This is a genomic window from Parabacteroides sp. PF5-6 (genome assembly GCF_029504695.1).
Classification (GTDB): Bacteria; Bacteroidota; Bacteroidia; order Bacteroidales; family Tannerellaceae; genus QVMG01.
In genome coordinates this window covers 403699-446511 of record NZ_JAQFIN010000003.1, presented here as the reverse complement: position 1 = coordinate 446511, position 42813 = coordinate 403699, and the positions used below count along the sequence as shown (strand labels likewise).

Below are 42813 nucleotides of genomic sequence, written 5' to 3'. Positions count from 1 at the left end.
AGAACTGCTTACCGAATTTCAAGTCAATTCAAAACAAAATGTCAAAGAGCAATTGGATTTATTTAATTCAAATTTTTAACGCATCAGTACTAATTGATAATTGATAATTGACAATTGACAATTGAAAGTGAATATGATAAATAAACAGAACGCTCAACTAAAAAACATTACTCCGATATTTGATCGGATGATGCGGCGGGAGGATAAAGAAGAACTCCTGAAGCAACGCAGTGTGATGGTTTGGTTTACCGGGCTGAGTGGTTCGGGCAAGAGCACGATTGCGATTGCTTTGGAACAGGAATTGCACCGGCGGGGCTTGTTGTGCCGCATACTCGATGGCGATAATATCCGTACGGGTATCAACAATAACCTGGGCTTTTCGCCGGAAGACCGGAAAGAGAATATCCGCCGGATCGCCGAAGTGGGGAAGTTGTTTATTGATACGGGCATCATTACGCTTGCCGCCTTTATCAGTCCGGACAATGAAATGCGGGAGATGGCGGCACAGGTCATCGGGAAGGAGGATTTCCTGGAAGTCTATATCAGTACGCCGATTGAAGAATGTGAACGCCGGGATGTGAAAGGCCTTTATGCCAAGGCTCGAAGAGGGGAGATCAAAGAGTTTACAGGTGTCTCCGCTCCGTTTGAAATACCAAAGGATCCGGATTTGTCTTTGGATACGTCCGCATTGACTATTGAAGAATCGGTCAATCGGTTGTTGGAAGTTATTTTGCCTAAGGTGGAGTTGAATGAATAGAAAAGGATTTGAATATTCGAGATGTACGGACTAGTAGTATCTAAGCTCCTCTCCTGGACAGAAGAGGGGGACCACCGCTTGCGGTGGTGGAGAGGTTGTCTTTGTAAAAACAAATTATACCAGTAAATTGTCAATTAGGAACAACCACTCCACCGCTGCAAGCAGCGGTCCCCCTCGCCTGTCCAGGCAAGGAGCCGAGATAGTCCATTTGGTATTTATTGGAATATTCAATGATCAAATAAAATAAATATGTCAGAATACAAATTAAGTCATTTGCAGGAGCTGGAAGCCGAGTCGATCCATATCATTCGAGAGGTGGCGGCGGAGTTTGAAAATCCGGTGATGCTTTATTCCATTGGGAAAGACTCTTCGGTGATGGTGCGTCTGGCGGAGAAAGCGTTTGCGCCGGGTAAGGTGCCTTTCCCGTTGATGCATATCGATTCGAAATGGAAGTTTCGGGAGATGGTTGAGTTTCGGGATGCCTATGCGAAGAAGTTCGGGTGGAACCTGATTGTGGAATACAACAAAGAAGCGTACGAAGCAGGTGTCGGACCTTTTACCCATGGCAGTAAGGTACATACGGACCTGATGAAGACCCAGGCCTTGTTGCAAGCCTTGGATAAACATAAGTTCGATGCTGCCTTTGGAGGCGCGCGCCGCGATGAAGAGAAGAGCCGGGCAAAGGAACGGATCTATTCGTTCCGCGATAAGTTTCACCAGTGGGATCCGAAGAATCAACGCCCCGAGCTTTGGGATATCTACAATGCCCGTATCCATAAAGGCGAGAGTATCCGGGTGTTTCCTTTGTCGAACTGGACCGAACTGGATGTCTGGCAGTATATCCGCCTGGAGAACATACCGATCGTACCGCTTTATTATGCCAAGGAAAGGCCGATCGTGAATATGGACGGAAACCTGATATTGGTCGACGACGAGCGCATGCCGCGTGAACTGGCAGAGAAAGCGGAGATGATGAAAGTACGCTTCCGTACGCTGGGTTGTTATCCGTTGACCGGAGCGGTGCGCAGTGAGGCCGAGACAATCGAAGAGATTGTCGAAGAGATGATGACGACGACCAAGAGCGAACGCACCACCCGGGTGATCGACTTCGATCAGGAGGGGAGTATGGAGCAGAAGAAGAGAGAGGGGTATTTTTAGTTGAAAGTTGAAAGTTGAAAATTGAAAGTTGAAAATGAGTGCACTGAATATAAAGGAATACCTGGACAGGGACGAGCAGAAGGATTTGTTGCGGTTTCTGACGGCTGGCTCGGTGGATGATGGGAAGTCGACGTTGATCGGGCGGTTATTGTTCGACAGTAAGAAGATCTATGAGGATCAGCTGGATGCGTTGGAGCGCGACAGTAAACGCATGGGCAATGCGGGGGATCATATTGATTATGCGCTTTTATTGGACGGACTGAAGGCGGAGCGGGAGCAGGGCATCACGATCGATGTGGCTTATCGTTACTTCAGTACGAATAACCGGAAATTTATTATTGCCGATACGCCGGGGCATGAACAGTACACCCGTAATATGATTACCGGTGGCTCGACGGCCAACCTGGCGATTATCCTGGTGGATGCCCGCACGGGCGTGATCACACAGACGCGGCGGCATACCTTCCTGGTCTCGCTATTGGGCATCAAGCATGTTGTCCTGGCAGTGAATAAGATGGACCTGGTGGACTTTGATCCGCAACGTTTCGAAGAGATCGTTGCCGACTATAAGGCTTTTGCCGCAGGGCTCGATATTCCGGATATCACTTGCATCCCGCTTTCCGCGTTGGATGGAGATAATGTGGTGGAACGGAGTGAAAGGACGCCTTGGTACACCGGGCTTTCCCTTCTGGAATACCTCGAGACGGTGCCGATCGATCAGGACCGCAACTACGAGGACTTCCGTTTCCCGGTGCAATATGTGCTTCGGCCGAACCTCGACTTCCGCGGTTTTAGCGGTAAGGTGGCGAGCGGAGTGGTACGCAAAGGGGATACGGTCATGGCGTTGCCGTCGGGCAAAACATCGAAGGTGAAAAGTATTGTTACCTACGACGGGGAGCTGGACTATGCCTTTCCGCCGCAATGTGTCACACTGACGCTCGAGGATGAGATCGATATCTCGCGTGGCGAGATGCTGGTACATCCGGATAAGTTGCCGACGAGCGACCGGAATTTCGAAGCGATGTTGGTATGGATGGATGAGGAACCGATGGATAAGAACAAACAATTCTATATCAAACATACGACCGATACGACGCGCGCCCGGATCGACAGTGTGCGCTACCGTGTGGATGTGAATACAATGGAACATTCGGCTGTCGATCAGCTGTCGTTAAACGAGATTGGAAAGGTGGTCTTTACCACCGGAAAAGAATTGTTTTTCGATGCCTACGTCCATAACAAGCAGACGGGCGCGTTTATCCTGATCGACCCGATCACGAACAATACCTCTGCTGTAGGCATGATCACCAACCGGGTGGATGTGAAAGATATGATGACGGAGGATGCATTAGCTGTCCTGAACCTGCCCGAACTTGGGATAGGTGAGGAACATTACGATGCCGTCCGCCGGATATGTGAGGAGATGAAGAAGCAGGGGATCCCTGTTAAGATACAATTATGAATTATGAATTATGAATTATGAGAATAGGGATCTCTCTTCTTTCTCATAATTCATAATTCATAATTCAAAATTCCAAAAAAGATGGGACTACAATTTGATAAATTACCGGTAAATACATTAGTAGGTGCCAAGTGGAATACCTTCAAAGCCCTGGCGGCGGAGAATGAAATAGATAAAGGCTACCGGCAGAAGTATTATCTGACCCAAGCAGTCTGCCGTTTATTGAGCCTGCTTCAGCCGATCGAGGACAGCCGTTACCGGAAGCTGCCAGCGCAACCCGACGTGATCGATCCCCTGTTTATTCTGGGGCATTGGCGTAGTGGAACGACCTTTGTGCATAATGTCTTTGCCTGCGACAAACATTTCGGATACAATACGACCTACCAGACTGTATTTCCGAACCTGATGTTGTTTGGCCAACCCTTTTTCAAGAAAACGGTTTCCTGGCTGATGCCCGACAAGCGACCGACGGATAATATGGAACTCAAGGTCGATCAGCCACAGGAAGAAGAGTTTGCACTCTCCAATATGATCCCGTATTCTTATTATGACTTCTGGTTTTACCCGAAGAAGATGATGGCGTATTGCGATCGTTATCTCTTGTTCGATACGATCCCGGAGGCAGAGCGGCAAGTGTTTAAGGAAACATTTGACCGGCTGGTGAAAACTTGCCTGTGGAATACCCAGGGCACGCAGTTCCTCAGTAAGAACCCGCCGCATACCGGACGGATCCGTACGCTGTTGGAGATGTATCCCAATGCGAAGTTTATCTACCTCAAGCGCAATCCCTATACGGTGTTTGAGAGTACGCGCAGTTTCTTTACCCATACGATCCGCCCGTTGCAGCTGCAACATATTTCGCCGGAAGAATTGGAAGCGAATATCATCGAGGTGTATCGCCGTCTCTATTATAAATATGAAGAAGAGAAACACCTGATCCCGAAGGAGAACCTAGTGGAGATTAAGTTTGAGGACTTTGAAGCCGATGCTTTTGCCATGACCCGCGATATCTACACGCAGTTGCAGTTGCCCGGTTTCGATGCCGCCCAAGCGGATATCGAGAAGTATTTGGGTAAAAAGAAAGGTTATAAAAAGAACCAGTACCAATACGAAGACCGGACGGTACAGCTTGTCGAAGAACACTGGAATATGGCGCTTCGGGAGTGGAATTATAGCCTGTAAATAAACTACCGGTAGTTCGTGAACAAACTACCGGTAGTTCGTGAACAAACTATTAGTAGTTTGTTCGCAAACTACCGGTACTTTAAAAACAGAGATATGCAAACGCACAAAAAAACAATAAAATATCGTCTCGCCTTCTTATTTTTCCTCTTCATTGTCAATTGTCAATTGTCAATTGTCAATTGTCAAACGGCTGTTCCACTGCCGTTTGGAAACATGGACGAGTGGGTGGTGCGGCAGATCAAGGAATCGGCCGTGATCGGCGGCAATACGAAGTTATTGTATGAGGTGGCACCGACGGATACGATCGTCGGGAGTGAACCTTACGCGAACCGGGGCGGCTCGCCTTGGGCCAATTCCAATGTGTTAGCGAAAGTGGCGGGCGTAGTGAAAACGAATACTTCTGTCTTTCCCGAACGGCGGGACGAAGGTTGGTGTGCCCGTCTGGAAACCCGTTGGGAGGCGGTGAAGGTATTGGGGTTGGTGGATATTGAAGTGATCGCTGCCGGTTCCTTGTTTCTGGGTTCGATGAACGAACCGATCCGCGGCACGAAGGATCCGCAGAGCAAATTGAATAACGGCATTCCTTTCACGCAGAAGCCGAAAGCCCTGCAATTCGATTATAAGATCAAAGCCTCACCGGAAGAGAACCGGATACGCAGTACCGGCTTTAGCCGCAAAGGAACCGTCGAAGGGAAAGACTCGCTTTCCGTTGTCCTTTTCTTGCAAAAGCGCTGGGAGGATAAAGACGGGAATGTGTACGCCAAGCGCGTGGGTACGGTGGTGCAACGCTACGCCGAATCGACCGCCGGTTGGGTGAACGAAGCAACCTATCCCATTCTGTATGGCGATATTACTTCCCATTCGGATTACAAAGACTATATGCGCATCCAGGTAGAGGAACGCTACGACAAGAACACGAAAGGCAAGACCGTACCCGTCCGGGAGGTTGGCTGGGCCGAACCGGATGAAACGCCTACTCATGTGGTTTTGCAATTCAATTCCAGTCACGGAGGCGCTTACGTCGGCTCACCCGGCAATACATTCTGGCTCGATAACATAAAGTTTATTTATTAATTGCCACTTGGCAGGAAAGAAGGATTTGCCGTATCTTTGATTCCATAAATGGAATCGAAGATAGAGGCGCCTCGGGTAAAATCTCAAGCGAGCTTGGCTTTTACCGCTCGGCTTTCACTATCTTTGTAGCAAAACAAATCGGTATGCCCATAATGAACGAGATAGAACAACGGATCACGCAGCTTCGGGAAGAGCTGGAACAACATAACTACAATTACTACGTGCTCTCGGCACCGACGATCTCCGACAGGGAATTCGACGAACAAATGAAAGCCCTGCAAGAACTCGAAGCGGCGCATCCCGAATATGCCGATCCCGCTTCGCCCACACAGCGGGTGGGGAGCGATCTGACCAAAGAATTCAAACAAGTAGAACATATTTATCCCATGCTCTCCCTGAGCAATACCTACTCGACGGAGGAAGTGCAAGACTTTTACGACCGAACAAGCCGTGCCTTGAATGAACCTTTCGAGATTGTGGCGGAACTGAAATACGACGGGACCTCTATCTCCCTGATCTACGAACACGGCCGCTTGGTACGTGCCGTCACCCGCGGCGACGGTACGCGCGGCGATGAGGTCACGGCAAATATCAAAACGATACGTTCCATCCCGTTGAAATTGCGTGGCAACGACTATCCGGAACGGTTCGAGATCCGCGGCGAGGTACTGTTGCCCTGGCCCGAGTTCGACCGGATCAATAAAGAACGCGAAGAGCAGGAGGAACCACTCTTTGCCAATCCGCGCAATGCCGCTTCGGGCACCTTGAAACAACAAAACCCGCAGATCGTCGCTTCCCGTAAGTTGGATGCGTACTTCTATTATCTCTTGGGCGAAGACCTTCCTTCTGAGGAACATTATACTAATCTGGAAAAGGCGCGCGCCTGGGGATTCAAAGTGCCCGACGTGATCCGCCGATGTACGACACTGGATGAGGTAGTGGCGTATATTAACAACTGGGATGTCCGTCGGAAGGAACTTCCGGTGGCCACCGATGGCATTGTATTGAAGGTAAACTCCCTGCGGCAGCAACGCAACCTGGGTTTCACGGCCAAGAGTCCCCGCTGGGCGATCGCTTATAAGTTTCAGGCGGAGAGGGCGGAGACGCGGTTGAACTCCGTCTCTTTCCAGGTGGGACGTACCGGTGCGGTTACGCCCGTTGCCAATCTCGAACCGGTCTTATTGGCCGGCACAATCGTCAAGCGGGCTTCCCTCCATAACGCGGATATCATCCGAAAGCTGGATTTGCATTACGGCGACCCCGTCTACGTCGAGAAAGGCGGAGAGATCATCCCCAAGATCGTCGGTGTAAACCTCGAAGCCCGTTCGTTTATGCTGGGCGATGCCGTGCAGTTTATCCACGCCTGCCCGGAATGCAATACCCCTTTGGTACGTCCCGAAGGCGAAGCGGCGCATTACTGCCCGAACGAAACCGGCTGCCCGCCGCAGATCAAAGGGCGTATCGAGCATTTCGTTACCCGCCGGGCAATGAATATCAATATCGGTCCGGAGACTGTCGATGCCCTTTACGATGCCGGCCTGATTCGTAACGCGGCGGATCTCTATATCTTGCAGATGACGGATCTGTTGGCCTTGGACCGCTGGGCGGAGAAGAGCGCGCGCAACCTGTTGGAGAGCTTGCGCCAGTCGCGCCAGGTACCTTTCGAACGCGTCTTGTTTGCTTTGGGTATCCGCTTTGTGGGCGAGACCGTGGCCAAGAAGCTGGCGTTAGCTTTCACTTCGATGGAGCGTTTGCAGCAGGCAACCTACGAAGAACTGATCGAAGTCGATGAGATCGGCGACCGCATCGCCCGCAGCGTTTTGGCGTACTTCGCCGATGAAGCGAACCTAAATATTGTCCGTCGATTAAACGAAGAGGGATTACAACTGTCTATAGCAGAGGACTTGCTCGCCGGGCAATCGGACAAACTCAAAGGGCTGACGATTGTGATCAGCGGCACCTTTACGAAGCACTCACGCGATGAGTATAAAGCGATGATCGATCAGCATGGCGGAAAGAACAGCGGATCCGTCTCCGGCAAGACGGATTATATCCTTGCCGGCGAGAATATGGGTCCGGCGAAGCTGGAAAAAGCCGCGAAGCTGGGCGTGAAGATCCTCAATGAAGAGGACTTCTTAAAGATGATTGAACAATGATATTGACCGACTACTTTATAAAACGAAAGGTTCGCCGGTTGGCCCGGGAGACGGGCAACCGCAACCATTGCTTTCGTTCGCTCAAAGAAGCGCACGATATCCTGGTTTTCTACGAAGGCAAGAACCTGGAAGAGATAGAGCCTTGCCTGGAGACCTTGCGTATGCTGCGCAAGAACGTTCGGGCGTGTGTCTATGTCGCGGTGGAAGCACCGGCCGACTTCCCTGAGTCGTATGTACTACTCAATAAGGTGAAAGACCTGACGGTCTTTGGTTTTCCAAAGGAAGAGGTCATTAAAAAAGTGAACGCGGTCAAGGCCGATATCCTGATCGACCTGACCGGTAAGGGCTGTGCCCCTATGCGTTACCTGATGTTGCAGCATCCTTCCGCCTTTAAGATCGGATTGAAGCGCGGTTATGAGCAGGACATGTACGACTTCTCCCTCTCAGTCACCGACCGAAACGATATGAAGTACCTCTTTGGCCAGATTATCTTTTATCTGCAGACAATACGGGGCAAGTAAGACGAAATAAAGAAGATATCGTGAGGAATATTAACTTATGACCTGTCTTTTTCTACAAAAGATGGGAAAAACTTGCTTTACCACCGGGGTCGTAAACCTTTACCACCGGGGTCGTAAACCTTTATCACCAGGGTCGTAAACCTTTACCACCGGGGTGGTAAAGCTTATTCCTACAAGAAAAGTATCGAATCCATAGTCCGAATGCTATAGAAGTCCCGGATCAGCGTTGAAAGAGTTCTTGAAGCTCCTTCATTACTTCTTCATGCGGAATGCCCAAACCGGCTTCCATTTCTTTTTCCGCCTGCTTGATGGCTTCCATCCGTTCTTTATAGGTGTATGGAAGACCGGGGATCCGTTCAAAGCATAATCTAACTCTTTGGGTTAGAAGCAAAGGTAGTTATTTCTTCGGAGAAATACAGTTGTTTTTGGCCTTTAGTTCTTCTTTCAACGCACAGCCTGCACAACCGGCGCAGGGATCGGCAGTATCCGGCCGGGTCAGAAAGCGATAGACCTTCCAACCCACATATCCTATGGTAAGGACTCCGATGATCAGGATGGCAACTTCTTGAAACGACATTCAATTACGAATTATGAATTACGAATTACGAATGAGTTTAGAATTCGTAATTCTTAATTTTTAATTTTTAATTAACAAACAGGCTCCCTGTCTGATAAACAACAAAACAAACGATCCACGCCAACACACAGGAGTAGAAGACGGTGAACAGTCCCCACTTCCAGGAACCCGATTCTTTGCTGATCGCTGTGATGGTGGCAATGCAGGGGAAATAGATCAAGACGAACAACATCAAGGTCAGGGCAATCAAAGGGGTAAAGACCAGATTGCCGTCCGCGTCGCGATCATCCTTTAATCGTTGTGGTAGGGCCTGGCTCTCTTCCGCTTCGCCGGTATAGAGTACGCTCAGGGTGCTGACCACCACTTCTTTGGCGGCCATACCGGTTAAGAGGCTGACACTCATTTTCCAGTCGAAGCCCAACGGAGCGAGTACGGGCTGGATTGCATGACCAATTTGTCCGATATACGAATGTTCCTGATGATCCATCGCTTGCAGGCGTTCAAGCTCGGCGATGGTTTCTTCTTTTTCCTGTTCCGTCCGGTTACTTTGTTCTACCTGGGCGATCTGCTCGTCATACTGCTGCATGCCTTCGGAATAGCGCGGGAAATAACCCAGGAACCAGATGATGATGGAAGCCACCAGAATCACTCCCCCCATCTTACGGAGGTACTGCCGTGCCTTTTCCCACATATGAATCAGGATCGACTTGAGTGTCGGCATCCGGTAGGGGGGCAGCTCCATCACAAAAGGAACATCTTCTTTCTTGAACAGGAAACGTTTGAACAGGCGGGCCATAACGACCGCCAGCAGAATGCCCGTGGCATACAATGACAGCAATACCAGACTGGCCTGTTTGGGAAAGAAAGCAGCGGTAAATAATACATAGACAGGCAGGCGGGCACTGCAGCTCATCAATGGATTGATCAGCATCGTGATCATGCGGCTGTTGCGGCTCTCGATCGTCCGGGTCGACATGATCGCCGGCACGTTACAGCCAAAGCCCATCACCAGCGGGATAAACGATTTGCCGTGCAACCCCATCTTGTGCATGATCTTATCCATAATAAAGGCGGCGCGCGCCATATATCCCGAGTCTTCCATAAACGAGATAAAGAGGTAAAGGATCAGAATGTTGGGCAGGAAGACAATTACCCCGCCGACGCCACCGATAATGCCATCCACCAATAGGTCTTTCAGCGGTCCTTCAGTCATTATGTTACGAACAGTATTGCCGATCCATTCCACCAAGGCTTCGATCCACTCCATCGGGTAAGCACCCAGGCGGAAGGTGGCTTCGAACATGATCCACATAAAAAGGAAAAAGAAGGGGAAGCCCAAGAGTTTATTGGTGACGAACAGGTCGATGATCTGCGTCTTACTTACTTTCTGTATCGTGTTCTCTTCGAAGGTTTCCAACAGGGCACCGGAGATAAAACCGTAGCGGGCATCCGTAAAGGCCGTCTCTGTGTCTTCTTTGATCAGGCCTTCAATCTCGGCCGTTGCCTTATCTCTTTCTTTGCGTATGCGATCGGCTTCCGGCAGTTTCTGTACTTCGGTTTCCTCCATCGCGTCCCTCTCCAATAGCTTGATGGCTAAGTAACGTTTGGAGATGGAGGAGGGGATCGCGGCGGTTTGTTTCAGGCAACGGCGTACATCCGTGATGCCTTTCTCCAAGGTCTCGCCGTAATTGATGTGGATATGGCGAACCACGGGATCTTCCTCTTCATAGACGCTGATCACCCGGTCGAACAAATCCTTAATGCCATAACCTGTGCGGCTGATGGTCGGAACGATCGGCGCACCCAGCATGCCGGCGAGTGTCTCATGATCCAGCTTATTGCCTTTCTTCTGCAGCTCGTCGTACATATTCAAGGCGATCACCATGCGCACGTCCATATCGATCAATTGGGTAGTCAGGTAAAGATTACGTTCCAGGTTGGAGGCATCCACAATATTGATCACCACGTCCGGATGTTCGTTCTGCAAATGCTTGCGCACATAAAGTTCCTCTGGGGTATAGGCCGAAAGAGAATAGGTGCCGGGCAGATCGACAATGCGGAAGGTATAGCCATTCTGGCGGAAGACACCGTCTTTGGCGTCGACCGTTACGCCGCTGTAATTCCCGACGTGTTCATGCTGTCCGGAGGCGTAATTGAAGAGAGAAGTCTTGCCGCTGTTCGGATTACCTACCAAAGCGACGTTGATAATCTTCTGCTTGCGGCTGGCGATCACCTGCAGGTCTTCGTCCGAAGGGTGGATAGGCGAAGCAGATCCTTCATTCTCCGCAGCCAGGTACTGTTCGGTAAAGCTCGCCGCGCTGACCACTTCAATCAAAGCTGCTTCGGAGCGACGCAGCGATACATCGTAACCCATCAAACGATAATGAATCGGATCTTTCAACGGCGCGTTCTGGATCACCGTCACTTCCTTCCCACGGATAAAACCCATCTCAATGATCCGCTTGCGGAAAGCCCCGCGTCCCATTACCTTGACGATAACACCCTTATCTCCTGTACGCAACTCAGCTAATTTCATGCCAGCATCTCCAATTTACTTGATGCCGGCAAAGATATACATAAAGCCGCAAAGGGGGAATACCTATTTGTAGGTAAAATAAGGCTTTGTGGGTTTTGTCATTCCGCATAAAATCGATATATTGCGCAGATAAAACAACCAAACTATGGAACCGATAGCAATTCAATCCAAAATTTATGAGATCCGTTCTCAGCGAGTGATGCTCGACTTTGATCTGGCTGCGATGTATGGACTTGAAACCAAAGTTTTAAAACAATCCGTGCGGCGTAATATCGAACGCTTTCCTTCTGATTTTATGTTTGAGTTAACACGTGACGAATACAATTTTCTAAGGTCACAATTTGTGACCTTAGAAAATCCAGGAAAAGGTCGATACTCTAAATACCAGCCTTTTGCTTTTACCGAACAAGGTGTGGCAATGCTTTCTTCTATTCTGAATAGCAAATTGGCAATTCAAGTAAATATCAGTATTCTGCGTGTCTTTGTCGCAATTCGTAACGTGTTGGTTGCTGCCAAAAAAGAGGATGAACTATCGAAATGGATGGAACGTGTAGAAATGCTTGAGGCTGTCAGCGAGGAAACTTTAGCGGCAATTAATGATCTTTCAGAAGATACCCGGAAAGAGTTCGATGATATTTACATTGCCTTATCGGAGCTCTCTTTCCGGCAGAAACAACTCACTAAACCTCGCAATCCAATTGGATTTAGGAAAAAGGATTAATACCTTTCACCTTTTCCCTAAATCATCATAAAGCGTTTGCAAAAGGGCTTTGCCGTTTTGCAGGCGGTCGTCGTTGCCTTCGGTGGGATTGTTTAGTAAGACGGCAGCGGCGTCGTTATCGTAGACCGAAGTGCCCGATTCATCGATAAAGCCAAAACCGTTCTTGAAGGTGTAGAAGGCGTAGTGCGGATGCGTGGGGTTGAGGATATCCTTGCTAAAGATAAATTCCGTATGCGGTAGATTCATCTGGCTGAACAAGGTAGCGGCCAGGTCGGTCTGGTTAGCATAGGTGTCGATCACTTCGGGCTCTTTCACGGCTCCGCCCAGCCAAAGCATAGGGATATGATATCGATCCGGATCGAACTCGCGTGTACTTGCCGGATACTTAAAGCCATGATCGGATACTAAGATAATCAATAGATTGTCCCAGATCGGCAGTTGTTTTGTCTTTTCAATAAAGCTACCCAGGCAACTATCGGTGAAAGCGACACTGTTCAGGTAGGGATCTTCCAGGTGGTGGAAGGGCACCTCGAAAGGCTCGTGGCTGCTCAGCGTCAGGAAGGTCGTCAGCCACCGGGTCGTATCCGCCGGATGGCGTTTCTCCAGATCGGCGTATAACCAGGAGAAGGTGATATCATCATTTGCTCCCCATTTACTCAACCGGCTACTGAGCGGAAAGTCTTTGTCGGAGGTGATGCGGCTATAGCCCGAGCTATAGAAATAACTCTGCATATTGGTGAAGTTGATATCCCCGCCATAGAGCATGTCGGCGACGTATCCTTCGCGTCCCAATGTCTTGGCGATCGACGGCAGGGTCTGGCTCTTCGCCGGGTATTTCATAATCGACGTGGTGGGCTGGGCAAGGTAGGCGTTCAGTACGGCGACCAATCCGCGGTCGGTCCGAAACGAATTGGCATACATATTCGTGAAAAGAATACCTTCTTTCTTTAATGCGTTGATATTCGGCGTGACTCCCCGTTCACCACCCATTGCCTCAATCGCGTTGGCCGAAAAGCTTTCCAATAGGATAATCAGGATATCGGGTCGGTCTGTATTTAATAGTTTCTTTACTTTCACCGGTGCCGGTTCCGTAGCGGAGGGCACCAGCGCGTTAAATACCTCCGCGCGTTTTTCTTCCGGATAGAAATCGAACTGCGCGGCAAAGTCCTGCTGTTTGCTGAGCGAGGTCAACAGGCTGAAGTTCGGATTGATCGCCGCATGATTGAGAAACTGGTTCTGACTGAAATAAACCATACCCACATTCGCCGTCGAGGTAGTCACGCCTCCCCGGATCGCGATAAACATCAGTCCGCCGAAGAGTAACATCACGATGCTGCCGGCGATCCGGTTCTTTGCCCATTTGACCGGTGTCCAGAATAAGATCAGTTTGTTGAACAACCAATAAATCACATAGATATAGATCAAAGCGACGAAAGTCAGGAAGGCCGCTTCGCGTATCGGCACGCTTGCCAATGCGTCTTTGACGGACGATTGCAGGTAGAAGAGCACGGTCGAATCGATCCGGAACCCCCAAAAACCATAGAGTCCCAGGTCGACGGCAAAGATCACCGCCACCAAGATCGCCATAACGAAATAATACCCTTTCAAGATCTTTTTGAGCCAGGGCCCGGGAAGCCAGAAAGAGAGTAATACGGAAAATAGCGGAATAACCGTCAGGTAGCCGGCAACGGTCAGGTCGAGCTTCAGCCCGTGCCACATCACCTCAAACCACTCGATCGTCGTCACCCCATCCCCCAGATCCAGGTGATAGAGCATAAATACCGGCTTTTGTATCACAAAAACCGGAAGCCACATGAAAAAGAGAGCGAGTATGTAGAGGAGACGCTTAGCCATAATTGAAAGTTGAAAGTTGAAAGTTGAAAGTTGAAAGTTACAGATATCTCTAATCACTTTCAACTTTCAATTTTCAACTTTCAACTATTATATAGTTTTTCTTTCAGTTCCGCAATCGCCGGATCCATGATGTAGTCGTCGTAGTCCATCATCTTGTCGATGATACCGTTGGGTGTCAGTTCGATGATGCGGTTGGCTACGGTCTGGATAAACTCGTGGTCATGGCTGGCGAAGATAATATTGCCTTTGAAGGTCTTCAGGGTATTGTTGAACGCCTGGATCGACTCGAGGTCGAGGTGGTTGGTCGGCGTATCGAGGATCAATACATTGGCATCGGTCAACATCATCTTGGAGATCATACAACGTTGTTTCTCGCCTCCAGAAAGAACCGTTACCTTTTTCAATAGTTCTTCACCCGAGAACAGCATACGGCCGAGGAAGCCTTTGAGGAATACTTCGTTCGTATCGGGAGAGAACTGGGTCAGCCATTCGATCAATGTGTCGTTGGAGTTAAAAAAGTCGGAGTTATCCAGTGGCAGATAGGAGGTGGTGATCGTTTGTCCCCACTTGAAAGAACCGGCATCCGCTTGCTCTTCCCCGTTGATAATCTGGAACAGGGCGGTCATCGCACGCGGGTCGCGGCTGAGGAATACTACCTTGTCGTCTTTCTCTACGTTGAAGTTCAGATCCTGAAACAGAATCTGTCCGTCGATGCTCTTTGTCAGTCCGCTCACTTCCAAGATCTGGTTGCCCGGTTCCCGGTTCGGATTGAACAGGATGCCCGGATAACGACGCGAGGAGGGTTTGATCTCTTCGATATTCAATTTCTCGATCATCTTCTTACGGCTGGTCGTCTGTTTCGACTTCGCCACATTCGCACTAAAACGACGAATAAACTCTTCCAGTTCTTTCTTCTTCTCTTCCGCTTTCTTATTTTGATTCTGTTGCTGACGCAAAGCTAACTGGCTCGATTCGTACCAGAAGCTATAGTTACCGGCAAACATCTGCAATTTGCCGAAGTCGATATCCACCGTATGTGTACAAACCGAGTCAAGGAAGTGACGGTCATGGCTAACAACCAATACCGTATTTTCAAAGTTCGACAGATAATTCTCCAGCCACATCACCGTCTCGAGGTCGAGGTCATTGGTCGGCTCATCGAGCAACAGGTTGTCGGGCTTGCCGAAAAGGGCACGCGCCAACAGGATACGCACCTTCTGTTTCCCGCTCAGGTCTTTCATTATACTATAATGTAGATCTTCCTTAATACCCAGTCCACTCAATAAGCTGGCGGCATCGCTCTCGGCGTTCCAGCCTTCCATCTCGGCGAACTTCTCTTCCAGTTCGGCGGCGCGGATACCGTCGGCATCGCTAAAGTCGGGTTTGGCATACAAAGCGTTCTTTTCGCTCATCACTTCCCACAAGGTCGTATGTCCCATCAGTACGGTATCCAAAACCGTGTATTCATCGTATGCAAAGTGATCCTGACTCAATACGGAAAGCCGTTCGCCCGGTCCCAGGGATACCGTTCCCCGTGTCGGATCGAGCTGTTTGCTGATCACGCGCAGGAAGGTTGATTTGCCTGCCCCGTTCGCACCAATGATACCGTAGCAGTTGCCCGGTGTAAATTTCATGTTTACATCCTGAAAAAGAATACGCTTGCCGAATTGAACATCCAGATTGTTGACTGTTATCATGCTAATACCTTAAATTATATAATTGCAATTGAGCGGCAAAGATAAGGCTTTTTTTTGTGAAACCCGCCTCGGTTTGGATCCGTATTCGCGGGATTAACCTCTCTTCGGGGCGGGACTATTTGTTTGTTGATAACCGTCAACACATTTGTTGATAATTATCAACAGATCTGTTGACAATTGTCAACAAACTTGTTGATAATTATCAACAAATAACTACTCCCCGCAATACGCTCAAATATAAGGTCTTATAGTTTGTCCTTTTTATGCATGATTTGAATAGTCGCCGCACCTGTTTATCAAGCTTAACGCCAAGAATATGGCTGAACTCATTAAAAAGGGTTTTGAGATGAAGTTGATTTGAATAAAATCGCTAACTTTGCACTCTTCAATGCAATCGCTTATAAAGAACGTTTGAAGTAGCGAGGGCAGAAGCCAAGTTTACTTGGATTATGCCGAGTCACGCCAAACGGCAAACTTTAGTGAAACTAAAATATTATTATCGTGACAGATACAAAGTACATTTTCGTAACAGGTGGCGTGGTTTCTTCTCTGGGAAAAGGAATCGTTTCCGCTTCCTTAGGTAAACTATTACAGGCCAGAGGTTATAAAGTAACCATCCAGAAGTTTGATCCCTATATCAATATCGACCCGGGCACCCTGAACCCCTATGAGCATGGGGAGTGTTATGTGACCGTCGACGGTCATGAGGCCGACCTCGACCTGGGACATTACGAGCGTTTCCTGAACGTGCAGACCACCAAAGATAATAATATCACGACCGGACGGGTCTATCAAAGCGTAATCAACAAAGAACGTAAAGGCGATTACCTGGGCAAGACCGTGCAGGTTATTCCGCATATCACCGATGAGATCAAGCGCAATGTGAAGTTGCTTGGCTCGAAGTATAAGTTCGACTTCGTGATTACCGAGATCGGCGGAACGGTGGGTGATATCGAGTCGCTTCCGTATATCGAGAGTGTGCGTCAGCTGAAATGGGAGCTGGGAAAGAACTGCCTCTGTGTGCATCTGACCTATGTGCCTTATATCGCCGCGGCGAAAGAATATAAAACCAAACCGACACAGCATTCCGTGAAACAACTGCAGGAACTGGGTATCCAGCCGGATATCCTGGTGTTGCGTACGGAGCGGGAGTTGAATCAATCCATTACCCGCAAAGTCGCTTTGTTCTGTAACGTAGCGGAAGACGCGGTGATCCAATCGATCGACCGTCCGACCATTTATGAAGTACCCTTGATCCTGCAACGCCAGAAGATGGATGAGATCGTCTTGCGCAAGGTCGGATTGGAAGTTGGTCCGACACCGGAAATGAAACAATGGAAAGAGTTCCTCGATAAGAAGACGACGGCAACGGAGACTGTCCGGATCGGCCTGGTCGGTAAGTATGTGGAACTGCAAGACGCCTATAAATCAATTGATGAGTCTCTATTGCAGGCGGCAATCTATAACAACCGCAAATTGGATCTTCACCTGGTGCATTCGGAAAAGATCAACGATCAGAACGCAGCCTCCCTCTTGGGTGGACTGGATGGTATCCTGATCGCTCCGGGCTTTGGCCAGCGGGGCGTTGCCGGTAAGTTCGCCGCGTTGAAGTATGCCCGCGAGAATGATATCCCGACCTTGGGGATCTGTCTGGGTATGCAGTGTATGGTGATCGAATATGCCCGTAACGTACTGGGGCTGACCGAAGCCAATTCGACGGAGATCGAACGTACGACACCCGATCCGGTGATCGACCTGATGGAAGAACAGAAGAACGTGACCAATATGGGCGCTTCCATGCGTCTGGGAGCGTACGACTGTACCTTATTGAAAGGATCGAAGACTTATAAAGCGTACGGCAAAGAACAAATACAAGAGCGCCATCGCCATCGCTTTGAGTTCAACAACGAATACAAAGACCGCTTCGAAGCGGCCGGCATGAAATGTGTGGGTGTCAATCCGGAAACCAACCTGGTGGAAGTCGTAGAATTGCCGGATAAGAAATGGTTTGTCGGTGTGCAATACCATCCGGAATACAATAGCACGGTGGTGAATCCGAACCCGCTCTTTATGAGCTTCATGAAAGCTGCTATCGATAATCACAAGTCAGAAGAACAAGTATAAATAAGGGAACGTTTGAAGTAGCGAGTGCAGAATCCGTGCTTGCATGGATTATGCCGAGTCACGCCAAACGACTAATTTTAATGAAGTAAAAGAGTAGAATGGATAAAAATACAGTTATAGGCTTTGTCCTGATCGGAGTTGTTTTGTTTGCTTTTAGCTGGTTGAACCGACCCACTCCGGAACAGATAGAAGCCCAGCGCCGTCTGCAGGATTCAATCGCGCAGATTGAATATTTACAAGGATTAGAGATACAAAAGCAAGAAGCAAAGAACGTGGCGGATGAAGCGGGAAGTATACCGGCCGAAGCGGCTGATTCCTTGCAACAAGCACGTTTGCAGGCTACGTATGGCATCTTTGCCGGTGCCATGTCGGGCGACGATGGGTATACCACGCTGGAGAACGAGAAGGTTGAAGTACGCATCAGCCATAAAGGAGGTCATGTCGCTTATGCCCGCCTGAAAGAGTATGATAACTGGGAGGGGGATCCATTGGTGCTCTTCGATAACGAGGAAGTGAAGTTCGACTTTACCTTAGTGACGGCAACCAACCGTGTGGTCAACACCCGCGATATGTATTTCGAGCCGGTCAAAGGCAATGATGCGAATGCTGTGACCATGCGCCTGGCTACGGGTAATGAGAGTTACCTGACTTTCACCTATACCTTGAGTCCGGATGATTATCAAATGAAATACGCTATCCAGGCGGTTGGATTGAACGGTGTACTCGCACCGAGCACCAACGCGTTGGATCTGGTGTGGGAACAGGATATCCGTCAGCAGGAGAAAGGACGTAAGTTCGAAGACCGCTATGCCGCCTTGTATTATAAATTCGTAGCCGACGACGTGGAGAACCTGAGCGAAGGCAAGAACGACAATAAGAAAGTGGCCAACCGCTTGAAATGGATCGGTTATAAAGATATGTTCTTCTCCACCGTATTGGTTGCCGACGGCGAAGGCTTCGAAGCGACTACCTTAGAGTCGGTTCACCTGGCAGAAGGTAAACACCTGAAGCATTATAAAACAACAACAGCCATTCCTTTCGATATCCAGGGACGGGAGTCGACCGACTTTACTTTCTATTTTGTGCCCAACCAATATTCCATGTTGCGGAAGTACGATAAAGACCTTTCCGGCGATGATCGTCTGGAGCTGGATCGTTTGGTTTACCTGGGCGCCAGTGTGTTCCGCTGGATCAATAAATACTTTATGATCCCGATCTTTGACTTCTTCGGCCGCTTCTTCAGCAGTTACGGGTTGATTATCTTCCTGTTGACCGTAGTGGTTAAAATTGTGCTCTTCCCGATGACCTATAAATCGTATATGTCGTCGGCCAAGATGCGTGTATTGCGTCCGCAGGTAGAAGAGATCAATCAGAAATACCCGGGCGAATCGAAAGCGATGGAGCGACAGAAGGCAACAATGGAGCTTTATAGTCGGGCAGGAGCCAGCCCAATGAGCGGTTGTGTGCCGATGTTGTTGCAGATGCCGATCCTGATCTCCCTGTTTATGTTCTTCCCCTCGGCGATCGAGTTGCGCCACGAGAGCTTCCTCTGGGCGAAAGACCTTTCGACCTACGATGCGATCGTGAGTTGGAACACCTATATCCCGTTGATCACGCCTTACTTCGGTAATCATATCAGTTTGTTCTGTTTGTTGATGACCGTGGTGCAGATCTTCTATACGAAGTTCAATATGGAGATGACCAATACCGGCCAGCAGCAGATGCCGGGTATGAAAGCAATGATGTATGTGATGCCGTTGATGTTCCTGGTGATCTTCAACCAGTACGCTTCGGGTCTGACCTACTATTATTTCATCTCTACCCTGATCACGATTATGCAGACATTGGCTTTCCGCTTCTTTATCAACGAAGAGAAGCTATTGGCCAAATTGGAAGCAAACAAAAAGAAACCGCAGAAAAAGTCCGGCTTTATGAAACGTCTGGAAGAAGCGCAGAAACAACAAGAAGAAGTGCTTCGCCGCCAGAAAGAAGAGCAGGCAAAACGGCAGAACCGAAGTAAGCGGTAAAGCCATTGAATGAAAAATGAGGAATGAAGAATATAGGATACATCCTATTTATCATTCCTCATTTCTTTTTCTTCTTCACTGTCAATCCGCTTAGCCAAGTAATTGCAATTTATCGGCGATAATACAGTTATCTATGGAAAAATAGAAATATTTTATATTTTTCCATAGATAAAGATCTTTTCTTTACGCTTTCTTCTTCCATTCCCGAAAAGTAACCCCTGTATATTGTTTGAAGGCGCGGCTGAAGGTTGAGCCGTATAGATAGCCTGTTTTTTCGGCCAGTTGCTCCAATGTCAGGTTGGGCTGTTCCTGGATTAACTGGCAGGCGTATGCAATGCGTTGGCGGGAAATGTATTCGGGGAAACCATATCCGTACTCTTCCCGCAGAAGGCGGGCCAGATAGGTCCGGTTGGTATGGGCGCGCAAGGCTAAATCTTCCAGGCGTAGGTCCGGTTGCAAGAAAACCTTTTCTTCCATCAGTTGAGCTAATTTTTCCTTGATCTTATTCCAGGTCTCTTCGTCGGTATGCTCTTCCGCGTTTGATTCTTGCCGCTCGTGTTTGACTTCTTCACCGGTAATCTGTTCAACCGGCGACTCCGCATTCGCCAAATGGAAGCCGAAGTAATAGAGCGAACATCCCCACAAAAACATGCCGATGCCCATAAAGGTATACGCCTTTACGAAAGCCAGATAGTCCCAGCTTATAATAAAAGCCGTAAAAAGGATCGCCATAAAGAGAAAACGCAGGGCAAAGTTCCTGCGGGGCATCTTCCGGCGGACCATACGAATCCAGGCATAGACAAAAGCGATATTGGCAAACAGGAGAGCCACGATCTTATAAAGATAAAAGTAGAGGATATCGTACGCACGCTCAAGTAGGCCCGGATAGCTTTTGTTATACGAATGCACCACTTCGCGGATAAACGGTGTCATCCGATTTTCCCCAACAGCAAGGTAGAGAAAGAGCAAGATGCCGGCACCCAATAGCCCGGGCAGGAACACCCCATACTCTTTCCATCCCAGTGCTGCCTGATCGGTCCATGTGCGAAAATAGAGGATCAGGCAAGCGAAGAACGTCAATGTCGAAAAGACCTCTACGCTATCCCACAGATACCAACCCCCTTCCTGATAGACCTCCGTCAGGGAAGCCGCCCGGATCAAAATACTGATCACCATCCACAATAAAGCGATAGCGCCTGTCCGGACCGGAACGGGATTTCGTTTCCAGCGCAACCCCAGCGGGATGATCCAGAAGGAGCCGCAGAGGCAGGGGAACAGGAAAGCGAGGTATGGCAACATAAGCTATGGGATTTAATCTCTTTTCAGGTAATACGTTTGATAGCCCAGGAAATAAAACAGGCACGCCAGGCCGCCAAACAGGATATGGAACGGGATAACGTGTTCGATGTAATAGAAGAAATCGCCCACCAGGTAGATGAACAATAAAGCCAATACGATCCACGTCCCGTAAAACAACAGCCAACAATGTTTATCCTGCTGTCCTTCCGACTGCGGGAAAAAAACGTTCCGGTTCTCTTTATACAAGACCAGCCTGACGATCATGTGGCTTACGATAAGGCTGATCGCCACGATTGCCATCAGGTTGTTGACAAATGCCGCGAGGATATACATCAGGAATGCGGCCGTACTCTGATGCATGCCATAATCTTCCTGATGAATGAACGTTTCGAAATTACTGACGCCCACCACGAAAAGAGACACAGTAAAAGCCAACCCGGTCAATACGGGAGGGATAAACACCCCATACTCTTTCCAGGTAAACACTTTATCGCTGATCAGCGATCGATAGAAAAGCCAGGCCAGTGAATAGACCCCCACACACGTAAAGGAATAGACGATCGACAAATAACCCGACAGATGCGAATCCTGAACCTCGATCAGGTACCAGTATAACAGATTAATCGCGCAACAGAATGCCGTGATCGCTCCGATCTTTTGTGTCCTCAGGTTGGTTTTCCAGTTCAACGTCAAGGCTACTGCCCAGAGAAGACAAACCACCGAAGGTGCTGAAAGTAAAAGCTCACGGAACATAAGCGGTAAAGTAAATTTTCATTATAAACAAAAGTAATAAAAGATCTTCCAATCTCAAACTATTAGAAAGCCGCCACAACCCCCTTTTACAAAACATTGCGCTTTAGTTCACAAAACACCGCACTTTGCTTCACAAAAGATTGCGCTTTTATTCACAAAACACCGGTGTTTTATTGGGGAGGGGGAAAATGGAGAGGAATTGAATATTTAGGGATGTATAAACTAGTAGTATCTAAGCTCCTCTCCTGGACAGGAGAGGGGGACCGCCGCTTGCGGTGGTGGAGAGGTTGTCTTTATTTAAATAACTATATACCAATAAATTATTAATAGAAACAACCACTCCACCGCTGCAAGCAGCGGTCCCCCTCGCCTGTCCAGGCAAGGAGCCAAGATAGTTTTAGTATCCACAAATAAAATACATAATCCGTGTTATCCGTGTCATCCGCGGCTAAATAATCTTTAATCCATCAATATACACTAACCTTATACACCTCACGGCCAGCTTTGACCAGGTAGATGCCCGGGCGGGGTGTGATGGTTTTCGAACCACAGAGGGCACGAAGTTGCACCACGTTTTGGCCGGTCACTGTGTAAACGCTCACATCAACGGCGTTAGCCGTTTCATTGTCAATTGTCAATTGTCCATTGTCAATTGAGAGTCGTACGCCGTGCGTCAGCGAAGCGTTCGACGTCGGATTCACTCCTTCGAACGATATTTCGATCGACGTAATAATCTTATCAATCGTATAAATCAGACTTGTGGCGCGCAGCGCATCCGGCTGGATCTCAATCCCATTGGCAAACACCTGTACACCCGCCGGATCGATGCCGTCGGCAAGGGTCAGGCTGAAACTGAACTTCTCGCCGTAAGGAACGCGGTGACTGCCTGCGCCTACATTATATATAATACCTTCCGTCTCGGGCAGGGTCACCGTATATTCGCGCAGGGCGACAAGGATCGTATGATCCCCTTCAACCGGATTGAGGATATAACTGAAATAGTTGCTTCCGCCAAAAACTGTGAATTCGGTCTCCACGCCATCTACCAGGAAGAGGATGTCTTTAGCTGTCAACGTCCGGTCTTCCGGCAGGAATTGCAGATGCAGATGCCCGCCTTCTTCGATCTGATGGTTCCCGGCAGCGAAGTTATACAGGTCGATCCCGTCGGCTACGTCGAGGGTGAGGGTGTGGTAGGTGGGGGTAGGGGTTGTGTCGGGAATCGGAAGATAAGATCCAAAATTCTCCCAAACAGGAGCTCCTTGATAAGCCGTTTCGCTGCCTGCCGGAACGTAAAGGGTGACGTTTTTGGTGTGAACATCCCCAAAAGCCCCAGCGTCAGTTGTTATTGTCTCCGGATCCGGATTGAGGATCGTGAACTCAGCCAAATTTTTACAAGAAAAAGTTAATCGTCCTATTGTTTTTATTGAACTGGGAATAGTGATCGAGGTCAGACTGGTGCAACCTATAAAAGCGTAATCTCCAATCTTTTTAACTCCTTCCGGAATATCAACAGAAGTCAATTTTATGCAATTATTAAAAGCATATTTCCCAATGATTTCAACCCCTACCTCCAAGGATACCGATTCAAGTTTTTGGCAACCCTGGAATGCATAATCCCCAATCGTATTAACGCTTCCCGGAATAGTTATTGATGTGAGAGGAGTATTATAAAAAACATAATTTCCGATCGACGTCAATCCTTCCGGCAGGGTGATGTTGGATAAATTAATACATTGAGAGAAAGCTTTCTCTCTGATAGAGGTAAGCCCTTGGGGGAGTGAGACTGAAGTTAACGATGAAAGAAGATAAAAAGCATAAGTCCCAAGATTTGTAACTCCTTCTTTTATGATGACGGAAGTAATACTTTCTCTATCATTATACCATGGAGTAGGAGTTGTTGTGCCATTATAATCCTTCATCACCCCTGCAGTATATTCACCTTTAGGTGAATCAGCCTTTTTGATTGTAAGTGTAGTTCCGTCTGCGGATACTTCCCATTGAATACCGCCATCGGTTTCAAATGTAGCCTTTGCACTCCAACTGCCGATCAGGCAGCAGATCATAAAAAGTAAAATTCTTCTATTCATATATTGTTTAATTTATGGGGGGAGGAACCCCCGGTTTGTCAGTCGGTCGTTACGGTAAAAACGGTGTAGGAATATCCTGGAAGGATTTCGCAGCAAAGGTAAAGGGTTTGAAAATCATTAAAAGAATATATATAAACGAAGAATTAGCGGATTTACAATTCGACTTGTCGAATCTACAAAAAGAATTGTTGGATTTACAATTCGTCGGTGGAATGGGGGAATTGGGGGTAAATGAGGAATGAAGAATGAAGAATATAGGATACACCCTATTCTTCATTCTTCATTTCATTCTTTTCCATTCCCGGAAAGTGATGCCGGTGTATTGTTTGAAGGCGCGGCTGAAGGCGGTGCCGTAGGAGAAGCCGGATTGCTCGGCTAATTGTTCGAGGGTGAGGGAGGGGTTTTCCCGGATCTGTTCGCAGGCGTATTCAATGCGTCGGCGGGCGATGTATTCCGGAAAGCCATAGCCGTAATCCTCTTTGATCAGGCGCGAGAGGTAGGTGCGGTTGGTATGGGCACGCAGGGCAAGCTCTTCCAGGTGCAGGTCGGGCTGCCGGAAGATCATCTCTTCTTCCATCAGTTGATAAAGCGTGGGTTGCAGTTTCTCCCGGATCTTCTGCCAGATCTCTTCTTCGGTATGTTCTTCGGTGGGGTCTTGCGGCTGGCGTTCTTCTGTTTTATTGTCGATCGGTTCAACCGCGTTTCCCGTATGTATTAAATGCAGGCCGAAAAGATAAAGGGCAGATCCCCAGACAAACATACAGCTGCCGATAAACAGCGGATTCTTGAAATAAGCAATCTGATACCAGACCAATAGTAAAACCGCAAAGAAGATTACGCCCAAAAGAAACACATATAATAAACCCGGATTGAGGGCTTTGTAACGCTTGAGGCTTACCCCGCCGTAAACCAATACACAGCAGGCCAGGATCAGAATTACGATCCGGTAGATATAATAATGGATCATAAAGTATCCCCAACAGAATGGATCCGGAAACGTCCGGTCGATATAATAGCGGTGAACCATCTCGCGGATAAACACATCCATCGTTTCTCTGCCGGACAGGAAGTACAGGCAGAACAATATGCCGCTCAATAGTAATCCGGGTAGAAACACCCACGCGCTTTTCCAACCCACTGCTTTGTCGTTTGTCAATGTCCGGAAATAGAGAATCAGGCAGGAGAAGAAACTCAACGTGCAAAAGCTTTCCACCACGTCCCATAGATATAAACCGTCTTCGTATGGATCGAAAAGCGAAGAGAGGCGAATCGATATACCTATGCCCATAAGACATAAAGCGATCGTTCCGATCCGCGACGAAAGAGGAAGAGTCCTCCAGCGAAAAGGAAGTACGGTCGCCCAAAACAGGCAACACATCGTGGGAAACAAAAAGAAAATATAGTGTAACATACTTAAACTCCTTAACTCCTTAACTCCTTAAACCCTTTAAATCCCTTAAACCCCTTAAACCCCTTACCTCCTTAAATAATACAAATGATACCCCAAATAGTGAAACAGGCACGCTGCCACCGCGAAGAGCACATAAAAAGGAATATAATCTTCAATATAATAAAGAAATTCGCCCACGAGAATAACCAGTATAAAGAACAACAAGGCAAACACCCCGTAAAACAACGCCCAACTGTGTGGCAAAGACTGATTCTCCGCCTGGGCGAAAAACGCTTGCCGGTTATCCTTATACCAGATCCGGCGCACGGTCATCGTGATCAATAATAGAGTAATGCCTATAATCGCCACCAGGTTGTTCACAAAAGCCGACAGGATATGCACAAGCGAAGACGAAAGTCCGCTGATCAACGGCTGTTGCGATTTCGGATCTTCATAACCTGCTATCAAAGCCAGGTAATTCTCCACGCCCATCTGAAACAATGCCAGGGTATAAATCATGCCGATCAACAGGGGTGGAATAAACACCAGATAGTCTTTCCGCGTGAAAGGCCGTTTGTCGATCAGCGACTGATACGCCAACCATAACAAGGAATAAACTCCGGCATGGGTAAAAGAAATAAGGATCGTAAAATAACTATACACTTTATAATCCGGGAAATCGGTAAAGCCCCAATAAAACAGATTAATCGCACAAACTCCCAAAACGACTACCCCTATCTTTTGTGTCCGCAGGTTTCTTTTCCACTGCACACCCAACGCCACTGCCCAAAACAGGCAGACGATGCAAGGCAATAGATATAGAAATTCTTGTAACATGCGATAGGAGTAATTTTCTTCTCGAACAAAAGTAGTGTTTTTTTGGAAGATAGGAGATGAGGGTGTATCAAAAGTCTAATCAAGCAACCCCGAAGCGGGTTGAACCCACTTTATAACTCATTTAAAGATTTGATACAGCCTCATCTCCTTTATTTAATGCACACTGACTTTGTACACTTCAGAGCCGGCTTTCACCAGGTAGATGCCCGGTTGCAACATGATGGTTTTCGAATCCCGAAGGGCACGAAGTTGCACAACGTTTTGGCCGGCGATCGTATAAACCGCCACATCAACCGGCTTGCCGGTTGAATTGACAATTGACAATTGACAATTGACAATGGATAGCGTGATATCGTCTTTAGCGATATCTCCGTTCGACGTCGGGTTCGTGCCTTCAATTACTACCGTGATTGGGGTGATTACTTTGTCGATCGTATACGTCAAGACCACAGAGCGCAAGGCGTCCGGCTGGATCTCGATCCCATTGGCAAACAGATGTACACCCTCCGGATCGATGCCGTCGGCCAGGGTCAGACTGAAAGTGAATGTCTCCCCATAGGGAACCAGATGCGTACCCGCGCCTACATTATATAGAATACCTTCCGTTTCGGGCAGGGTAACGGGATATTCGCGTAGGGCAATCAGGATCGTATGATCCTGGCTCACCGGATTAAGGATATAAGAGAAATAGTTGTTTTCGCCTAATACAGTAAATGCCGTCTCCACGCCATCGATCAGGAACAAGACATCGGCCGCCCCGAGCGTCCGATCCTCCGGCATGAATTGCAGGTATAGGTGATCGCCTTCCGCCACCTGATGGTTACCGGCAGAGAGGTTATACAACTCGATACCAGCGGCTACGTCGAGGGTGATGGTGTAATAGGTATCTACGCCCGGCGTTTCCGTTTCCATCTTTCCCGCCCAAGCCAGATAAGGGTAGGAGCTGCCTTCGTCGATAGCCCAAGTGTCTTCAAAATCCCACTCTTCGACGAATGAGGCTGCTTTCTTCATCTCTGCTTCTGAAAGGCCAGTTGCGTTATCATCTGCTTCCGGATAGCCTTTTATCTCATTGTTGTAATAACAATTTGTTGTTGTTTCGTAGTTTTTAACGATAAATCCAGTCATGCCGCCTTCTGCGGTTAAGGGGCCGGTAGCATAAGAATTTATTACTGTCCCCGCGTTTCCATACAAAAGTCCACCGGCAGCATTCTTATTATGTGTTCCTGTTATTGTTACCGCTCCTGTGGCGTAGCAGTTTTCAATTTCGTCGTAATTAGCACAAACAAGACCGCCTATATAGGCTGGGTCTCCTGTTGTTGATGTTCCTGTTATGTCTGCCGTAGAATAACAATAGGTGATGGATCCATTATTTTCGTAGACTAACCCTGCTGCACCTGGAGCATATCCAGTTGTTGTAGAAGAGGTGATTTTTCCACTGACTCCACATTGTTCAATTATTCCCTCATTACAATAAGCCAATCCTGCAATATCCATATCTCCGTTAATCCCTTCTTTAGCTGTTTCGATATGTAAGTTTTGGACTGTTCCATCCTCTCCGATAAAGCCAAACAATCCCATCAATGATCCGGTAAATTTTAATCCGGATATTTTGAAATTGCCACCGTTAAAGGTTCCGTTAAATTTGTGATTAAAATCTTTTCCTATAGTAACCCAACCCTCCGGATAAGTTTCCGCATCCGCAAGCAGATCCGTCAGATCGATATCCTCCGTCATGGTGAAGGTATAATCTTTTAATCCATCCGTACTATTATTTACAAGCGTTGCCAATTTGGCAAGGCCTTTGGCGGAGTTGACGATGTAATCGGTGATGCCGTCCACTAAACCATTTTCGATGTTTGGCTCGACGAAATTGGAAAATGCACTCCAATATTCACTGTCCTCATATGCATCCTTTGAACCTACAGGTATATATACGAGGATATCTTCTGTTTTTATGTTTGCGAAAGCATTGCTAGCGACAGTCGGCGGGGTGGTGTTTAATACGGCAATACTTTTTAAACCAGTGCAATCTCCGAAAGCATATGCTTTGATGTTATCAACACTTTTAGGTATTGTAATAGAAGCTAATTTTCCACAATAATAAAAAGCATAAACATCAATAGAGGTCACAGTGTTTGGTATTGTAACAGAAGTTAGATTATTAAATAAACTAAAGGGATAGGCTCCAATATTGGTAACACCGTCTTCTATGATTACTGTAAAAATCCTGTCTTTGAAAGTAACCCAAGGCGTGTTACCATTGACATAAGTGGAACTCATTTCACCTATACCCGAAATAGTAAGCACTCCGCTATCAAACGTCCATGTAAGATTGTCATTCGGCCCTGTTTTTCCGCCGACTTCTTCCGCATTAACCACTAAGCTGCCCATCAGGCAGCAAATCATAAAAAGTAAAATTCTTATATTCATATATTATTTAATTTATGGGGGAGGAGCCCCCGGTTTGTAAGCTTTAAATAAACGGTAAACGGTTGAAATATATCTCACAGAGAGAATTCGCGGCAAAGTTAGGGTGCATGAAAATAAGAAATCACAATTGAGGGGGCAAAGAGATAACAGATCCGCAATGCGACTTATGAATTTCACAAAAAGAGTTATGAAATCTACAATGCGGACGAAATAAACACCCGGGGGGCTTCAAAAACCTTCCCATCTCACCCTATCCGAAACCCGCCACACCCCCCTTTTTCAAACTACCGGTAGTTTGCGCGCAAACTACTAATATTTTGTCGCCAAACTACTGGTAGTTTGCGCACAAAGTACCGGTAGTTTCTGAAGAAAATATAAACGCCACATTTTCAATGGTTTATAAAGCACCGCATTTTATTCGAAAAAACATTGCACTTTAATCGACAAAACATTGCGCTTGGGTTGACGAAACATTGCGCTTGGGTTGACGAAAGAAGTAGTACCTTTGCGGCGCGTATGAATTACTTGGCTCATATATTTCTTTCCGGCGCGGACAGGCAGATGCAGCTTGGAAACTTCTTTGCCGACGCGGTAAAAGGTAGTGCTTATAAAGACTATCCGCCGATGATCGCCCAGGGTATCGTGTTTCATCGGGCGATTGATACGTATACCGATAATCATCCGGCGGTGAAAGAGTTGTTGCAGACGTTGCGTCCTCACTTCGGGCGCTATTCGGCGGTGTTGCTCGACGTCTATTTCGATTATCTATTGGCTTCCCGGTTTGGGGAGTTCTCCGAGGTGTCGTTGAAACGCTATGCCAGAGGGTTCTACTTCACGTTGATCCGTAACCGCCGCTACCTGCCCGATCGGTTCAAACGGTTTATGTGGCATTTTATCCTGACCGACCGGTTGAATAAGTATGCTTCGTTGCATGGCATCCGCGGCTCGTTGGAGATTATGGTGCGTGTACACCGGATTACGATATCCGTATCTCAGGCCATTGAATATCTTCAGGCGCATGAAGAAGAGTTATACGCTGTGTTCCGTCCTTTCTTTCTGGAACTGCAGGCGGAGTTCCGGCCTTATATAACGCAACACTTTAGGTAACCCAAAAAGCTGCCGGCTTTTCAGAGAATGCTGCCGGCTTTTTGCAAAAAGAGCCCTTCTTTTTTGGAGAAGAGCTCTTTTTTTAGTCTGGTATGTATTCTTTTAATTTCTACGACTTCCCATAAAAATCATGATATAGTAGAACAGGGTGGCCAATGAACCCAGGGCGGCAACGACATAGGTGTAGGCAGCCGAGCGCAGGGCGTCGACAGCTTTGTCGTGGGTATTGATATTGGTGATGCCCGCGCTGCTCAACCAGGTCAGGGCACGCTGGCTGGCGTTGATCTCTACCGGCAGGGTGATAAAGCTAAACAGGGTGGTTGTCGCAAAAAGGATAATACCGAATAGCAACAGTTGCGGGAAGGTATGCAATAACAACATACCACCCAGCAATACCCAGGTCATGATATTCGAAGCGAAGCTGATCACCGGCACCAGGGCGGAGCGCATCTTCAACGGTGCATAGCCATAAGCGTGCTGGATGGCATGACCGGTTTCGTGGGCGGCCACTGCGGCGGCGGCCACGCTGTTCGAATTGAATACACCTTCGCTTAGGCTGATCGTTTTATTCGTCGGATTATAATTGTCGGTCAGCATCCCACGGGTAGCGACCACCTGCACGTCGTGAATCCCATTGTCGCGCAACATCTTTTCTGCCACATCCCGTCCGGTCATGCCATTAGACAAGGGAATATGGGAATACCTTTCAAACTTCCGCTGCAGGTTGGAGGATACCAGCCAGCTCATCAGCGCAATACCTATAAAAATGATCCAATAAATACTCATACTAATCTAATGATTAATGATTAATGATTAATTACTTTACGCTCCGCTAAGCGAACGTTATCTACTAACTGATACGCAAAAACTTTGCCAAAACTGAAAATGGCAGAAGACACTCCTTGCGGGAAGTGGTCTTCTGCCATTTTGTTATTTTATATTCCCTTTGGAAGAGAAAAGTTTTCGTTTGGACGATGACAAAATGACTTTACTCTTCCTCCCGGATGATTGTCTGTGCCCGGTCGGGGCCTACGGAGACGATCCGGATAGGTACTTCCAGCTCTTCTTCGAGGAAAGAAAGGTAGTTGTTGAATTCTTCGGGGAACTCATCTTCGCTGGTCATCGAAGTCATATCCGTTTGCCATCCCGGCAGCTCTACGTAGATTGGTTTCACCTCATCGTCGATCGAGTAGGGGAAGGTAAAGACTTCTTCTCCGTCAATAGTATAACCGACACAAGCCTTAATTGTTTCGAAAGTATCCAAGACATCACTCTTCATCATGATCAGTTGGGTGACACCATTGATCATAATGGCGTATTTGAGGGCTACCAGGTCGATCCATCCGCAACGACGACGACGGCCGGTCACGGAACCAAACTCATGACCGATATCACAGAGCTTCTCGCCTGTCTCGTCGAACAGTTCGGTGGGGAACGGGCCACTGCCGACACGGGTACAATAGGCTTTGAAGATGCCATAGACTTCGCCTACCGAGCGGGGGGCGATACCCAGACCGGTACAACAGCCGGCACTGATCGTATTGGAAGAGGTCACAAAAGGATAGGAGCCGAAATCAACATCCAGCATCGTACCTTGAGCCCCTTCGGCCAGTACGGATTTCTCTTCCCGCAAATTCTGGTTGATCACCTGTTCGCTGTCGATCAGTTGGAACTCTTTGAGGTATTCGATGCCTTCAAACCATTGGGCTTCCAGCTCGCTGAGATCGTACGCGTAATTCAGTGATTTCAGGATTGCCTCGTGACGGGCTTTGGCAGCAGCATATACTTCTTCGAAATGATGTAGGATATCGCCGACGCGCACGCCGTTGCGACTGGTCTTATCGGTATAGGTCGGACCGATGCCTTTGCCGGTCGTGCCGATCTTACCGTCGCCTTTGGCTGCCTCATACGCCGCGTCGAGGATGCGGTGGGTCGGCAGAATCAGGTGCGCTTTCTTGGAGATATAGAGTTTCTTCTTCAGATCATGTCCGCTGGCAGCCAGTGCTTCCGCTTCCTGTTTGAACAATGACGGATCCAAAACCACTCCATTACCAATGATATTGATCTTTCCTCCCTGGAAGATACCCGAAGGGATGGAGCGGAGAATATATTTCTGGCCATTAAATTCCAGTGTATGTCCGGCATTGGGCCCGCCCTGGAAACGGGCAATCACATCGTAGTTCGGAGTTAACACATCGACAATCTTTCCTTTGCCTTCGTCACCCCATTGTAATCCTAATAATACGTCTACTTTTTTCATCTTATAATTGACTGTGAATTTATATTTTTCCTTTTTTCTGTAGCTCTTGTTTCTCTTGTTTCTTATTCTCCAGGCGCATCCGGTACGTGCAACGGCTGCAAATGCCGTAGATATAAAGACAGGCGAACTCGGGGGTGAAGCGGCGCAGCTTCAGGTTTCCGATATTCGCTTTTAATGTCTGGTTGCGAATTTCTTTTACATCGCCGCAATGCGTGCAGATCAGATGTTGATGGGTTTCGGCCAGTGCGCGCAATTCGTATTGCACGGTCTGCGGTGTGAAATAATGGCGCACGATCAAGCCGGCCTCGATAAACAAATCGAGGTTATTATATAAGGTAGCCTTGCTCACATGGAAGTTTAAACTTTCGAGATTCTCGTGAAGGGAAACAATGTCGAAGTGACCGGAGAACTCACATATTTGTTGCAATATAGTGTACCGTTCTTCCGTCTTCCGAAGTTTCTTTTTGACAAGATAAGCGGTAAGTTGTTTTTGCAGATCACTATGTGTTTTTGTATCCATTTGTCAGTTCTTTCACACAGAAGGACAAAGGTACGTTTTTATTTCATACGCAAAAGCTTTCTTATTGGTAATAATCGAATTCAAATTTTAAATCTTCATAAAACTCCTGCTTCTCGGGCGAGCCGGATGCGGGATAGTCGGCAAGGGCCGACAAGACGGCGGAAGCCATCGACTGAGATTGCCTTCCGTAGTGTTTGAGGGCGAGAAGGGCGGCTCGTTGGGTACGCGAAACGCCGGCGTCCATCACCGTTTTGGCTTCCCCGATCAGGTGTTCTGCCTCTTGCGGAGTCAATATTTGCCCTTGCTGGCAAACCCGGGCGGCGAGAAGGAAACCCTGGAGTTGCATCAGTTCTTCGGAAGAGCCGATCCATTGCATGGCCAGTTCGCGGGCGTAAGGTAGTTTCTGCAGGAGAAAGGTCGTATAGCATTCGGCGATCTCGGATTGGCCGACCATCGAAGCCCAGCGTACGGCTTGTTCGCGGTCGAACCGGTCGATGGGCTGCAAGAGGGTGGCCAGGATTTTCAATTCCCGCACATCCTCCTGCCATAACGCTTCGGCCAGCTCGGGATCCGGCGCAAAGGTGGCGGCGATCTCTTTGATCTTGGGCAGGGATACGCCGAAGTTCAGTTTATACGTAGCGCCTTTCTCGCGCATACTGGTCGAAACAACTCCGTTCATGGCTAAACGGAGTTGTTTGCGTATCTCTCTTATGGTCGATGGGATCGGATCAGTCATTGTACGTGGGCAAATAAGAATAGTCGCGGCTGTAGCGCAGCATCTGATCGGCATAACCTTCGGTATAGTCCAATACGATGTCGGTAACCTCTCCGGCATTGTTTTTTACCTGTTTCATGATCGGATTGACAAAACCGCGATACGGTGCCAGGTTGAGCTTGGCGTAACGTTCCAGTACTTCGGCATGCAGGACGGGATCGACTTTGACGGCATAGTTCTCGACCAACTGCTTGCCCGCTTCCAGGTCGCCTTCACTTTTGATGCGTTGCACTTCGGATAAGAGTTCGCCGAACAGGTTGCGCAACTTCTTATAATCATTGATGACGATATAGGTCTTTCCGTCTTTTTGGCGGAACTCGACCACCTGCTCTGCTTTTCCTTTTTCGTATACCCATTTGGCAATCAACTGGCGGTTGCGCATATGGGCTTCTTCGACATCTTTACCCAGTTCGATGCGCACGAGCTGCGTCATCAGGCCGTTCATCATAAAGTTGTAGTATTCCGATTTATACGCTTCGGCATCGGGCACCAGTCCGAGCTCGACCAGTTTCTTATCGGCGATATAATAAAGTCCGAACAGGTCGGCGCGTGTCTCTTCCAGGGTGGAGCTATAGGCTTTCAAGGCATCCGGTTCGACGCCGGGAAGCAGTTGGCCCGAGCCATGGCCGAGGCATTCGTGCAGGTCGGTATGCAGGTTACCGGTCAGGAAACCGTATTTCTTGATCAGTTCGCGCTCCGCTTCGCTCCAGATAAATTCCTGTCCCAGGCTTCCCCCTTGTTGAGAGGCTTTGTCGTAGGCTTCGGTGATATTCTCGATCGTCACCGATTTGGAACCATGATCGCGACGGATCCAGTCGGCGTTGGGCAGGTTGATGCCGATCGGTGTGGCCGGGTAGCAATCGCCGCCGATCATCGCCACGGTAATCACTTTGGCAGAGACCCCTTTGACCTCTTTCTTCTTGAAGCGGTCGTCTACCGGTGAATGATTTTCAAACCATTGCGCATTGTCGCTAATGATCTTCGTACGTTTGGTCGCTTCCTGATTGATGAAGTTGACGGACGACTCCCAACTGGCTTTCAGTCCCAGCGGGTCGCCGTAGGTTTCAATAAAGCCATTGATAAAGTCGACTTCCGAAGTGGTATCTCCGACCCAAAGGATCGAGTAGGCGTCGAAAGTCTTCAGATCACCCGTTTCGTAATAGGCAATCAGGCTTTCGATAATCTCTTTCTGACGGGAGTTTTCGGCAAAAGGAACGGCTTTCTTCAATTCGCCGACGATCTGTTCGATCGCCTCGGTATAAAGGCCGCCGACTTTCCATACCTTCTCTTTCAATTGTCCGTTCTCTTTCACCAGGCGGCTGTTCAGGCCGTAGGAGATGGGCATCTGATCGTTGGGCTTTTTCATGGCGGCGTAGAACGATTCCACTTCTTTCTGCGTTACCCCTTCGCCGTAATAGTTGTTGGCCGAAGCCAGGATGATATCCTGATCGCCGCCCTGGATGGTGCGTTTAGGCATGACCGCCGGATCAAAGATCACCGGAACGATCTCCGTCAGGAATTGATCGATCGTCTGTCCCTGACGCAGGGGCAAGCCGGATGGCTCGATTGTCTTTATGCAGGAAACAAAATATTCGGAAGAAAAGGCGGGAAGGATCTTGTCTTCCGCGTAATGGTGGTGGATGCCGTTGGAGAACCAGACGCGTTTGAGGTAGGTCTCGAACGCTTTGAATTGTTCGTCTTTCCGGTCACCTTCGTAATGCTGATAGATCGCTTCCAGCGTGCGGCGAATCGCCAGGTTATAGCGGTTGTTCTGATCGGCCAGGATATCCCTTCCCATCTGTGCGGCTTCCGAGAGGTGATAGAGCAACTGTTTCTGTGGCAACGAAAGCGCCTCGAAGCCCGGAACCTGATAGCGCAGGATCTGCAGATCGGCAAATTGATCAACGATGTAATTAAACTCTTGCTGCGTATTCTCTTTCCCCTGTTCTGCCGGGGAAGAAACACAGCCTGCCATTGTTAATGCTGTCATAGCGGATAGGATTATTCTTTTCATAACCTTATGTTTTATGCAAAGATACGAAAGTTGAAATAACTTTCAACTTTCAACTTTCCCCTTTCAACTATTTCTTACCTTTGCAGATAAAGTCTGGAAAGGTAAGAAATAATGGAAATAGCAGCATTAGTATCCGGTGGAGTAGACAGTTCGGTGGTGGTACATCAGTTGAAAGAGGCGGGCTACGACCCGACGATCTTTTATATCCGGATCGGTATGGAAGATAAAGACGGATATATCGATTGCCCGGCGGAAGAAGATATCGAAATCACTTCGTATATCGCCCGTAAGTATGGGTGCCGGATGGAGGTGGTGTCCCTGCATGAGGAATATTGGGATAAGGTGGTCAGCTATACGATCGACTCGGTGAAGCGTGGCCTGACGCCCAACCCGGATATGATGTGTAATAAATATATCAAGTTCGGCTGCTTCGAAGAACGCTGGGGCAAGGATTTCGATAAGCTTGCGACCGGCCATTATGCCACGACCACAGAGATCGACGGCAAAGTATGGCTCTCCACGGCAAAGGACCCGGTCAAAGACCAGACCGATTTCCTGGGACAGATCACCAATCTGCAAATACAGAAGTTGATGTTTCCGATCGGGCATTTGATGAAGAGTGAAGTGCGCGAGATTGCGGAACGCGAAAAGCTGCCCAGCGCCAAACGGAAGGATAGCCAGGGCATCTGCTTCCTGGGTAAGATCAATTACAATGATTTTATCGAACGTTACTTAGGCAAACGGACCGGGAAGATCATCGAACTGGAAACCGGCAAGGTACTTGGCAAACACAATGGCTATTGGTTTCATACGATCGGGCAGCGCAAAGGCTTGGGACTGAGCGGCGGCCCCTGGTTTGTGATCCAGAAGGATATCAAGCGGAACATTATCTATGTCTCCAACGGGTACGATCCCGAAACGCAATACGGCAAAACCATTAACCTGCAGGGCTTCGACTTTATCACCGAAGATCCCTGGGGTGAATTTACCGACGCGAAAGAGATCACCTTTAAGATCCGCCATACGCCGGAGTTCGCCAATGGCGTAATCCGCCGCATCGGCGACCTCTACCGCATCGAATCCGAACATAAAATCCAAGGCATCGCCCCCGGACAATACGGAGTGGTCTACGATAAAGAACACCATCTCTGCTTAGGTAGCGGGATGATTATTGCAGAGAATACATAATATTCTCTGCAGAAGTTAGAAGTTAGTAGTTGGTAGTTAGTAGAAAATACCGCATGCGACTACTAACTACTAACTACCAACTACTAACTACTAAAATAAAATGAAATGAGTGAAATAGAAGACGCCATGATGGGCGGGATCGTTTTTAAGCAGAAACTGTATGATGGTCCTCCCAAAGAAGAGAAGGTAAAGACGAAAGCAAAGAAAGCAACCTATATCAAAGGTCTGCACGGCTCGGCTTCGGCAAAGAAGAAAGCGGAGATCCGCAAGAAACGCGCCAATCGGAATAAGAAGAAGTAGAGAACTGGTAGTTGGTAGTTAGTAGTTGGTAGAAATACCGCATTGCGACTACCAACTACCAACTACTAACTACCAACTACTCTCTTTATATTATGTACAATGAACTAATCGATTCATTATTGCACACCCGGCGGATGGATTCGGCAAACATATCCGCAACGGAGAGTACCTTCACCTTTTCACATTTCTTGGCGTACGGGATCGAGTCGGTAAAGATCATTTCCGACAAGGCCGACTGATCGACACGCATGGAAGCGGGATCGGACATAACCGCGTGGCTGGCAATGGCGCGTACCGAGCGGGCACCGTTCTCCATCATCAGGTTGGCGGCAATGGTAATGGTACCTGCCGTATCGACCATATCATCGACCAGGATCACATCCATATCCGTTACATCCCCGATAATCCGCATCTCCGCCACTTCATTGGCACGCAAGCGCGATTTATGACAGATCACCATCGGCGTACCCAGGTATTTGGAATAGGTACTGGCGCGTTTGGTTCCGCCTACGTCGGGCGTAGCGATACATAATGTTTCCGGATTATACGTTTCTTTGATATACTCAAGGAAAACGGAAGAGGCGTAGAGGTGGTCGACCGGTACGTCGAAGAAGCCCTGGATCTGGTCGGCGTGCAGGTCCATGGTGATCAGCCGGTTGATGCCGGCGGTGCTCAGCATATTGGCGATCAGTTTCGCCCCGATAGATACACGGGGTTTGTCTTTTCTGTCCTGGCGGGCCCAACCGAAGTAGGGGATAACCGCGATAATGGAATTGGCCGAAGCGCGTTTGGCGGCGTCGATCATCATCAGTAATTCCATCAGGTTGTCGGCGTTAGGGAAGGTCGACTGAACCAGGAAAACATCCCGGCCACGGATCGATTCTTCATACGAGACTGAGAATTCACCGTCGGCGAAATGCTGGATGTTCATTTTTCCCAGCGGGCAGTTCAGACTGTTGCATATTTTCTCTGCAAGATATCGGGAGTTGGTACCCGAAAACACCAGATAGGGAGTAGTTGCACTCATTGATTTAGACTTAATCTTAAAGTGAATAGATTTGAATTGTCCGGCAAAAGTACAAAACAATTACGAATTACGAATTACGAATTACGAATTAAGCACATCCCCTGTCTTAATTCGTAATTTTTAATTCGTAATTACTTTCAGTATGCGAACTTCAGGATCTTCCCGGAGAAGGCGGGGAGGGTGAGTTGATAAGGCCAGGCATCGGTCAGGGTACCGACTGTGGTTTGTCCGGTCAACAGGTCGGTTACCGTTGCCGCCCGGTTGTCTTCGATCTGGCAGGCGTCGAGTGCCATCTCCGAAAGATTGACCCGTACGGTCTGTTCCGCCTTGTCGAAATTGACCACCACCAAGATCACATCATTGTCGTGCTTGCGTAAGAAAGCATACTGATGGGCCGGATTGAAATAGGGATTGTTGCGGTTGGCATACATCAGATCGTGAAACATACCCCGGGTTAGGGCGGGTTCGGAAGCGGCAAGTGTCAGGATCTTGGCGTACATCTGCCGCAGTTCTCTCTGTTCGGGCGATAATTCCGCTCCGTCGAACTTCCCGTTATTGATCCACTGGCGGATGGTCTTCACGCTCCAGTAGTCGAAGATCGTCGTTCGTCCGTCTCGTCCGCTAAAGCCTTCTTCGTCCATGCCTCTTTCGCCCACTTCCTGCCCGCTATAGATCATGACCGGATTGGTATTCATCGTGGCGGCCACGATCATACCGGGTATGCCCGGACGGAAATCGGAGGCGAAGAAATCGGAGGCGATCCGTTGCTCGTCGTGGTTCTCCAGGAAGTTCAGCATATACGGTTGCAGTCCGCCTAATGCTTGCCAGCAGGAGGTGATCCGGTTGGCCGGTGCCTGTCCGGTCATCACTGCCCGCAACGTATCGTAGAGTCCGACCTTGTCGTATAGATAGTCAAAGCAACCGATATAGATATAGTTATGGTATTCCTCCGGTTTGTAGATCTCGGCGATAAACAGGACTTTGTGGTGTCTCTTCACCTGGGGAATGACCCAGCTCCAGAACTCGACGGGCACCATCTCCGCCATATCACAGCGAAAGGCATCGACGCCTTTGCCGGCCCAGAAGAGCAGGATGTCGCGCATCTTCTTCCAGGTGTCAGGGATGCCGCTATAGTAACACCGTCCGCCGTTGAGATAGTCTATCCCGTAGTTTAGCTTCACGGTCTCGTACCAGTCGTTTCGGTCGGGATTGGGCGAGAAGCAGTTGTTGCCTGTCGCTTTGGCGGGAAACTCACTGTATTCGAAATCTTCCTGTTTGGCTCCGAAATGCAGTTGCAGTGTTTGCCCCGGGATGTAATAGAAGTTGTTGTTGCAATCGAAGGCTTTCGACGTGTCGTCGTGTTGTCCCAGATCTTCGATAAAGGTTTCTTTCGCATCCGAGTGGTATTGCCGGGCCACATGGTTGGGCACGAAGTCGATCACCACTTTCATGCCTGCGCGGTGTGTACGTTCGACTAAGGCTTCGAACTCCTTCATCCGGTCGGGCACATGATCGGCCAGGGCAGGGGCGATGTCGTAATAATCTTTGATCGCATAGGGTGAACCGGCGGTTCCTTTCACCACCGCGCTATGATCCTTGGGGATGCCATAGGCACTGAAGTCCGATTTGGTGGCATGTTCAATCAGACCGGTGTACCAGATATGGGTGGTTCCTAACTCTTTGATTCGCGCCAGGGCCTCTTCGGTGAAGGCGGATAACTTGCCGACTCCGTTCTCCCGGATACTTCCATACTTAATGGTTGCTTCTTGTTGATTCCCAAACAAGCGGGGAAAAACCTGATACACGATCATTTTCTCTTTTTGATTCTGTTGTTCCATCTCTTTGCCTTTTTAGTTAATAGCTTTGCTTTGTAAGGTTTTACTCTTCAGCGTATTATTTTTTTGATTTATCTTTTACGGTCCGTACCAGTTGGTTGAACTTACTGTCGTCCACCAGGTCGTTGAAAGCTTTCACCGCCGCGTCATACCCGATCCGGATGATCTCATCCGTATTGTCCAAATCGAACATCTTGTACGAGTCGAACTGTTCTGCTTCGATCAACAGGTCGCAGAGCAGGCGGTCTTCGGTGGTATTGGCCCGGAACATATAGTGATACGAACGTTCGGCAATATGAAAGACCGTCTGTTTGTATTTTTGTGCAACGAGCGGGCTGACATTCACGCCGATCACCTTCTCACATTCTGCCCGGATATTGGTCACCGGGAAGTTACGGAAGAGTCCGCCGTCGACATAATGGATACCGCCGATCTCTACGGGACTGAAGATGATCGGCACACTACAGGAGGCGGTTACCGCCTCGACGATCGAGCCGCTGCGAAACTCATGGCTTATCCCGTTGTCGAGATCGGTGGCGATAACCACTAACGGGATCTCCAGATCTTCTATCCGCTTGGCGTGCAGGTGCTTTCGCAGGAAGCTCATCAGGCGGGAGTTGTCGAAGAGTCCGGCTTTGGGGATCTGTATCTTGGCAAACTCGGAGAATTCTTTACCCGTAAAGAGGTGTTTGATCTCTTCGGCCGTATACCCGTCGGCATAGAGGCAGCCCGCCATTGCTCCGGCACTCGTGCCCGAGATGATATCCGGTTTCATCCCGCACTCTTCAAAGAGCCGGAATACACCGACATGGGCAAATCCTTTGGCTCCGCCTCCGCTAAGCGCCAATCCCAATTTGTAAGGCTTTTCTCTTTGGGTCATGCTCGTAAATGATAAAGAATTATATGACAAATATGCCTCTTTTTTTACTATGAACATGAATAATTCGGGAAAAGTTTCTCCGTCTATTCATTTTATTCTTACATTTAAGGGCATCTTTCGAACTTTTTGCAACCTAACAATAAAATCTATTCATTATGATTACTGCAATTTTCTGGATTATTCCCATTGCATCTGTAGTAGCGCTTTTATTTGCCTGGTATTTCTTCAAGCAGATGATGAAAGAGAGCGAAGGTACGGTGACAATGGCAAAGATTGCCTCTCATGTGCGAGAGGGTGCGATGTCCTATCTGAAACAACAGTACAAAGTTGTTACTCTGGTGTTCATTATCCTGGCTATTTTATTTGCATTTATGGCTTTTGTGTTGAAAGTACAGAACGAATGGGTTCCGTTTGCTTTTCTGACCGGGGGATTCTTTTCCGGATTGGCCGGATTCCTGGGTATGAAAACGGCGACTTATGCTTCTGCCCGGACAGCGAATGCCGCCCGTCATTCGTTGAACAGCGGGTTGCAGGTGGCCTTCCGCAGCGGAGCGGTCATGGGGCTGGTTGTTGTGGGACTGGGTTTGTTGGATATCTCTTTATGGTACCTGATCTTGAACGCGGTGATCCCTCAGGAGGTTTTGGATCCGACACATAAGCTGACGATCATCACCACAACGATGCTTACCTTTGGTATGGGTGCCTCGACGCAGGCGCTTTTTGCCCGTGTCGGCGGTGGCATTTACACCAAAGCGGCCGATGTGGGGGCCGACCTGGTGGGGAAAGTAGAAGCCGGTATCCCGGAAGATGATCCGCGCAACCCGGCTACGATAGCCGATAACGTGGGTGATAATGTAGGGGATGTGGCCGGTATGGGCGCCGACCTGTACGAGTCGTATTGCGGCTCGATCCTGGCAACCGCAGCCCTGGGTGCGGCGGCTTTTGTCTCTACCGGGAATGTAGAGTTGCAGTATAAAGCGGTGGTTGCTCCGATGTTGATCGCCGCCGTGGGTATCTTTTTGTCTATCCTGGGTATATTCACGGTACGTACGAAAGAAGATGCCAATATCAAGCAATTATTGAAAGCCCTCTCTTTCGGCACCAACCTGAGCTCTGTCCTGATCGCGCTGGCTACTTTCGGTATTCTTTATCTACTGGGCATTGACAACTGGGCGTGGATCGGCGGATCGGTCATCGTCGGGTTGTTGGTAGGGATTGTGATCGGACAATCGACAGAGTATTACACTTCTCAATCGTATAAACCGACCCAACGCATCTCTGCTGCGGGGCATACCGGACCGGCTACGGTGATTATCTCCGGCTTGGGCGTAGGTATGCTCTCGACGGCTATTCCTGTATTGGCGGTGGTCGTGGGTATCATCTGCTCTTTCCTGTTTGCTTCAGGCTTCGACTTTGCGAATGTCGGGATGGGGCTCTATGGGATTGGCATTGCTGCCGTCGGTATGCTTTCTACCTTGGGAATCACGTTGGCGACCGATGCGTATGGCCCGATAGCCGATAATGCGGGAGGAAATGCCGAGATGGCGGGCCTGGGACCGGAAGTGCGCAAACGAACGGACGCGCTGGACTCGCTGGGCAATACGACGGCGGCTACAGGCAAAGGCTTTGCGATCGGTTCGGCGGCGCTGACCGGACTGGCTTTGTTGGCTTCTTATATCGAAGAGATAAAAATCGGACTGTTGCGCCTGGGTGAGACGACGATCTCGATGGCCGACGGACGCATACTGGAAACGGCGAAAGCTACGTTTACCGACTTTATGTATTATTACGACGTGACATTGATGAACCCGAAAGTATTGTCGGGGGTATTCATCGGTTCGATGATGGCTTTCCTTTTCTGCGGACTGACCATGAATGCCGTGGGACGTGCGGCGGGAAAGATGGTCGAAGAAGTGCGTCGCCAGTTTCGTGAGATCAAAGGCATCCTGACCGGTGAGGCCGAACCCGACTATGCCCGTTGCGTGGCGATTTCGACCAAAGGCGCGCAGCAAGAGATGATCGTTCCTTCGGTCCTGGCTATCGTTGCGCCGATCCTGACGGGGATTATCTTCGGGGTGACCGGGGTTGTTGGCCTTTTGATCGGCGGCTTGAGCACCGGTTTTGTCTTGGCTATTTTTATGGCTAACTCCGGCGGCGCCTGGGATAATGCCAAGAAACACGTCGAAGAAGGCAATCATGGCGGCAAAGGCAGCGAATGTCATAAAGCCACGGTGGTAGGCGATACGGTGGGTGATCCGTTTA

The 42813-nt window shown here is 48.6% G+C and carries 32 protein-coding genes (1 of these 32 only partly in view); 14 read left to right on the top strand and 18 right to left on the bottom strand.

Annotated features, from left to right (window positions below; all coding sequences use genetic code 11):
- Positions 1–133 precede the first annotated feature (133 nt).
- The 7 genes from cysC (at position 134) to M2133_RS05970 (ending at position 8313) form a co-directional block, all read left to right on the top strand.
- Positions 134–757, top strand: a complete 624-nt coding sequence (gene cysC, locus M2133_RS06000) for an adenylyl-sulfate kinase (protein WP_277465095.1) — start codon at positions 134–136, stop codon at positions 755–757.
- A 249-nt stretch (positions 758–1006) separates the two neighbouring features.
- Positions 1007–1915, top strand: coding sequence for a sulfate adenylyltransferase subunit CysD (gene cysD, locus M2133_RS05995; RefSeq protein ID WP_277465094.1), 909 nt, complete (start codon positions 1007–1009; stop codon positions 1913–1915).
- Between the two features lie 34 nt (positions 1916–1949).
- Complete coding sequence (cysN, locus tag M2133_RS05990; protein WP_277465093.1) at positions 1950–3377, top strand: sulfate adenylyltransferase subunit CysN; 1428 nt, start codon at positions 1950–1952, stop codon at positions 3375–3377.
- Between the two features lie 81 nt (positions 3378–3458).
- Positions 3459–4559 carry a sulfotransferase gene (locus tag M2133_RS05985; protein WP_277465092.1) on the top strand — a complete coding sequence of 367 codons (1101 nt, stop codon included), beginning with the start codon at positions 3459–3461 and terminating at the stop codon, positions 4557–4559.
- A gap of 216 nt (positions 4560–4775) precedes the next feature.
- A complete protein-coding gene (locus M2133_RS05980) occupies positions 4776–5636 on the top strand; it encodes a PCMD domain-containing protein (RefSeq protein WP_277465091.1) in 861 nt (286 codons plus the stop codon).
- Between the two features lie 152 nt (positions 5637–5788).
- Entirely contained in the window at positions 5789–7792 is a 2004-nt protein-coding gene (gene ligA, locus M2133_RS05975) for an NAD-dependent DNA ligase LigA (RefSeq protein ID WP_277465090.1), read from the top strand.
- Positions 7789–8313 (top strand): hypothetical protein, encoded by a 525-nt coding sequence (locus tag M2133_RS05970; protein WP_277465089.1) that lies wholly within the window; start codon positions 7789–7791, stop codon positions 8311–8313. Before ligA ends, M2133_RS05970 begins: the two co-directional genes overlap by 4 nt.
- A 397-nt stretch (positions 8314–8710) precedes the next feature.
- Here M2133_RS05970 and M2133_RS05965 read toward each other — a convergent pair whose 3' ends face one another.
- Positions 8711–8890: a FeoB-associated Cys-rich membrane protein gene (locus tag M2133_RS05965; RefSeq protein ID WP_277465088.1), complete on the bottom strand. Its 180-nt coding sequence runs from the start codon at positions 8888–8890 to the stop codon at positions 8711–8713.
- A gap of 67 nt (positions 8891–8957) precedes the next feature.
- Positions 8958–11426 carry a ferrous iron transport protein B gene (gene feoB, locus M2133_RS05960; protein ID WP_277465087.1) on the bottom strand — a complete coding sequence of 823 codons (2469 nt, stop codon included), beginning with the start codon at positions 11424–11426 and terminating at the stop codon, positions 8958–8960.
- Positions 11427–11571: 145 nt separating this feature from the next.
- On the opposite strand from feoB, the gene M2133_RS05955 reads away from it, so the two are divergent.
- Entirely contained in the window at positions 11572–12147 is a 576-nt protein-coding gene (locus M2133_RS05955) for an ORF6N domain-containing protein (RefSeq protein WP_277465086.1), read from the top strand.
- Between the two features lie 6 nt (positions 12148–12153).
- Here M2133_RS05955 and M2133_RS05950 read toward each other — a convergent pair whose 3' ends face one another.
- Together M2133_RS05950 and M2133_RS05945 are read right to left on the bottom strand one after the other, a co-directional pair.
- Entirely contained in the window at positions 12154–14001 is a 1848-nt protein-coding gene (locus tag M2133_RS05950) for an alkaline phosphatase family protein (protein ID WP_277465085.1), read from the bottom strand.
- Between the two features lie 80 nt (positions 14002–14081).
- A complete protein-coding gene (locus M2133_RS05945) occupies positions 14082–15698 on the bottom strand; it encodes an ATP-binding cassette domain-containing protein (RefSeq protein ID WP_277465084.1) in 1617 nt (538 codons plus the stop codon).
- 501 nt (positions 15699–16199) lie between these two features.
- Here M2133_RS05945 and M2133_RS05940 point away from each other — a divergent pair.
- Positions 16200–17822, top strand: coding sequence for a CTP synthase (locus M2133_RS05940; RefSeq protein WP_277465083.1), 1623 nt, complete (start codon positions 16200–16202; stop codon positions 17820–17822).
- Between the two features lie 98 nt (positions 17823–17920).
- Positions 17921–19849, top strand: coding sequence for a membrane protein insertase YidC (yidC, locus tag M2133_RS05935; RefSeq protein WP_277465082.1), 1929 nt, complete (start codon positions 17921–17923; stop codon positions 19847–19849).
- A gap of 183 nt (positions 19850–20032) precedes the next feature.
- On the opposite strand, the gene M2133_RS05930 is transcribed toward yidC, so the two are convergent.
- The 6 genes from M2133_RS05930 to M2133_RS05905 all read right to left on the bottom strand — a co-directional run bounded on the left by M2133_RS05930 (position 20033) and on the right by M2133_RS05905 (position 28054).
- On the bottom strand, positions 20033–21148 hold the full coding sequence (locus M2133_RS05930; protein WP_277465081.1) for a helix-turn-helix transcriptional regulator: 1116 nt from the start codon (positions 21146–21148) through the stop codon (positions 20033–20035).
- Positions 21149–21160: 12 nt separating this feature from the next.
- The gene (locus M2133_RS05925; protein ID WP_277465080.1) at positions 21161–21901 is read right to left on the bottom strand and encodes a hypothetical protein; all 741 of its coding nucleotides are present in this window, start codon (positions 21899–21901) and stop codon (positions 21161–21163) included.
- 467 nt (positions 21902–22368) lie between these two features.
- Positions 22369–23820 (bottom strand): leucine-rich repeat domain-containing protein, encoded by a 1452-nt coding sequence (locus M2133_RS05920; protein ID WP_277465111.1) that lies wholly within the window; start codon positions 23818–23820, stop codon positions 22369–22371.
- A gap of 448 nt (positions 23821–24268) precedes the next feature.
- Positions 24269–25399, bottom strand: a complete 1131-nt coding sequence (locus M2133_RS05915; protein ID WP_277465079.1) for a helix-turn-helix domain-containing protein — start codon at positions 25397–25399, stop codon at positions 24269–24271.
- A 63-nt stretch (positions 25400–25462) separates the two neighbouring features.
- On the bottom strand, positions 25463–26215 hold the full coding sequence (locus M2133_RS05910) for a hypothetical protein (protein WP_277465078.1): 753 nt from the start codon (positions 26213–26215) through the stop codon (positions 25463–25465).
- Between the two features lie 153 nt (positions 26216–26368).
- Positions 26369–28054, bottom strand: coding sequence for a GLUG motif-containing protein (locus M2133_RS05905; protein WP_277465077.1), 1686 nt, complete (start codon positions 28052–28054; stop codon positions 26369–26371).
- Between the two features lie 1107 nt (positions 28055–29161).
- Here M2133_RS05905 and M2133_RS05900 point away from each other — a divergent pair.
- Entirely contained in the window at positions 29162–29752 is a 591-nt protein-coding gene (locus M2133_RS05900; RefSeq protein ID WP_277465076.1) for an ACP phosphodiesterase, read from the top strand.
- 102 nt (positions 29753–29854) lie between these two features.
- Here the strand turns inward: M2133_RS05900 and M2133_RS05895 are convergent, their stop codons facing one another.
- The 5 genes from M2133_RS05895 to M2133_RS05875 form a co-directional block, all read right to left on the bottom strand.
- Positions 29855–30538 (bottom strand): zinc metallopeptidase, encoded by a 684-nt coding sequence (locus M2133_RS05895; RefSeq protein ID WP_277465075.1) that lies wholly within the window; start codon positions 30536–30538, stop codon positions 29855–29857.
- Between the two features lie 202 nt (positions 30539–30740).
- Complete coding sequence (locus M2133_RS05890) at positions 30741–32012, bottom strand: adenylosuccinate synthase (protein ID WP_277465074.1); 1272 nt, start codon at positions 32010–32012, stop codon at positions 30741–30743.
- Positions 32013–32031: 19 nt separating this feature from the next.
- Complete coding sequence (locus M2133_RS05885) at positions 32032–32532, bottom strand: transcriptional repressor (protein ID WP_277465073.1); 501 nt, start codon at positions 32530–32532, stop codon at positions 32032–32034.
- Between the two features lie 61 nt (positions 32533–32593).
- Positions 32594–33268, bottom strand: coding sequence for a DNA alkylation repair protein (locus M2133_RS05880; protein WP_277465072.1), 675 nt, complete (start codon positions 33266–33268; stop codon positions 32594–32596).
- On the bottom strand, positions 33261–35321 hold the full coding sequence (locus tag M2133_RS05875; protein ID WP_277465071.1) for a dihydrofolate reductase: 2061 nt from the start codon (positions 35319–35321) through the stop codon (positions 33261–33263). Before M2133_RS05875 ends, M2133_RS05880 begins: the two co-directional genes overlap by 8 nt.
- Before the next feature lie 111 nt (positions 35322–35432).
- Here M2133_RS05875 and mnmA point away from each other — a divergent pair, with 111 nt between their 5' ends.
- Together mnmA and M2133_RS05865 are read left to right on the top strand one after the other, a co-directional pair.
- The gene (gene mnmA, locus M2133_RS05870) at positions 35433–36509 is read left to right on the top strand and encodes a tRNA 2-thiouridine(34) synthase MnmA (protein ID WP_277465070.1); all 1077 of its coding nucleotides are present in this window, start codon (positions 35433–35435) and stop codon (positions 36507–36509) included.
- A gap of 105 nt (positions 36510–36614) precedes the next feature.
- Positions 36615–36809 (top strand): hypothetical protein, encoded by a 195-nt coding sequence (locus tag M2133_RS05865; protein ID WP_277465069.1) that lies wholly within the window; start codon positions 36615–36617, stop codon positions 36807–36809.
- 85 nt (positions 36810–36894) lie between these two features.
- Here M2133_RS05865 and M2133_RS05860 read toward each other — a convergent pair whose 3' ends face one another.
- From M2133_RS05860 to M2133_RS05850, 3 genes are all read right to left on the bottom strand, one after another.
- Positions 36895–37836: a ribose-phosphate pyrophosphokinase gene (locus tag M2133_RS05860; protein WP_277465068.1), complete on the bottom strand. Its 942-nt coding sequence runs from the start codon at positions 37834–37836 to the stop codon at positions 36895–36897.
- A 137-nt stretch (positions 37837–37973) separates the two neighbouring features.
- A complete protein-coding gene (locus M2133_RS05855; protein WP_277465067.1) occupies positions 37974–39674 on the bottom strand; it encodes an alpha-amylase family glycosyl hydrolase in 1701 nt (566 codons plus the stop codon).
- Positions 39675–39729: 55 nt separating this feature from the next.
- On the bottom strand, positions 39730–40551 hold the full coding sequence (locus M2133_RS05850) for a patatin-like phospholipase family protein (RefSeq protein ID WP_277465065.1): 822 nt from the start codon (positions 40549–40551) through the stop codon (positions 39730–39732).
- A 155-nt stretch (positions 40552–40706) separates the two neighbouring features.
- On the opposite strand from M2133_RS05850, the gene M2133_RS05845 reads away from it, so the two are divergent.
- Positions 40707–42813: the 5' portion of a sodium-translocating pyrophosphatase gene (locus tag M2133_RS05845; protein WP_277465064.1), read on the top strand. The gene runs 98 nt beyond the window's last position; only the first 2107 of its 2205 coding nucleotides appear in the window; its start codon is at positions 40707–40709; its stop codon lies beyond the right edge, outside the window.

Bases quoted from the DNA above. Each gene is read 5' to 3' on its own strand.
- cysC (WP_277465095.1), top strand. From the start codon at position 134: ATGATAAATAAACAGAACGCTCAACTAAAAAACATTACTCCGATATTT.
- cysD (WP_277465094.1), top strand. From the start codon at position 1,007: ATGTCAGAATACAAATTAAGTCATTTGCAGGAGCTGGAAGCCGAGTCG.
- cysN (WP_277465093.1), top strand. From the start codon at position 1,950: ATGAGTGCACTGAATATAAAGGAATACCTGGACAGGGACGAGCAGAAG.
- M2133_RS05985 (WP_277465092.1), top strand. From the start codon at position 3,459: ATGGGACTACAATTTGATAAATTACCGGTAAATACATTAGTAGGTGCC.
- M2133_RS05980 (WP_277465091.1), top strand. From the start codon at position 4,776: ATGGACGAGTGGGTGGTGCGGCAGATCAAGGAATCGGCCGTGATCGGC.
- ligA (WP_277465090.1), top strand. From the start codon at position 5,789: ATGAACGAGATAGAACAACGGATCACGCAGCTTCGGGAAGAGCTGGAA.
- M2133_RS05970 (WP_277465089.1), top strand. From the start codon at position 7,789: ATGATATTGACCGACTACTTTATAAAACGAAAGGTTCGCCGGTTGGCC.
- M2133_RS05965 (WP_277465088.1), bottom strand. From the start codon at position 8,890: ATGTCGTTTCAAGAAGTTGCCATCCTGATCATCGGAGTCCTTACCATA.
- feoB (WP_277465087.1), bottom strand. From the start codon at position 11,426: ATGAAATTAGCTGAGTTGCGTACAGGAGATAAGGGTGTTATCGTCAAG.
- M2133_RS05955 (WP_277465086.1), top strand. From the start codon at position 11,572: ATGGAACCGATAGCAATTCAATCCAAAATTTATGAGATCCGTTCTCAG.
- M2133_RS05950 (WP_277465085.1), bottom strand. From the start codon at position 14,001: ATGGCTAAGCGTCTCCTCTACATACTCGCTCTCTTTTTCATGTGGCTT.
- M2133_RS05945 (WP_277465084.1), bottom strand. From the start codon at position 15,698: ATGATAACAGTCAACAATCTGGATGTTCAATTCGGCAAGCGTATTCTT.
- yidC (WP_277465082.1), top strand. From the start codon at position 17,921: ATGGATAAAAATACAGTTATAGGCTTTGTCCTGATCGGAGTTGTTTTG.
- M2133_RS05930 (WP_277465081.1), bottom strand. From the start codon at position 21,148: ATGTTGCCATACCTCGCTTTCCTGTTCCCCTGCCTCTGCGGCTCCTTC.
- M2133_RS05925 (WP_277465080.1), bottom strand. From the start codon at position 21,901: ATGTTCCGTGAGCTTTTACTTTCAGCACCTTCGGTGGTTTGTCTTCTC.
- M2133_RS05920 (WP_277465111.1), bottom strand. From the start codon at position 23,820: ATGAAGGATTATAATGGCACAACAACTCCTACTCCATGGTATAATGAT.
- M2133_RS05915 (WP_277465079.1), bottom strand. From the start codon at position 25,399: ATGTTACACTATATTTTCTTTTTGTTTCCCACGATGTGTTGCCTGTTT.
- M2133_RS05910 (WP_277465078.1), bottom strand. From the start codon at position 26,215: ATGTTACAAGAATTTCTATATCTATTGCCTTGCATCGTCTGCCTGTTT.
- M2133_RS05900 (WP_277465076.1), top strand. From the start codon at position 29,162: ATGAATTACTTGGCTCATATATTTCTTTCCGGCGCGGACAGGCAGATG.
- M2133_RS05895 (WP_277465075.1), bottom strand. From the start codon at position 30,538: ATGAGTATTTATTGGATCATTTTTATAGGTATTGCGCTGATGAGCTGG.
- M2133_RS05890 (WP_277465074.1), bottom strand. From the start codon at position 32,012: ATGAAAAAAGTAGACGTATTATTAGGATTACAATGGGGTGACGAAGGC.
- M2133_RS05885 (WP_277465073.1), bottom strand. From the start codon at position 32,532: ATGGATACAAAAACACATAGTGATCTGCAAAAACAACTTACCGCTTAT.
- M2133_RS05880 (WP_277465072.1), bottom strand. From the start codon at position 33,268: ATGACTGATCCGATCCCATCGACCATAAGAGAGATACGCAAACAACTC.
- M2133_RS05875 (WP_277465071.1), bottom strand. From the start codon at position 35,321: ATGAAAAGAATAATCCTATCCGCTATGACAGCATTAACAATGGCAGGC.
- mnmA (WP_277465070.1), top strand. From the start codon at position 35,433: ATGGAAATAGCAGCATTAGTATCCGGTGGAGTAGACAGTTCGGTGGTG.
- M2133_RS05865 (WP_277465069.1), top strand. From the start codon at position 36,615: ATGAGTGAAATAGAAGACGCCATGATGGGCGGGATCGTTTTTAAGCAG.
- M2133_RS05860 (WP_277465068.1), bottom strand. From the start codon at position 37,836: ATGAGTGCAACTACTCCCTATCTGGTGTTTTCGGGTACCAACTCCCGA.
- M2133_RS05855 (WP_277465067.1), bottom strand. From the start codon at position 39,674: ATGGAACAACAGAATCAAAAAGAGAAAATGATCGTGTATCAGGTTTTT.
- M2133_RS05850 (WP_277465065.1), bottom strand. From the start codon at position 40,551: ATGACCCAAAGAGAAAAGCCTTACAAATTGGGATTGGCGCTTAGCGGA.